The organism is Streptomyces sp. NPDC025618 (assembly GCF_055558795.1).
The window spans coordinates 56,221-107,532 of record NZ_JBVHLW010000023.1; the positions used below are offsets into that span (position 1 = coordinate 56,221).

At 71.5% G+C, this 51,312-nt stretch carries 53 protein-coding genes and 1 pseudogene (1 of these 54 only partly in view); 19 read left to right on the top strand and 35 right to left on the bottom strand.

The features are described from left to right. From ACZ4A5_RS20015 to ACZ4A5_RS20025, 3 genes are all read left to right on the top strand, one after another. Positions 1 to 1,530 carry the 3' portion of an ArnT family glycosyltransferase gene (locus ACZ4A5_RS20015; protein ID WP_467585463.1) on the top strand. The gene continues 621 nt to the left of window position 1, outside the view, so 1,530 of the gene's 2,151 nt are visible here — the last part of the coding sequence; its start codon lies beyond the left edge, outside the window; it ends in the stop codon at positions 1,528 to 1,530. Positions 1,531 to 1,624: 94 nt separating this feature from the next. Next, positions 1,625 to 3,115 (top strand): MFS transporter, encoded by a 1,491-nt coding sequence (locus tag ACZ4A5_RS20020; protein WP_467585616.1) that lies wholly within the window; start codon positions 1,625 to 1,627, stop codon positions 3,113 to 3,115. A 388-nt stretch (positions 3,116 to 3,503) separates the two neighbouring features. Further along, entirely contained in the window at positions 3,504 to 4,265 is a 762-nt protein-coding gene (locus ACZ4A5_RS20025) for a TetR/AcrR family transcriptional regulator (protein ID WP_467585619.1), read from the top strand. Positions 4,266 to 4,467: 202 nt separating this feature from the next. Here ACZ4A5_RS20025 and ACZ4A5_RS20030 read toward each other — a convergent pair. Both ACZ4A5_RS20030 and ACZ4A5_RS20035 read right to left on the bottom strand, forming a co-directional pair. Further along, positions 4,468 to 6,018 (bottom strand): annotated as a pseudogene (locus ACZ4A5_RS20030) (MDR family MFS transporter); the annotation flags it as partial. 134 nt (positions 6,019 to 6,152) lie between these two features. Next, the gene (locus ACZ4A5_RS20035) at positions 6,153 to 6,602 is read right to left on the bottom strand and encodes a MarR family winged helix-turn-helix transcriptional regulator (RefSeq protein ID WP_467585467.1); all 450 of its coding nucleotides are present in this window, start codon (positions 6,600 to 6,602) and stop codon (positions 6,153 to 6,155) included. A gap of 208 nt (positions 6,603 to 6,810) precedes the next feature. Here ACZ4A5_RS20035 and ACZ4A5_RS20040 point away from each other — a divergent pair, with 208 nt between their 5' ends. Continuing rightward, positions 6,811 to 7,029 carry a hypothetical protein gene (locus ACZ4A5_RS20040; protein ID WP_398870923.1) on the top strand — a complete coding sequence of 73 codons (219 nt, stop codon included), beginning with the start codon at positions 6,811 to 6,813 and terminating at the stop codon, positions 7,027 to 7,029. A gap of 483 nt (positions 7,030 to 7,512) precedes the next feature. Here the strand turns inward: ACZ4A5_RS20040 and ACZ4A5_RS20045 are convergent, their stop codons facing one another. The 5 genes from ACZ4A5_RS20045 to ACZ4A5_RS20065 all read right to left on the bottom strand — a co-directional run bounded on the left by ACZ4A5_RS20045 (position 7,513) and on the right by ACZ4A5_RS20065 (position 10,704). Further along, positions 7,513 to 8,034: a hypothetical protein gene (locus ACZ4A5_RS20045; protein ID WP_467585470.1), complete on the bottom strand. Its 522-nt coding sequence runs from the start codon at positions 8,032 to 8,034 to the stop codon at positions 7,513 to 7,515. A gap of 67 nt (positions 8,035 to 8,101) precedes the next feature. Next, positions 8,102 to 8,935, bottom strand: a complete 834-nt coding sequence (locus tag ACZ4A5_RS20050) for an RNA polymerase sigma factor SigF (RefSeq protein ID WP_116212976.1) — start codon at positions 8,933 to 8,935, stop codon at positions 8,102 to 8,104. Between the two features lie 186 nt (positions 8,936 to 9,121). Next, positions 9,122 to 10,054, bottom strand: a complete 933-nt coding sequence (locus tag ACZ4A5_RS20055; protein ID WP_467585472.1) for an RNA polymerase sigma factor SigF — start codon at positions 10,052 to 10,054, stop codon at positions 9,122 to 9,124. A gap of 181 nt (positions 10,055 to 10,235) precedes the next feature. After that, on the bottom strand, positions 10,236 to 10,529 hold the full coding sequence (locus tag ACZ4A5_RS20060; protein WP_467585474.1) for a Dabb family protein: 294 nt from the start codon (positions 10,527 to 10,529) through the stop codon (positions 10,236 to 10,238). Between the two features lie 10 nt (positions 10,530 to 10,539). Beyond that, the gene (locus ACZ4A5_RS20065; protein ID WP_467585477.1) at positions 10,540 to 10,704 is read right to left on the bottom strand and encodes a hypothetical protein; all 165 of its coding nucleotides are present in this window, start codon (positions 10,702 to 10,704) and stop codon (positions 10,540 to 10,542) included. A gap of 580 nt (positions 10,705 to 11,284) precedes the next feature. Between ACZ4A5_RS20065 and ACZ4A5_RS20070 the strand changes: the two genes are divergently transcribed. Continuing rightward, positions 11,285 to 11,656 carry an STAS domain-containing protein gene (locus ACZ4A5_RS20070; RefSeq protein WP_467585480.1) on the top strand — a complete coding sequence of 124 codons (372 nt, stop codon included), beginning with the start codon at positions 11,285 to 11,287 and terminating at the stop codon, positions 11,654 to 11,656. Between the two features lie 133 nt (positions 11,657 to 11,789). Here the strand turns inward: ACZ4A5_RS20070 and ACZ4A5_RS20075 are convergent, their stop codons facing one another. From ACZ4A5_RS20075 to ACZ4A5_RS20100, 6 genes are all read right to left on the bottom strand, one after another. After that, entirely contained in the window at positions 11,790 to 12,107 is a 318-nt protein-coding gene (locus ACZ4A5_RS20075; protein WP_467585484.1) for a hypothetical protein, read from the bottom strand. Further along, complete coding sequence (locus ACZ4A5_RS20080) at positions 12,104 to 12,394, bottom strand: hypothetical protein (protein WP_398870917.1); 291 nt, start codon at positions 12,392 to 12,394, stop codon at positions 12,104 to 12,106. Before ACZ4A5_RS20080 ends, ACZ4A5_RS20075 begins: the two co-directional genes overlap by 4 nt. Then, positions 12,391 to 13,461, bottom strand: coding sequence for a type III polyketide synthase (locus ACZ4A5_RS20085; protein ID WP_467585495.1), 1,071 nt, complete (start codon positions 13,459 to 13,461; stop codon positions 12,391 to 12,393). The genes ACZ4A5_RS20080 and ACZ4A5_RS20085 overlap by 4 nt, the downstream gene beginning before the upstream one ends. Positions 13,462 to 13,616: 155 nt before the next feature. Then, positions 13,617 to 14,330: an SDR family oxidoreductase gene (locus ACZ4A5_RS20090; protein WP_467585497.1), complete on the bottom strand. Its 714-nt coding sequence runs from the start codon at positions 14,328 to 14,330 to the stop codon at positions 13,617 to 13,619. After that, positions 14,327 to 14,734: a 5-carboxymethyl-2-hydroxymuconate Delta-isomerase gene (locus ACZ4A5_RS20095; protein ID WP_467585499.1), complete on the bottom strand. Its 408-nt coding sequence runs from the start codon at positions 14,732 to 14,734 to the stop codon at positions 14,327 to 14,329. The genes ACZ4A5_RS20090 and ACZ4A5_RS20095 overlap by 4 nt, the downstream gene beginning before the upstream one ends. Positions 14,735 to 14,929: 195 nt before the next feature. Further along, the gene (locus ACZ4A5_RS20100; RefSeq protein WP_467585502.1) at positions 14,930 to 16,387 is read right to left on the bottom strand and encodes an MFS transporter; all 1,458 of its coding nucleotides are present in this window, start codon (positions 16,385 to 16,387) and stop codon (positions 14,930 to 14,932) included. Positions 16,388 to 16,574: 187 nt separating this feature from the next. On the opposite strand from ACZ4A5_RS20100, the gene ACZ4A5_RS20105 reads away from it, so the two are divergent. After that, positions 16,575 to 16,940: an ArsR/SmtB family transcription factor gene (locus tag ACZ4A5_RS20105; protein ID WP_467585504.1), complete on the top strand. Its 366-nt coding sequence runs from the start codon at positions 16,575 to 16,577 to the stop codon at positions 16,938 to 16,940. Here ACZ4A5_RS20105 and ACZ4A5_RS20110 read toward each other — a convergent pair. From ACZ4A5_RS20110 to ACZ4A5_RS20170, 13 genes are all read right to left on the bottom strand, one after another. Next, positions 16,843 to 18,234 carry a hypothetical protein gene (locus ACZ4A5_RS20110; RefSeq protein ID WP_467585507.1) on the bottom strand — a complete coding sequence of 464 codons (1,392 nt, stop codon included), beginning with the start codon at positions 18,232 to 18,234 and terminating at the stop codon, positions 16,843 to 16,845. The genes ACZ4A5_RS20105 and ACZ4A5_RS20110 overlap by 98 nt on opposite strands. Further along, positions 18,231 to 19,133, bottom strand: coding sequence for an FAH family protein (locus tag ACZ4A5_RS20115; protein WP_467585510.1), 903 nt, complete (start codon positions 19,131 to 19,133; stop codon positions 18,231 to 18,233). Before ACZ4A5_RS20115 ends, ACZ4A5_RS20110 begins: the two co-directional genes overlap by 4 nt. A 121-nt stretch (positions 19,134 to 19,254) precedes the next feature. Next, positions 19,255 to 21,003 carry a thiamine pyrophosphate-binding protein gene (locus ACZ4A5_RS20120; RefSeq protein ID WP_467585513.1) on the bottom strand — a complete coding sequence of 583 codons (1,749 nt, stop codon included), beginning with the start codon at positions 21,001 to 21,003 and terminating at the stop codon, positions 19,255 to 19,257. Further along, entirely contained in the window at positions 21,000 to 22,184 is a 1,185-nt protein-coding gene (locus ACZ4A5_RS20125; RefSeq protein ID WP_467585516.1) for an enolase C-terminal domain-like protein, read from the bottom strand. The genes ACZ4A5_RS20120 and ACZ4A5_RS20125 overlap by 4 nt, the downstream gene beginning before the upstream one ends. Next, positions 22,177 to 23,055 (bottom strand): alpha/beta hydrolase, encoded by an 879-nt coding sequence (locus ACZ4A5_RS20130; RefSeq protein WP_467585519.1) that lies wholly within the window; start codon positions 23,053 to 23,055, stop codon positions 22,177 to 22,179. Before ACZ4A5_RS20130 ends, ACZ4A5_RS20125 begins: the two co-directional genes overlap by 8 nt. An 18-nt stretch (positions 23,056 to 23,073) precedes the next feature. Continuing rightward, positions 23,074 to 24,738, bottom strand: coding sequence for a GH3 family acyl-acid amido synthetase (locus tag ACZ4A5_RS20135; protein ID WP_467585522.1), 1,665 nt, complete (start codon positions 24,736 to 24,738; stop codon positions 23,074 to 23,076). A gap of 200 nt (positions 24,739 to 24,938) precedes the next feature. After that, the gene (locus tag ACZ4A5_RS20140; protein WP_467585622.1) at positions 24,939 to 25,928 is read right to left on the bottom strand and encodes an aldo/keto reductase; all 990 of its coding nucleotides are present in this window, start codon (positions 25,926 to 25,928) and stop codon (positions 24,939 to 24,941) included. A 184-nt stretch (positions 25,929 to 26,112) separates the two neighbouring features. Then, positions 26,113 to 26,295 (bottom strand): hypothetical protein, encoded by a 183-nt coding sequence (locus tag ACZ4A5_RS20145; protein ID WP_467585525.1) that lies wholly within the window; start codon positions 26,293 to 26,295, stop codon positions 26,113 to 26,115. Continuing rightward, a complete protein-coding gene (locus ACZ4A5_RS20150; RefSeq protein WP_467585528.1) occupies positions 26,292 to 27,011 on the bottom strand; it encodes an OvmZ protein in 720 nt (239 codons plus the stop codon). The genes ACZ4A5_RS20145 and ACZ4A5_RS20150 overlap by 4 nt, the downstream gene beginning before the upstream one ends. Before the next feature lie 217 nt (positions 27,012 to 27,228). Further along, entirely contained in the window at positions 27,229 to 27,846 is a 618-nt protein-coding gene (locus tag ACZ4A5_RS20155) for a TetR family transcriptional regulator (RefSeq protein WP_467585532.1), read from the bottom strand. Positions 27,847 to 28,448: 602 nt separating this feature from the next. Continuing rightward, a complete protein-coding gene (locus tag ACZ4A5_RS20160) occupies positions 28,449 to 29,126 on the bottom strand; it encodes an HAD-IB family hydrolase (protein WP_467585536.1) in 678 nt (225 codons plus the stop codon). Continuing rightward, the gene (locus ACZ4A5_RS20165; RefSeq protein ID WP_467585538.1) at positions 29,123 to 30,271 is read right to left on the bottom strand and encodes an acyl-CoA dehydrogenase family protein; all 1,149 of its coding nucleotides are present in this window, start codon (positions 30,269 to 30,271) and stop codon (positions 29,123 to 29,125) included. The genes ACZ4A5_RS20160 and ACZ4A5_RS20165 overlap by 4 nt, the downstream gene beginning before the upstream one ends. Next, positions 30,265 to 31,347: a ScbA/BarX family gamma-butyrolactone biosynthesis protein gene (locus ACZ4A5_RS20170; protein WP_467585541.1), complete on the bottom strand. Its 1,083-nt coding sequence runs from the start codon at positions 31,345 to 31,347 to the stop codon at positions 30,265 to 30,267. Before ACZ4A5_RS20170 ends, ACZ4A5_RS20165 begins: the two co-directional genes overlap by 7 nt. Positions 31,348 to 31,542: 195 nt before the next feature. Between ACZ4A5_RS20170 and ACZ4A5_RS20175 the strand changes: the two genes are divergently transcribed. Continuing rightward, complete coding sequence (locus ACZ4A5_RS20175; protein ID WP_398870898.1) at positions 31,543 to 32,169, top strand: ScbR family autoregulator-binding transcription factor; 627 nt, start codon at positions 31,543 to 31,545, stop codon at positions 32,167 to 32,169. Between the two features lie 494 nt (positions 32,170 to 32,663). On the opposite strand, the gene ACZ4A5_RS20180 is transcribed toward ACZ4A5_RS20175, so the two are convergent. Beyond that, positions 32,664 to 33,356 carry an alpha/beta hydrolase family protein gene (locus tag ACZ4A5_RS20180; RefSeq protein WP_467585544.1) on the bottom strand — a complete coding sequence of 231 codons (693 nt, stop codon included), beginning with the start codon at positions 33,354 to 33,356 and terminating at the stop codon, positions 32,664 to 32,666. Between the two features lie 91 nt (positions 33,357 to 33,447). On the opposite strand from ACZ4A5_RS20180, the gene ACZ4A5_RS20185 reads away from it, so the two are divergent. Next, complete coding sequence (locus tag ACZ4A5_RS20185) at positions 33,448 to 34,071, top strand: LysE family translocator (RefSeq protein ID WP_467585550.1); 624 nt, start codon at positions 33,448 to 33,450, stop codon at positions 34,069 to 34,071. A 63-nt stretch (positions 34,072 to 34,134) separates the two neighbouring features. Here ACZ4A5_RS20185 and ACZ4A5_RS20190 read toward each other — a convergent pair whose 3' ends face one another. Beyond that, positions 34,135 to 35,088 carry an aromatase/cyclase gene (locus ACZ4A5_RS20190; RefSeq protein ID WP_467585555.1) on the bottom strand — a complete coding sequence of 318 codons (954 nt, stop codon included), beginning with the start codon at positions 35,086 to 35,088 and terminating at the stop codon, positions 34,135 to 34,137. Positions 35,089 to 35,313: 225 nt separating this feature from the next. Here ACZ4A5_RS20190 and ACZ4A5_RS20195 point away from each other — a divergent pair, with 225 nt between their 5' ends. From ACZ4A5_RS20195 to ACZ4A5_RS20205, 3 genes are read left to right on the top strand one after another with little or no spacing between them, the layout of a single operon-like run. Continuing rightward, the gene (locus ACZ4A5_RS20195) at positions 35,314 to 36,579 is read left to right on the top strand and encodes a beta-ketoacyl-[acyl-carrier-protein] synthase family protein (protein WP_467585560.1); all 1,266 of its coding nucleotides are present in this window, start codon (positions 35,314 to 35,316) and stop codon (positions 36,577 to 36,579) included. Further along, positions 36,576 to 37,799, top strand: coding sequence for a ketosynthase chain-length factor (locus tag ACZ4A5_RS20200; RefSeq protein WP_467585563.1), 1,224 nt, complete (start codon positions 36,576 to 36,578; stop codon positions 37,797 to 37,799). The genes ACZ4A5_RS20195 and ACZ4A5_RS20200 overlap by 4 nt, the downstream gene beginning before the upstream one ends. 34 nt (positions 37,800 to 37,833) lie before the next feature. Beyond that, a complete protein-coding gene (locus ACZ4A5_RS20205) occupies positions 37,834 to 38,088 on the top strand; it encodes an acyl carrier protein (RefSeq protein WP_467585566.1) in 255 nt (84 codons plus the stop codon). Positions 38,089 to 38,184: 96 nt separating this feature from the next. Here ACZ4A5_RS20205 and ACZ4A5_RS20210 read toward each other — a convergent pair whose 3' ends face one another. Continuing rightward, positions 38,185 to 39,216, bottom strand: a complete 1,032-nt coding sequence (locus ACZ4A5_RS20210; RefSeq protein ID WP_467585570.1) for an LLM class flavin-dependent oxidoreductase — start codon at positions 39,214 to 39,216, stop codon at positions 38,185 to 38,187. A gap of 192 nt (positions 39,217 to 39,408) precedes the next feature. On the opposite strand from ACZ4A5_RS20210, the gene ACZ4A5_RS20215 reads away from it, so the two are divergent. Then, a complete protein-coding gene (locus ACZ4A5_RS20215) occupies positions 39,409 to 40,143 on the top strand; it encodes a glucose 1-dehydrogenase (protein ID WP_467585573.1) in 735 nt (244 codons plus the stop codon). Beyond that, complete coding sequence (locus ACZ4A5_RS20220; protein ID WP_467585576.1) at positions 40,140 to 41,300, top strand: acyltransferase family protein; 1,161 nt, start codon at positions 40,140 to 40,142, stop codon at positions 41,298 to 41,300. Before ACZ4A5_RS20215 ends, ACZ4A5_RS20220 begins: the two co-directional genes overlap by 4 nt. A 71-nt stretch (positions 41,301 to 41,371) precedes the next feature. Here ACZ4A5_RS20220 and ACZ4A5_RS20225 read toward each other — a convergent pair whose 3' ends face one another. Both ACZ4A5_RS20225 and ACZ4A5_RS20230 read right to left on the bottom strand, forming a co-directional pair. Further along, positions 41,372 to 41,866: a cupin domain-containing protein gene (locus ACZ4A5_RS20225; protein ID WP_467585580.1), complete on the bottom strand. Its 495-nt coding sequence runs from the start codon at positions 41,864 to 41,866 to the stop codon at positions 41,372 to 41,374. Between the two features lie 78 nt (positions 41,867 to 41,944). Then, positions 41,945 to 43,411 (bottom strand): MFS transporter, encoded by a 1,467-nt coding sequence (locus ACZ4A5_RS20230; RefSeq protein WP_467585583.1) that lies wholly within the window; start codon positions 43,409 to 43,411, stop codon positions 41,945 to 41,947. A gap of 167 nt (positions 43,412 to 43,578) precedes the next feature. Between ACZ4A5_RS20230 and ACZ4A5_RS20235 the strand changes: the two genes are divergently transcribed. Beyond that, complete coding sequence (locus ACZ4A5_RS20235) at positions 43,579 to 43,914, top strand: ArsR/SmtB family transcription factor (protein ID WP_361534354.1); 336 nt, start codon at positions 43,579 to 43,581, stop codon at positions 43,912 to 43,914. Between the two features lie 98 nt (positions 43,915 to 44,012). On the opposite strand, the gene ACZ4A5_RS20240 is transcribed toward ACZ4A5_RS20235, so the two are convergent. The 3 genes from ACZ4A5_RS20240 to fabG form a co-directional block, all read right to left on the bottom strand. Continuing rightward, positions 44,013 to 45,155 carry an acyl-CoA dehydrogenase family protein gene (locus ACZ4A5_RS20240; protein ID WP_467585586.1) on the bottom strand — a complete coding sequence of 381 codons (1,143 nt, stop codon included), beginning with the start codon at positions 45,153 to 45,155 and terminating at the stop codon, positions 44,013 to 44,015. Between the two features lie 78 nt (positions 45,156 to 45,233). Further along, complete coding sequence (locus ACZ4A5_RS20245) at positions 45,234 to 46,175, bottom strand: 3-hydroxyacyl-CoA dehydrogenase NAD-binding domain-containing protein (RefSeq protein ID WP_467585589.1); 942 nt, start codon at positions 46,173 to 46,175, stop codon at positions 45,234 to 45,236. Positions 46,176 to 46,205: 30 nt separating this feature from the next. Further along, complete coding sequence (gene fabG, locus ACZ4A5_RS20250) at positions 46,206 to 46,991, bottom strand: 3-oxoacyl-ACP reductase FabG (protein WP_467585592.1); 786 nt, start codon at positions 46,989 to 46,991, stop codon at positions 46,206 to 46,208. A 176-nt stretch (positions 46,992 to 47,167) separates the two neighbouring features. Between fabG and ACZ4A5_RS20255 the strand changes: the two genes are divergently transcribed. Together ACZ4A5_RS20255 and ACZ4A5_RS20260 are read left to right on the top strand one after the other, a co-directional pair. Beyond that, positions 47,168 to 47,599 (top strand): nuclear transport factor 2 family protein, encoded by a 432-nt coding sequence (locus ACZ4A5_RS20255; RefSeq protein ID WP_467585595.1) that lies wholly within the window; start codon positions 47,168 to 47,170, stop codon positions 47,597 to 47,599. 9 nt (positions 47,600 to 47,608) lie between these two features. Further along, positions 47,609 to 48,391 carry a hypothetical protein gene (locus ACZ4A5_RS20260; RefSeq protein ID WP_467585598.1) on the top strand — a complete coding sequence of 261 codons (783 nt, stop codon included), beginning with the start codon at positions 47,609 to 47,611 and terminating at the stop codon, positions 48,389 to 48,391. Between the two features lie 227 nt (positions 48,392 to 48,618). Here ACZ4A5_RS20260 and ACZ4A5_RS20265 read toward each other — a convergent pair whose 3' ends face one another. After that, a complete protein-coding gene (locus ACZ4A5_RS20265) occupies positions 48,619 to 49,122 on the bottom strand; it encodes a flavin reductase family protein (protein ID WP_467585601.1) in 504 nt (167 codons plus the stop codon). Between the two features lie 191 nt (positions 49,123 to 49,313). On the opposite strand from ACZ4A5_RS20265, the gene ACZ4A5_RS20270 reads away from it, so the two are divergent. The 3 genes from ACZ4A5_RS20270 to ACZ4A5_RS20280 all read left to right on the top strand — a co-directional run. Then, entirely contained in the window at positions 49,314 to 50,915 is a 1,602-nt protein-coding gene (locus ACZ4A5_RS20270) for an acyl-CoA carboxylase subunit beta (protein WP_467585604.1), read from the top strand. Continuing rightward, entirely contained in the window at positions 50,912 to 51,124 is a 213-nt protein-coding gene (locus ACZ4A5_RS20275; RefSeq protein ID WP_467585607.1) for an acyl-CoA carboxylase epsilon subunit, read from the top strand. The genes ACZ4A5_RS20270 and ACZ4A5_RS20275 overlap by 4 nt, the downstream gene beginning before the upstream one ends. A 36-nt stretch (positions 51,125 to 51,160) precedes the next feature. Then, positions 51,161 to 51,312 (top strand): biotin carboxylase N-terminal domain-containing protein (locus ACZ4A5_RS20280; RefSeq protein ID WP_467585625.1); only part of this gene is annotated, 152 nt, incomplete at its 3' end.

The window sequence follows — 51,312 nt, forward strand, 5'->3', positions numbered from 1 at the left end:
CTGCTCGCGGCGTTCTGCTTCGGGCTCGGCTTCCTGACCAAGACGCTCCAGGCGTGGCTGATCCTGCCGCCGCTGGCGCTGCTCTACGCGTGCTGCGCACCGGCCGCTCCGCTGCGCCGCGCGCGTCAACTGCTGCTCGCCGGGCTGGTCCTGGTGGTCTCCGGCGGGTGGTGGGTCGCGGCCGTGGAGCTGTGGCCCGCGTCCTCCCGGCCGTACATCGGCGGCTCGCAGCACAACAGCTTCCTCGAATTGACCTTCGGCTACAACGGCCTCGGGCGCATCAACGGCAACGAGACCGGCAGCGTCGGCGGTCATGGCGGGGGCGGCGCGGGCGGCGGCCGGTGGGGGGACACGGGCCTCACCCGGCTCTTCGGCACGGACATGGGCGGCCAGATCGCCTGGCTGCTGCCCGCCGCGCTGGTGCTGCTGGTGGCCGGGCTGTGGCTGCTGCGGCGCGCGGCGGGCCGGGACCGCATGCGGCGGCTCGCGTTCCTCGCGTGGGGCGGCGCGCTGCTGATGACCTTCCTGATCTTCAGCTTCATGTCCGGGATCTTCCACGAGTACTACAACATCGCGCTCGCCCCCTATGTGTCCGCGCTCTTCGCGGCGGGCGCGGCCCTGCTGTGGAAGCGCGGGGCGTATCCGCTGCTGGCGCTGGTGACGGTGGGCACGGCCGGCTGGGCGTACGTCCTGCTGGACCGCACCCCGCACTGGCTGCCGTGGCTGAAGTGGAGCGTGCTCGCCGCGGGCGTCCTCGCGGGCGGCGCGCTGCTGCTCGTACGGCGCTCGGGCAAGGGGCTCGCTCGGGGCGTCGCCGCGCTGGCGGCGGGAAGCGCGCTGGCCGCGCCGGCCGCGTACACGCTCGACACCGTGAACACCGCGCACGGCGGGTCGCTCGTGACGGCCGGACCGGCCGTGGGCCGCGGGCACTTCGGCGGGCGCGGCGGGCACTGCACGCCGGGGAAGACGCCGGGGGGCCGGGGCGGTGGCCCGGGTGCTCCTGGGGGACCTGGTGGTTCCGCTCGTTCCGCTCGTTCCGGGGGCAAGGAGGGCCGTGGCGGATCCGGCACGGCGGGCGGCGGGATGCCGGGCGGGATGTCCGGTGGCATGCCGGGCGGCATGGGCGGTCTGCTCGGTGGCCAGAAGGTCTCCGCCGCCGCGGCCGCCGCGCTGAAGCGGGACGCCGGTGACTACACCTGGCCCGCGGCCGCCGTCGGCTCGCAGAACGCCGCGGGCTACCAACTCGCCACGCGGGTGCCGGTGATGTCCGTCGGCGGCTTCAACGGCAGCGACCCGTCACCGACGCTCCGCCAGTTCCAGGCGTATGTGAAGGCGGGGAAGGTGCACTGGTTCATCGCCTCCGGGGAGTCGCGGGGCGGCGAGCAGGGCTTCGGGAAGAGCTTCGGACAGAGCGGCGGGCGCGGGGGCCGGGGCGGTCCCTCGGCGGAGATCTCGTCCTGGGTGGCGGCCCACTTCACGAAGGTGACGGTCGGCACGGCCGCGTTCTACGACCTCACGAAGGCCCGCTGAAAAAGCCGTTGTACAGCGTAGAGGGAGTCTTGTACGGTGCACGATGTAAGCCAGTCGTACACCGTACAAGGGGGGCCGTGTGACCGCCACGACCATGAACACCACCGACGCCGCCGGGCGAAGTCCCGAACGCAATCCCGCGCGTTGGCTCATCCTCGGCGTCATCTGCCTCGCGCAGCTCACGGTCCTCCTGGACAACACGATCCTGAACGTGGCGATCCCCTCCCTCACGGAGGAACTGCACGCCAGCACCGCGGACGTGCAGTGGATGATGAACGCCTATTCGCTCGTGCAGGCCGGCCTGCTGCTCGCCGCGGGCAACGCCGCCGACCGCTACGGCCGCAAGAAGATGCTGGCCACCGGCCTCGCCCTCTTCGGGATCGGCTCGCTCGTCGCCGGGCTCGCCTCGAACACCGGGCAGCTGATCGCCGCCCGCGCGGGCATGGGCATAGGCGGGGCGCTGCTGATGACCACGACGCTCGCCGTCGTCGTCCAGGTCTTCGACGACGAGGAGCGCACCAAGGCGATCGGCCTGTGGGGCGGAGTGAGTTCGCTCGGCTTCGCCGCCGGACCGCTCATCGGCGGCGCGCTGCTCAACCACTTCTGGTGGGGCTCGATCTTCCTGATCAATCTGCCGGTCGCGCTCATCGGCCTGGTGGCCGTGCTCAAGCTCGTACCCGAGTCGAAGAACCCCTCCGGCGACCGGCCGGACCTCCTCGGCGCGCTCCTGTCCACCATCGGCATGACCGGCATCACCTTCGCGATCATCTCCGGCCCGGTGCACGGCTGGACCTCCGGACGGGTGGTGACCGCGGCCCTCGTCGGCGTGGTCGCGCTCGCCGCCTTCGCCCTGTGGGAGCGGCGCATCCCGTTCCCGATGCTGGACATGAGCTTCTTCCGCAACAGCCGGTTCGTGGGCGCCGTCGCGGGCGGCATCCTCGTGGCCTTCGGCATGGGCGGCTCGTTCTTCCTGCTCACCCAGCACCTCCAGCTCGTCCTCGGCTACGACCCGCTGGAGACGGGCCTGCGGATGACGCCGCTCGCGCTGGTGATCGTCGTCCTCAACCTCACGGGCGTCGGTGCCCGGCTGCTGCCCAAGGTGGGCACGCCCGTCGCCATCGCCGGCGGCATGGGCCTGCTCGCCCTGGGGCTCGCGTCGATCGCGGTGCTCGGTGCGCACGGCTACGGCGGGATGTTCCTGGGCCTGGTGCTGATGGGTGCCGGCATCGCGCTCTCCATGCCGGCCATGGCCAACGCGATCATGTCCGCGATCCCGCCGGAGAAGGCGGGCGTGGGAGCCGGGGTGAACGGCACGCTCCAGGAGTGCGGCAACGGGTTGGGCGTGGCGGTGCTCGGTGCCGTCCTCAACTCGCGCTTCGCGGCGCTTGTGCCCGCGGTGGCGGCGGGGGCCGGATCCCTGCCGGCGGCTCTTTCGCGGGTGTCGTCCTCGGAGGACCGGGCGGCTGTCCAGGACGCGTTCGCCTCCGGCGTGCAGGCGAGTCAGTTGGTGGGGGCCGGGGCTGTTCTGGCGGGTGGCGTGGTGGCGGCGGTTCTGCTGCGCAGGGCTGAGCGGCAGGTGGGGTGAGGGGGTTTTCCCCAGGGGGGTGGTGGGTGGGGCCGGCGGCGCTTTTTCCCCAGCCCCGCCCCTTCCCGGCTGCATCTGATGTGCGGCTCCGCCGCGTGGGGGCGCGTGCCCCAGACCCCCGGCTGCCGGTCCGTCTGCCGCCTGCGGCGGGAGCGGCCTGCGGCCGCGTCCTCAAACTCCCCCAGCTACCGCTGGGAGGTGCCCCCAACGGGCTGGATCGTGCGGACCGTAGCCAGCACATCCAGCCCGTCCGGCGATTGAGGACACCGCCGCGCAGCGGTGGTGCGGGGGACGATGCCACCCGCGGACAGGCCACAACATCCGCCCGCTCCACCCGTGTCGGCATGCGCCTAGCATTCCGTACGTACCACCCCGTAAAGGAAAGGGAATCGCCATGGCGAGCAGTCGAGCCGAGAGCCCGCGGGCCAGTGTTTGGTTGTCACGGAAGGCGGTTCCCAAGCGGAAGGGGGAAGGGGACGGCGCGCTGGACCTGGAGCGGATCGTGGGGGCCACGGTGCGGCTGCTGGACGCCGAGGGGCTCGCGAAGTTCTCGATGCGGCGACTGGCCGCCGAGCTCGGGGTGACGGCCATGTCCGTCTATTGGTACGTCGACACCAAGGACGACCTCCTGGAGATCGTCCTCGACGGGATCAACGGCTCGATGGCGGTGCCCGACGTCTCCCGGGAGGACGAGGACTGGCGCGACCAGCTGCGCCTCCTCGCCATGGAATACCGCAAGATGCTCTCCAGCCACACCTGGGTCACCCAGCTGCTGGGCCGCTATCTCAACATCGGTCCGCGCTCGATGGCCTACACCAACGCCTGCCTGGCCGTCATCCGGCGCAGCGGCGTGGAGGAGGAGCGGATCACGGGCGCGCTGTCGGCCGTCTTCCAGTTCGTCTACGGCTTCTGCACGGCCGAGGGGCTGTTCAAGGAGCGCTGCAACGCCGCGGGGCTGACCGAGGACGAGTACTTCAAGCAGCTGATGGCCGAGGTCTCGGAGCGCGACGACTACGAGGAGTCGTTCAAGGACTCCGTCGACCTGATGGACTCGCAGGCCACCATGACCCGGGAGCAGCGCCGCGAGGAGGACTTCGCCTACGCCCTGGAGACGGTGATCGCGGGCATCGAGGCCATGCGCGACCGCTGACCGCCCGCCGTACCGCCCGTACGTACGGCAGAGCCCCGGTGGTGGCGCGCAGGCCGTCCCCTGCCTTTCGCGCGCGCCGCCCACCGGGGCTCATCGCCCGGGACCGTTCATGCCGTTCCGGTCCCGGCTTCCGCCGGCAGGGGCACGCCTCCGCTCAGTGCCGTGCCCCTGCCGCCGGGGTCTTGTGTCAGCCGGCCTGCCGGGCCGGCTCGGTGTCCGCCTGCTCGGACCCGGAGGCCGCCGCCTGCGTGCCGGACTTGCTCTTCAGCGCGACCTCCTTGATGAAGAGGGTCACGATGAAGGCCAGCAGCGCGCAGGGCGCCGCGTAGAGGAAGACGTCGCCGACGCCGTGCCCGTAGGCGCTCTCGAAGACCTCACGGACCGGGGCGGGCATGTCGGACAGCTTGGGGATGCCGCCGCCGGAGCCGCCCTGGCCGAGCGCCGCCGCGGCCTTCGGGCCGAGCGCGGTGATGCCGTCCTTGACGTAGTCCGGGACCCGGTTGGCGAAGACCGCGCCGAGCGCCGAGACACCGACCGCACCGCCGAGGGAGCGGAAGAAGGTGACGACGGAGCTGGCGGCGCCGAGGTCCTTCGGGGCGACCTGGTTCTGCGCGGCGAGCACGAGGTTCTGCATCATCATGCCCATGCCGAGGCCCATCAGCGCCATGAAGATCGCCAGGTGCCAGTACGGGGTGTCGTAGCGCATCGTGCCCAGCAGGCCCAGGCCCGCGGTCAGCAGCGCGCCACCGGAGACCAGCCACGCCTTCCAGCGGCCCGTCTTGGTGATGATCTGGCCCGAGACGGTCGACGAGATGAACAGGCCGCCGATCATCGGGATCGTCATCACACCGGACATCGTCGGCGTCTTGCCGCGGGCCAGCTGGAAGTACTGCGAGAAGAACACCGTGCCGCTGAACATCGCGACACCGACGAAGAGGCTCGCGACCGAGGCGAGGGAGATCGTCTTGTTGCGGAACAGCCGCAGCGGGATGATCGGCTCCGCCGCCTTGGACTCGACGAGGACGAAGAGCGCGCCGAGCACGATCGAGCCGCCGACCATGACGTAGGTCTGCCAGGAGATCCAGTCGTAGTTCTTGCCGGCCAGGGTCACCCAGATCAGCAGCAGGGTGACGGAGGCGCTGATGAAGAACGCGCCCAGCCAGTCGACCTTGACGTCCCGCTTCACGACCGGGAGCTTCAGGGTCTTCTGGAGCACGATCAGCGCGATGATCGCGAAGGGCACACCGACGTAGAAGCACCAGCGCCAGCCGAGCCAGTCGGTGTCGGTGATGACGCCGCCGAGCAGCGGGCCGCCGACGGTCGCGACGGCGAAGGTGGCGCCGAGGTAGCCGCTGTAACGCCCGCGCTCACGCGGGGAGATCATCGCGGCCATGACGATCTGCGCGAGGGCCGAGAGACCGCCGACGCCGATGCCCTGGACGACCCGGCAGGCGATCAGCGTGGCCGTGTTCTGGGAGAGGCCGGCCACGACGGAACCACCGACGTAGACGACCAGGGCTATCTGGACCAGCAGCTTCTTGCTGAAGAGGTCCGAGAGCTTGCCCCAGAGCGGGGTGGACGCGGTCATCGCCAGCAGCGACGCCGTGACGACCCAGGTCAGGGAGGACTGGCTGCCGTGCAGATCATGAATGATCTCCGGCAGCGCGTTGGAGACGATCGTCGACGACAGGATCGCGACGAACATGCCGAGCAGCAGCCCGGACAGCGCCTCCATGATCTGGCGGTGCGTCATGGGGGCGGCGTCGGAGCCGGAGTGGCCTCCGTGCGTGGTGTGTCCGCCCCCCACACCGGCGGGTGTGGTCTTGGCCATGGAATTCCTTTACTGCCGATCAGTACGTGTGTGGGGTTCGCGCTCCGCGGCGACGGTCAGGGCTGCCCGGCGCGCACCCGGCAACCGCCGAAGCTCGTCCGGAGCCGGCCCAGCAACTCGGTGAGCCGGACGACGTCCTCGTCGGGCCAGTCGCTGAGGCAGGCGGCGAGCGCCCGGGTGTAGCGGGCGGACACCTGCTCCAGCAGTTCCTCCCCCCGAGGGCTGATGCTGAGCAGCCGGGAGCGCTTGTCGAGGGGGTCGGGCTGCCGTTCGAGCCAGCCGCGCTCGGCCGCGTACGCGACATGGCGGCTGGTCACCGACATGTCGATGCCCAGCAGTTCGGCGAGCTTGCCCATCCGGACCTCACCGCACTGCTTGAGCAGCGCCAGCATCATCGCCGCCGACGGCGGGCACTCCGGGGGAAGCACGCGACCCAGGTCGCGCCGGACGGTGGCGACGGCCCCGAGCTGGCGGCTGAGTTCCTCGTACTGCTCCTGTGCGGCCACTCGACCGACTCCTCCACTTCAGTTGCTCAGGGCAACCATAAGAACAGAAGTTGGTTGCTGAAGGCAAACGAAATGGGGGTTTATCGGGTAAAGGAACCTTCAAGCTCTGCTAGGTGAGGTGTAAAGCGGCAGGTGGGGGCGGTGTGGGTGCGCTTTTTACGTGGCCCGGCGCGCGAAACGGGGGGTGCCTTCGCTAGGGTCCTGGCCTATGGCCAACCCCCATCAGCACCCGCAGCAGAACCCCGAGGGCTACGACCCGGCGGGGAGCACGCAGATGTTCCGCGCGTTCGTCGACGAGTCGCCTGGCGGCGGGCGGCGGGCGGCGCCCGCGCCTGCGGCTTCCGGGTCCCGGGTGGGGGTCACGGCTGCGGTGATCATCGCGATCGTGGTGGTTGTGGCGGCGGTGGCTTGGCTGGCGCTTTCCTGAAGCCGGCGGTTGGGTGGGGGCTTGTTCCCCCACCTCTTCCCGCACTGGGGCTGCGCCCCAGGCCCCCGGCTGCGGGCCGGTTCGCCGCCTGCGGCGGGAGCGTCCTGCGGCCGCGTCCTCAGACTCCCCCAGCTACCTCCCCCAGACTCCGTCCGGGGGCGCCCCCAGAGGTGCCCCAACGGGCTGAAATACGAACCCTGAAGCGGATACGTCCCGCACGTGCTCTCCGGTGGGAGGGGGTGGGGCTGGAGGGTGGGGTTCTGGAACGCGGTGCGTCGTTACGGCACTCCATACGAAGCACGGTGCCCGCACCGCGTTCCAGGTCCTCAGCCCGGAAGGCCCACCCCCGGCACCCACCACCACCCAAGCCCGGCCGGCGTTTGAGGCCGCCCGCCGCAGGCGCACACAAGCCGCACCAGACAACGGCGCGAACCCCAGCCAAAGCCCAGCCGGCGACTGAGGCCACAAGAACCCCAGCCACAATCAAGGCGTCGTCGCCGAAACCAGCCGAGTCTCCACCCGCATACCCCCCGGCACCCGCCGCTCATCCGCGCAGACGCTCCACGAACTCTCCACCCACCGTCCTGCCCCGATCACGGGAAGCGCGGAAGAAGACGGCAGAGCCGCCCGGTCGGCGCCGGTCGCGTCGAAGACATGGGTGGCGAAGGTGACCTTGCCCGTCGTAATCGGCCGGCCGCCCGTGTTCGTGAAGGTCAGCGTGACCTTGTCGCACCAGCGGCGGCCTTCCGGGTCCGGCGCGCGGTGGAGGGGGCCGACCCGGAGGGCGGGCGCGGGCGGGGCGGGGCGCGAAGGGGCGGGGCGCCCGGAGGGCGAGCCGCTCGGGGAGGGCGGTAGCGGGATCAGCTCCACGCCGCCCAGTGGCGGAACCGTGCCCTCCACGGGGCCGGCCGCCGTCGCGACGTAGGGGTCCCGGGAGCTGCCGCCGCAGCCCGAGAGCAGAGCGGCCAGGACGGACATCGCGGAGACGATCGTCTTCCGTCGCATCGGCTCAGTCTGGCTGACGCGACGTCAGGAGTACAGAGAGGTGAACGGTCCCCCGTTGAACCCGTTCTCAGTCCGCGATGAGCCCCTCGCGCAGCTGCGAGAGCGTGCGCGTGAGGAGGCGGGAGACATGCATCTGGGAGATGCCGACCTCCTCGCCGATCTGCGACTGCGTCATATTGGCGAAGAAGCGGAGCATGATGATCTGCCGTTCCCGGGGCGGCAGCTTGGCCAGGAGCGGCTTGAGGGACTCGCGGTATTCGACGCCCTCCAGCGCGCTGTCCTCGTAACCCAGCCGGTCGGCGAGGGAGCCCTCGCCGCCGTCGTCCTCGGGGGACGGCGAGTCCAGCGAGCTGGCCGTATAGGCGTTGCCGACGGCGAGGCCGTCGACCACGTCGTCCTCGGAGACGCCGAGGCAGAGGGCCAGTTCGGGCACGGTGGGGGAGCGGTCGAGCTTCTGGGCGAGCTCGTCGCTGGCCTTGGTGAGGGCCAGGCGCAGCTCCTGGAGCCGGCGCGGCACGCGCACCGACCAACTCGTGTCCCGGAAGAACCGTTTGATCTCACCGACGACGGTCGGCATCGCGAAGGTCGGGAACTCCACCCCCCGTTCGCAGTCGAAACGATCGATCGCCTTGATCAGGCCGATCGTGCCGACCTGGACGATGTCCTCCATCGGCTCGTTGCGGCTGCGGAAGCGGGCAGCGGCATAGCGCACCAGCGGGAGATTGAGCTCGATGAGGGTGTCGCGGACGTACGTACGCTCCGCACTGTCCCGGTCGAGCGTGGCCAGCCGCAGGAACAGCGAGCGGGAGAGGGTGCGGGTGTCGATGGCTTCGCAGTCGTCGAGCACGGCGTGCGGTGCGTCGTTGGCGAGCACCTTCGCGCTGCCCAGGTCTACGGACATGCCACCCCCTTGAGGTCGCGGACGGGTCACAGCAACTCCCTCGTACGAGGGTTCAGCCTCCACCTGAATACCGGAGGCCGGGCTGTGGCAAACGCAGTTCCAGCAGAATGTCACATGTCGGCAACACGCTGTAGCGTCAAGTCGACATATCTGCCCGCTGGCCTCAAGGGCTGTCACCCGTGAGGGTTACGCGTCGATTCGATTTGCGGAACGCAGCCGGGCGAAGCTCCGGGAGAGCAGCCGGGACACGTGCATCTGGGATACGCCCAGCTCAGCGCTGATCTGGGACTGCGTCAGATTGCTGTAGTAGCGCAGCAGCAGGATGCGCTGTTCGCGCTCCGGCAGTTGGACGAGCAGGTGGCGCACGAGGTCACGGTGTTCGACCCCGGCCAGCGCCGGGTCCTCGTAGCCCAGCCGGTCCAGCAGGCCGGGCAGGCCGTCGCCCTCCTGGGCCGCCTCCAGGGAGGTGGCGTGATAGGAGCGGCCGGCCTCGATGCAGGCCAGCACCTCGTCCTCGGGGATCCGCAGCCGCTCGGCGATCTCGGCGGTGGTGGGCGTCCGGCCGTGCAGCACCGTCAGGTCCTCGCTCGCGCCGTTGACCTGCACCCACAGCTCGTGCAGCCGGCGGGGGACGTGCACGGTGCGCACATTGTCGCGGAAATAGCGCTTGATCTCGCCGACGACGGTCGGCATCGCGAAGGTCGGGAACTGCACCCCGCGGTCGGGGTCGAACCGGTCGATGGCGTTGATCAGGCCGATCGTGCCGACCTGGACGACGTCCTCCATCGGCTCGTTGCGGCTGCGGAAGCGCGCGGCGGCGTAGCGCACCAGCGGGAGGTTCGCCTCGATCAGGGCGGCCCGTACGCGCGTGTGTTCGGGCGTGCCGGGCTGGAGGGTCACGAACTCCTTGAAGAGCACCTGGGTCAGCGCCCTGGCGTCCGCGCCGCGGCTCCTGGGATGGTCCTCGGACTCGTCGCCGGAGTCGTCGCGGGCGGGGGCCGCCCGCTCCTCGGGAGCGGGCGTGTGCGCCTCGGGTGAGGGCCTGTGGGTCTCGGCGGAGGCGGGGGGCTGGTCGCGCTGGAGGGGGGCTTCGGGGACGGTACGGGCCGACACGGTCACGCCACCCTTCACGGTCAACTCATCCGGCAAAAGCGGTCATAGCATCACAAGACATGTGCACTGTGTGCAAGCACCGCAAAGTGCCGTGTTGAGTGGCGAAAAAGGGCCCTTCGCCGAGGTCGGCGAAGGGCCCTCTGGGCCGTGCGTGGACGGGCATCCCGGCAGGTCGGCCGGGGTTCCCTCAGAACGGGTAGTCGGCGATCACCCATGTGGCGAATTCTCGCCACAGCGCCACGCCCGCCTGGTGCGCGGGGTGCCCGAGGTAGCGCTGGAGCGCCTCCGCGTCGTCGACGGCGGAGTTGATGGCGAAGTCGTACGCGATCGGCCGGTCCGAGACGTTCCAGCCGCACTCCCAGAACCGCAGCTCGGGAATCTCCTTGCCGAGCTCATCGAACGCCTGCACGCCCGCGGCGACGCGCGGGTCGTCGCGCTCGACGCCCTCGTTGAGCTTGAACAGGACGAGGTGACGGATCACGGTTCTGCCCTCAGTTGATCAGCTGGGTCATAAACTCGCCGACGCTCTTGGCGGCGTCCGAGATGCCTTCGAACCCTATCTGCACGAGTTCCGCCGACCGCGCCGGGGAGTGGATGATCGTGTACGCCACAAAAATGATGACGGCGTAGAGCGCGACCTTCTTCGCCTGTGCCACGACCCCACAGCCTCCCCTGCTGTCCCCGGTGCCTCTATGGACGCGAGAGTCTAACCGCACGTATGGGCGAAAGGCTGGACCGGTGGCCCCGGCGGAGGCGGTTCCTCACGGCACCTTTAAGGACCAAAGGCCCGCCAAGGGGGGTCCTTCGGCCGCCGGGCGGGGTCGGGCGGAGGCGGAGGATGGGGGTAAGCGCGCCGGGTCTGGCAGGAATCCGGCGGGCCAGGGACATGGACCTCACTGCGGGGTCCGGGCCGCGATTTCCCCCGACTGCGGACCGGACTTGGAGGGCCGTGTCCTCATCGGGGGGAGGCCGGCGCCGTGACCTGGCGTCGCTTCCCCCCGCCCCTTTCGCCGTCGCCTTCCCGTCGCTTCCCGTCCCCTTTCCCCCCCGCGACTTCCGCGGGGCACCGCGCGCCTCTTGTGGCGCGCCGCGCGCTTCTGCTCGTTCCCGCGCGCGCCTGTGCCCCTCAATGCCCCAAGAGCTCTCACCCTTGCGACGAAGGTGAGAAGTACGTACTGCCGGGGCACCAGAAAGGCATACGGCATATGCGGCCGAGGGAGGTCGGTGAGGGGCGACATGGGCGTGGACGAACCCGCCTTCGCCATGCGGGAGCGCGTGGCGTACGGCGCCATCATCATTGAACTGCACGGAGAAATCGACATCTTGGCGGAGCAGGTGCTCGGGCCGCGTGTGGACGCGCTGACCGAGCGGTTCCGGGGTGACGTCGTCATCGATCTTCGCCGGGTCACTTTTCTGGATGCGAGCGGGTTGCGGCTGTTGCTGCGGGCGCGGCGGCGGATGCGGGATCGCGGTGGGCGGCTCCGGGTCGTCCGGGGGGTGCCTCGGGTGTGGAAGGTGTTTCGGCTTGCCGGGCTGGAGGGGGCGTTCGCCGTGGTCGACGCGTTTCCGGCTGGGGCCGGGGCGGAGGATGGGAGTGTGCCGGCTTAAGGGTGCGGATTGTTTCCGGGTGCGGGTTTCGTTGCCGCCTGCGGCGGGAGCGGCCTGCGGCCGCCTCCTCAAACGCCGGACGGGCTGGCTTTGCGAACCGTGGCTCGCAAAGCCGGCCGTCCGGCGTTTCCGTTCAGCCGCCTCTCGTCGTCAGGCCCAGGAGGCGGACGCGTCTTTGGCGGGTGTGGAGTTCGCCTTTCGCGTCCGGGGGGATCAGGACGACCTGGCCCGCGCGGGCGTCCACCGGAGGTGCTTCCTCCAGGGAGAGGGTGATGTCGCCCTCCAGGACGATCAGGGCCGTCTCGGTGCCCGGGTCCGGGGTGAGGCGGAAGCGTTCCGCTTCGCACAGCTGCCAGTGCTCGGCGTCGTCGCAGCCGGCGTGCAGGACGCCGGAGGGCACCATGCGCTCCAGGATCGCCGTGGCGGAGCCGGTGGCGGGGGCGAGGATCACTGTTCGGGCCTCCTGCTCGTGACGTCCAGGGTGACCGGAATGCAACGGTCCGGATCGCGCAGCGTGAAGAGCGTGTGCGCGCCGGTCGGTATCGGCATGTCCGGCGCCGGGCACGCCGGGTCGGCGTCCACATGGACGACCAGCTCCGTGAACGGCGCGTAGGAGCCGCTCCGTTCCGCCGCCGGGACGTCCACCAGCTCCAGGCGGCGGATCGGCCCGGACAGCAGGCCGGTCATGTCGACCGCGCCCGGCCCGACCAGATCCAGCACCACAGGTCCCCCGTTCATGAGCTCTCCTTCTCCTCGGTGGGCCCGCACCAGGTCGCGCGGCACGCCGCGGCCGTGAAGCCGGGGCCGAAGCCGATGAGGACGCCGGTGTCCCCGGTGGCGGGCGGTTCGTCGTACGTACGGGCCAGGACGTCGAGCACGGCCACGGCGCCGAGGTTGCCGCGCTCCTGGAGGCTCTCCCAGGAGTGGCGGGTGACCTCGGGCAGGCATTCGAGGCCGGTGGCGAGGTCCATCAGAATGCGCGGGCCGCCCGTGTGGGCGACCGTGAACTGCGGCTTCCAGGCGCCCGTGTCCGCCCCCAGCCACTCGCGCAGGTGCGGCATGAGATCGCCCACGCCCTTGAGCGCGGCCGGGGTGCTGCCGAAGTGGAAGCCCCGGTCGTCCAGCGTCATCTCGTAGCGCTCGGTGCTGTCCGGCACGACGTACTCCCAGGTGTCGTCCACCCGGAACGCCGGCCCCGCCGGCCGGGCGCCGGAGACCACGCAGGCGCCGGCCGAGTCGCCGAACAGCGCCTTGTAGATCATCGCTTCCATGCTGTCGTCGCTGTGCTGGTAGACCGAGCTGAGGATCTCCGCGGCCACGACGAGCACGCGCTTGCCCGGGTGGGCCGCGAGGAACTCGGCGGCGCGTACGAGTGCGTGGGCGCCGCCCGCGCAGCCGAGCTGGGTCATGGGGATCCGGCTGACGGTGGAGCGCAGGCCCAGGGCGTTGACGAGGTGGACGTCCAGGCCCGGGACGGCGAACGCCGTGGCGTGGGTGGTGATCAGGCAGTCGATGTCCAGCGGGCCGAGACCGCCGGTGTCGAGGGCCCCGCGCGCGGCCCGCTCGGCGAGTTCGCACAGATCGGCGTAGGCGGTCGCGTTGCTCTCCCCGGACGGCCGGTCGGCCGCCACCGTGGCGAGCGGCCGGGCGAAGCGGCGGCGCTGGACCCCGGTCGAGTCCAGGACGCGCAGGATGGCCGGGAGCCGGGGGTGGTCGGGGTGCGCGCGGACGATGTCGTCCTGGATCTCCTTGAGCGTGACCTCGTGGGGCGGCAGTGCGACGACCGGGCGGTTGACGTAGATCATGGCTGCTCCGTGGTGGGAAAGGCGCCGTTGGTTCTGGGGCCGTAGGTGGTACTCCGGGCGGTGTGGGGGTGCCGGGCTTGCGTGACCCGCACGCGCCGGACGGGCTGGATCCGCACGATCCAGCCCGTCCTGGGCGTCGCGGGTGCTGGGCGGGGTCAGGCGATCGAGCCGCCGCCGTCGATGAAGAGGGTCGTGCCGGTGGTGTACGGGTTGCCCGCCGCGAAGACGACGGCCTCCGCGATGTCCTCCGGCTCGCCCACGCGCGCGACGGGCAGCCGGCCCGTCGCGGCCTCGTACATCGCCTCGCGGTTCCGCTCGGGGAGCGTGTCCCACAGCGGCGTCCTGAGCAGGCCCGGCGAGACCGCGTTGACGCGCAGCGGCGCGTACTCCAGGGCCAGGCCGCGGACCAGGGCCTCCAGGGCGGCGTTGATCGCGCTCTGCAGCGCCGCGGCCTTTCCGGGGCGTACGGACAGATAGCCCGTGACGAGCGTCAGCGAACCGGAGGGCCGGACGGACAGGGCGCGGGTCAGGCGGTACGCGCCCCAGAACTTGCTGTCCATCGCGGCGTACGCGTCCTCCAGCGGGAGGGTGTCGACCCGGCCCATGGGGGTCTCCGCCGCCGATATGACGACGTGGTCGAACTCGCCCGCCGCCGCGGCGAATTCCTCGACGGCGGCGTTGTCCGTGATGTCGAGGGACTGCCCGGTGGCGCGCTCGCCGAGCGTGGCCACCGCCGCGTCGATCCTCTCCTTCGAGCGCGAGGCGACGGTCACATTGGCGCCGAGCGCCGCGAACCGCCGGGCGGTCGCCAGGCCGACGCCCGAGCTCCCGCCGACGACGAGGACGCGCTTTCCTTGGTATTCGGTCACGGTGCGGTGCTCTCCTGTAGAGACGGGGCCTGGAATTCCAGGTCCTCGGAACGGGAACGGGAATAGCTCTCGCGGTTCAGCTCGGTGATCTGAACCGATATGTCGCAGGACGTCTCCGACATCGTCCGGTGGAAGTGCCGGCCCAGCACGCGGAGTGCTTCCTGGCTGATCCGGCGCTTCGCCTCCGCCGGCTTCCCGGCGAAGGTGCGGATGTCGAGATTGACGAATGCCTGCTCGTAGGTGCCGTCGCCGATGAAGGCGTGCAGGCGGACGGCCCTGCTCTTGAAGTCCTGGACACGGAAGCCGCCGACTTCCGAGAGCGCGGCATGCAGTTCCTTGAAGAGGCCCTCGACGTCGACCTGTTCGCGGATGTTGCCCGAGTGTTCGAGCATGAGGTGCGGCATGCGGATTCCTTTCTTGCGGGTGGTGATGCCGGCGTCCTCCTCTTTTCGATGGCCTTGGGGCATCTACCGACGGCGGTACGCCGGCATAAGTCAGAGCGGCCGTCCCTTGGTTGGGGGCGACCGCTCTGGGGTTTGTGGGGTGGGTTGGGAAGGGGCGGGACCGGGGAAAGGAATGCCCCCGGCCCCGCGCGGGAGCTACTCGGCCGGGACGGCCGCCTTCGCCGGGGTCGCGGCCGGGGCCGCGGCGGGAGCCGGAGCCGGAGCCGTCTTCGCCTTGACCACCCGGTGGATGCCGAAGGCGCTGAGCAGGATGCACGCGACCAGCGCCGCCACCGCCCAGCCCAGAGCCGACTGGAGACCCGAGGTGAACGTGTCGGAGTCGGCGTGGCCGACGATCAGGCCCATGACGGCCACACCGATCAGGCCGCCGAGCTGGCGGGAGGCGTTCAGGACGCCGGAGGCGATGCCGATGTTGCCGCTGTCGACCGCGGAGAGCATGGCGTTGGTCATGGCCGGGACGACCAGGCCGATGCCGAAGCCCGCCACCAGGAACTGGATGACGATCGCGAGGTAGGAGCCGGCGTGCACGGCGGGGAGGGTCGCGAGGTAGCCGACCGCGGCCAGGGTGCTGCCGGTCATCAGGACCGTGCGGGCGCCGTAGCGCTTGGCCAGCGGGCCGCAGGCCAGGTTGGCGATCATGATCGTGGCGGTCATCGGGAGGAACGCGAGGCCGGCGACGATCGGGGAGTAGCTCCAGGCGGTCTGGAAGAAGAGGCTGAAGACGAAGATCAGGCCGTAGAAGGCGAAGTTGACCAGGACGCCGATCAGCGAGGTGGAGGTGAACGCCTTACGGCTGAAGAGGTGCAGCGGCAGCATCGGGTCGCTGCTGCGCTTCTCGGCGGCGATGAAGGCGAGGGTCGCGACGACGAAGACGATCAGGGAGGTGATGACGAAGGTGGAGCCCCAGCCCTGGCCGTTGGCCTCGATGATGGCCGCGGTGAAGGTGCCCAGCGCGATGACGGCCAGCACCTGGCCGAGGAGGTCGAAGGAGCGGCGCGGGGCGTTCGCGTCCCGGACGGTGCCGGGGGCGTTGACCTGGGTCAGCCAGATGCCGACGACCGCGATCGGGACGTTCACGAAGAAGATCGAGCGCCAGCCGAGCTGGTCGATGAGCACACCGCCGACCACGGGGCCGAGGGCGAGGGCGAGACCGCCGGCGGCGGCCCACAGGCTCACGGACTTGGCGCGCTCGGTGGGGTCCGGGAAGGACTTGTTCACGATCGACAGCGAGGACGGGACGATCATCGCGGCGCCGAGGCCCTGGATCACGCGGGAGATGATCAGCGCGACCAGGGTGGTGGAGGCGCCGCAGGCGAAGGACGCGACGGCGAAGAGCGCGAAGCCCACCTGGTAGATCCGCTTCGGGTCGAAGCGGTCTCCCAGCGAACCGGTGGACAGCAGGAACGCGGCGAAGGTGAGGGTGTAGCCGTTGATCACCCACTCCAGCCCGGAGAGGCTGCCGCCGAAGTCCTTGCTCAGCGCGTCGGTCGCGACGTTGACCACGCTGACATCGAGGATGACGACGACGAACCCGAGGCAGGCCGCGAGCAGCGACAGCTTCCTTTTCGCAGTACTGGGTTCACTCTGGGACATGCCTATTCCTAAGGTCGGTCGGAAGGGTGGGGAGAAGTCGGGACCGGGGCGGGCCGGGGGAGTACCCGCCCCGGGGTCGGCGGGAGCCGGGGACGCACGACTCGAATAGACTGTTCGACGTGAGGCGAACAAGTAAACTGTACGCAGAACATCGAACACTTTGCAATCGTTCGTCAGGAAGGCCGTCATGACCAGGGAAAACGCAGCGGCGACCGCGCCGCATCGCACTCCACCTGAGCACGTCCATCCCCGGGACGTGGCCTTGGAGACCGCGCTTGCCGCGCTCTCCGACCCCGTACGGCTCACGCTCGTGCGGGAACTGGCCGGAAGTGAGGACTGGGAACGCACCTGCGGCAGCTTCGACGTGCCCGTCCGCAAGGCCGCGCTGAGCCATCACTTCGCGGTGCTGCGCTCGGCCGGGCTGATCGAGCAGCGCGACGCGGGCGCGAAGCGGATCAACCGGCTGCGTAAGGCCGAGTTCGAGGAGTGCTTCCCCGGGCTGCTCGACCTCGTCCTGCGGGACGCTGCCGCGCGACCGGGGCAGCCGGGATAGCGACACTGCCGTACGGCGGGCGCGGCCGCGGGTCCTCCCCGGGCGTCGCGCCGGCCGCCAGGGCGACGCGCTCGCGCAGCAGCTTCGCCGTGCCCTCCACGACGGCGCGGTCGACGCTCGGCGTGCCGTACGACAGCGCCAGGCCGAAGGCGCCCCGGAAGGTCGAAAGGTGCAGCACCACGCCGTAGTTGGCGCCCGTGCGGTTGACCACCGTACGGAATCCGGTCACGCGCTCCACGTGCGCCCCCAGTGAGGCGTCGACGGGGCCCACGTTCGTGATGCAGATGCCCGGTGAGCTGTCGGCCGCCGCCGCGGCCAGGGCCGCCGCGCGGATCTCCCGGTGGTCGCGGACCACCGGCCGCCAGGCGGCGTCGGCCGCGCGGAAGCCGTCACGGTACGCCTGGGCGTGGTCCTTGAAGCCCGCGCCGTCGAGCCGCAGCGGCGCCCGTACGACGCTGATGTAGCAGCCCAGGTCGGTCAGGTGCTCCGTCTCGGCGTAACGGCGGCGCAGCGAGACGGCGGTGAAGAAGTCGACCTCGTCGCGGCCGGTGGTCAGCGCGAAGGACTCCGCGAGCGCCGTGGCGAAGAACTGATTGATCGTCAGTCCCCGGCGGCGGCAGTACAGTTTGACGGCCTCGGACTCCGTCGGCGACAGGTCGACGGGCACGAAGGCGGCGCCTCTTTCCGGCCACGGCGCGCGGACCGCGAAGGGGATCGGGGCCGCGGGCGCCTCCGGGACGGCGGACGCCTGTGGGGTGTCCGTGGCGGGCGTGCGGTACGTCAGCTCGTCGCCGTTGCGGGAGAACGGCTCCGGCCCGGCGTCCCCGGGGGCGCCGAAGAGCTCCTCCAGCAGCACCCGCAGCGTGCCACCGGTGGAGTGGCCGTCGGATATCGCGTGGTTGCGGGTGAAGTAGAGATGGGTCACCCCCGCCCGCCGATCCGCCGCCGCGCGCAGCCGCCACAGGGCGCCGCCCGTCGGCAGGACGTCGTTCAGCTCCTCGCCCTGGAGGTCCTCGGGGGCGGCTCCGGCGGGCAGCGGGCCGCGGCGCAGCTGCTCGGGCTCCGGCGCGGGGCCCTCGCGGAACCACAGCGAGCCGTCCCGCTCCTCGATGCGCGCCCGCAGCAGCGGCAGCCGCCGCGCCCACCGGTCGACGGCGGCGTCCAGCTCCGCGTCACCGAACAGGGCGTCGACGCTGACCCAGGTGGTGACCTGCGTGTTTCCCTTCAGCAGGCCATGGGTGTAGGCGAAGGCCGCCTCCACGTCGCTGAGTTTGCGGATGAGCTCCACGGTCACTCCACCGGCCTTTCCGAGCCGTCCCAGGTGATCACGTTGGTCAGGGTCACCCCGTGGCTCGCCACGTCGATGGTCAGCCGGTCGCCGTCGCCGATGCGGAAGCCGGCGTGGAAGCTGCTGCGGTCCGCGCCGATGAAGACGTAGTGCACGCGGCCGGGGTGGTGCAGTGGCGGATAGGAGAAGAGGTGCCGCATCATGCCGTCGAGGCGGTAGGCGAGGGCGTCGGTGCCGGTGGTGAAGCCGCCCTCCCACGCCGTGGCGCCGTCCCGCTCGATGGAGACCTTGCCGGTGACCGAGCGCGGCGGCTCGCCGGAGAAGAACCAGGGGGAGACGGCCGCGTCGCACAGCTTGGCGTACGAGAGGTGGCCGTGGTCGCGCTTGAACCGCCCGATGTCCGTGAGGTCGTTGCCGAAGGTGTAGCCGACGTAGCGGGGGACGCTGTCCTCGTCGTCGACGTAGAGGAGGACCACTTCGGCCTCCTCGCACACGGCGATGGCGGCCGCGGGCACGGTCAGCGGGTCACCGGCGACCTTGAGGGAGGTGCCGAGGCCCTTGAAGAACCAGTTGGGCTGGGGGCGCTCCCCGCCCTCGCCCGCCTCGTCGGTCACCTTGACGTTGTGGGTCTGCATAAAGCCGCTGACCAGCGCGTTCCCCAGCTCGGTGGGCAGCAGCGGGGGCAGGTGGCGGACCTCGTGACGGCGGTCGGCCGGCACGGTGACGGCCGGCTCCCCGGCGGTGACGGCGGCGGCGAACGCGGCCGGGTCGTAGCCGTGGGCCGCCAGCTGCGCGCCGAGGTCGTCACCCGGCGTCCGGTAGAGGTGCAGCGGTGCTCCGTCGGCGGGCTCGTCGAAGCCGATGAGCCGCTCGCCCTGGTACGTGCATGCGAAGAACTGTGTCACGGCGGAACGCCCTCCAAGGACGTCGGTGAACTCCCGTCGGGAGCCGGTGGGTTCGGGGGAAGAAGGGGCCGGGGCGGGCGGCGCGAAGGGGAGGCCGCCCGCCCCGGAGACGAGCCGCCGCTCACTCCATGAGGATCTCCACGAGCGCCGGCCTGCCGTTGGCCTTGATGAACTCGACGGCCTCACGGACGGCCGGCGCGACGTCGGCGATCGACTCGACCCGCGGCAGCGCGTGGATGTTGTACGACCGCGCCAGCGTCACGAAGTCCACCGGGTTGTCGTAGAAGCTCGTCGCGATGTGCGCGCGGTCGATGTCGCGGTCGCGGTTGCCCGCGATCCGCTGGGCGTGCTGCGTCGAGTTCAGGTACAGGCGGTTGTTCATGACGATCGTCAACAGCGGGACCTCGTACGCGGAGAGCGTCCACAGGGCGCTGGGGGTGTAGAGGAAGTCGCCGTCGGACTGGAGGTCGATGACGATCTGCCCGTCGTCCTTGTGGGCGAGGGCGGCACCGACCGACGCGCCGAGGCCGTAGCCGAGGCCGCCGCCGCCGTTGAGGCCGAGGTAGCTCTGCGGGCGCTCCAGCGGCCACAGCTTCTTGACCCAGCCGTCGATGGTGAGGCTGCCGGTGTTGGCCAGCACCCAGGTCTCGTCGCGGACCGCGCGGTGGATCTCGTCCACGGCGGCCGCCACATGGATGACCGCGTTGCCCTTGGCCTCCTCGGCCTGGGCGGCCCACTCGGTGTGGGCGCGCACATGCGCGGCGGAGATCTGCTTGATCCGCTCGTCCCGCCGGGCGGTGAAGGCCGGGGTGGCGAAGGCGGCGTCCTCGACGCGCTCGCGCAGGGCGGTGACGCTGCCGAACGCGTCGGCGGCGACGGCCTGGTCGACCGGCACGAACTGCTGGTAGTCCGCCGCCCACTTGCTGGTCAGCAGGTCGTTGGCGCCGATGGTGACGACGTGCGCGCCGTTCGCCGGCTTCCCGTGGTCGTCGAGCTCCAGGAACGAGCCGAGCGCGCCGGCGAGATCCTGCACCTCCAGGGCGAGCACCAGATCCGCGTCCTTGAGGAAGGCGGCGTCCGCTCCGGAGAGGTTGAGCTCATGGGTGCTGGGGAAATTCAGCCGGTTGCCGCGGTCGACCACGGCCAGGCCGAGGGACTCGGCGAGCGCGGTCAGCGGGGCGACCGTGCGCGGGTCCTGCCCGGAGAAGTCCGTGATCAGCACGGGCAGTTCGGCGTCCCGCAGCCGCGCCGCGAGGCCGTCGGCCGCCAGGGCGTCCAGCGGCGGCAGCTCCGTCGCCGCCGCGGCCGACTTCGGCAGCAGCCGTACGTCGTCCTGGAGCGGCTGCTCCTGGATGTCGAAGTCCAGCGCCACGAAGACCGGGGCCCGCATCGGCGTGTTCATCAGCTTGAAGCCGCGGTAGAGCGACTCGACCGTGGCGCGCTGGCTGGTCGGCTGGTCGCACCACTTCACATAGTCCTTGACCACGGACTCGATGTTCTGCGAGGTGTGGATCCAGTCGATCCACGGCCGCCGCTTGCCCGCGTCCAGGGGGCCGTTGCCGCCCAGGACGAACAGCGGCACCCGGTCGCACCAGGCGTTGAAGATGGCCATCGAGGCGTGCAGCAGACCGACGTTGGCGTGCACGAGGACGCCCATGTGCCGGTTGCTCGCCTTGTGGTAGCCGTGGGCGATCGCGACCGCGATCTCCTCGTGGCAGGCCATGACGATCTCCGGGGCGATCTCCGCGTTGTCCTCGTGGACGAGCGAGTCGTGGACGCCGCGGAAGGACGCCCCGGGGTTGAAGGTCACGTAGTCGATGTCCTGCTGGCGCAGGAACTCGACGATCACGTCGGAGAAGTACTTGCTCATGCCTCGGCCTTCGTCGCAGCCACCAGGGGCTGCCATCGGTCGGTGTCCCCGGCGTAGCCGAGCACTGCCCACTCATGGGCGCTGTCGTCGAGAGCCATCCCGAACCCGGCGCCGCCGGCGGGCGAGAGGGTGTTGGCCGCGCGGTCCACCACCGGCGCCGGGGTGACGATCATCCGCTCGAAGAAGCGGTCCGACTGGCCCGCCTCCACGGTGATCGCGTCCCGGTGCCGGAAGGCGAGCTGCCGGCCCGCGGCGATCAGCGGCCCGGTCTCGGCGACCTGGACGCCGATCTGGAAGGCGATGCCGTGCTGCCGCGCGAGGTCGATGATCTCCACCGAGTTCAGCAGGCCGCCGCACTTGGCGACGCGGATGTTGAACGCGTCCGCCGCGCCGGTGCGCACCGCCGTGCGGGCGTCCTCCAGGGAGCACAGCGACTCGTCCAGCATGATCTCCACGCCGGTGGCGAGCCGCAGGTCGCGAAGCTCCGTCCACGCGCCTTTGCGCAGCGGTTCCTCGATCAGCGTCGCGCCGCAGCCGGCGAGCAGCTTGATGTGGTGGAGCGCGTCGTCGTAGGACCAGCTCATATTGGCGTCGACCATCACCGGGACGTCGGGGCCCAGCGCCTCGCGCAGCGCGGTGACGGTCCGGGCGTCGCGCTCGATGTCGTCGGACGCCTTCACCTTCACGAAGTGGAACGGGCCGCGGGTCGCCAGGAACTCCTCCACCCCGATGCCCAGGTCGATCACCTGGGACACGGGCAGCGGACCCCCGGCGGCCCGGCCGGGCCCGGCGGGGCGGATCATCTCGCCCACGCCGAGCCCGAGCCGGTGGCCCAGGAGATCGAGCACCGCGGTCTCCAGCAGACAGATCAGGTTGTTCCCGCCGGAGATCCCGAAGGTCCGCGCGAAGCCGTCCCGCCGCAGCAGGCCGAGGAGTTCGGCGCTGTCCTGCGTGCGCAGCCGCTCCAGCAGGCGCCGCACGGGCACCCGCTGGAGCTCCGCCCGCACGCTCTCGACGGTCTCACCGGTGACGTACGGGCGCGGGGCGCACTCGCCGAGCCCCTCCACTCCGCCGGCCGACAGCCGCAGGACGAGGCTGTCGGACCGGCGGCGGCGCGCCGCGGGGTGGTCGAAGCCCACCCGCATCGGCAGCGCCACGTGGTAGAGCCGTGCCTCATCCATGGTGGTCCAGGCCCGGGATCAGGGTGAAGGTGGACGACCAGTTGACGAGGCTGGTGCGGGCCTCGGTGTAGTGCAGGTAGTGCTGGTGGGTGGGGAACTTGATGATCCCGCCGCGCCCGCCCGTCATCTCGATGAACGTCTTGTGGGCGTCGTCGAGGTCGACGATCGGGTCGGTCAGCCCGGAGACGTAGCCCACCGGCACCGGCGGCAGCTCGCGGGCCGGGTCCATATAGAGCTTCTCCAGGCCGAGGAGCGTGGCGCGGGAGCGTCTGGTGAGCTGCCGGACGGCGAGGTCGTCGTTGTCTATGTAGTGCTGGTACTTCACGTTGTCGGTGAAGTCGGAGGACTTCAGCCCCGCGTCCCACAGCTCCGTGCTCGTCTCCTTCGCCAGCGCCTCGCGCTCCTCCTCGGAGAGGGTGGCGTGCAGCTTGCCGAGCCAGGTCGAGCAGAAGACCGCGGAGTCGTAGCGGATGTCGAAGTCCTGATGGTGCATCAGGGCCGCGAGGAAGGAGCCGCCCAGGCAGTGCCCGAAGAGCTGGAGGGGCACCTCCTCGCCGATGATGCAGCGCACCGTGGCGAGGGCCGCGGCGTAGTCGCCGAGCACGGTCCCGACGTCCGGGATGTCGTTGCGCTCGCCCTCGCTGATGCCGCTGCCACGGCGGTCGAGGACGAAGAGCGCGATGTCGTTGTTCGCGTACTGCGGGCCCACCTCCCACAACCAGCCCGCATGACTCTGCAGGCCGTGGAAATAGAAGATCGCGCCCTTGAGGTTCTTCGGCCGCCACAGGTGCAGCGCGAGGTCGGCGCCGTCGCGGCGCACGTGGATGATCTCCTTGCGGGTGTTCTGCGGCGGGCGCTTCAGCTCCAGCATGTGTGCCTCTCCCCGGGGTCAGTCGCCGACGATGTCGGCCACGAAGTCGATGTCCTGCTGAAACGGCTTGTACTTGTACTGGGTCGCGTTGCCGGCGGCCCGGCGGCTCTCGACGTACGCGTTGATCGCGTCGTGCGGCACGGTGATGACCTCGATGGGCCGCAGCCGGCCGCTGTCGCGCTTGGACGCGTACTCGATGTTGATCGTGCTGAGCTCCTGGTCGATCCGCTCCGACAGCGCGGCGTCGATGCCCTTGTCGCTGCCGTGGCTCTCGACGAGGGCGACGTAGTGCGGTGGCTCGCCCCACTTGGGGCCGCACATGTACAGCCCCATGTCGAGGCCGAGGGCCTCGACGCCCTGCTGGAGGGCCTGCGTCACCTGGGCCTCGGTGATCTTCTCGCCGGTGAAGGAGTGGAAGACGCCGTCACGGCGGAGGAAGTGGATCCACGGCACGCTGCCGTCGATCCGGTCCACGTGGTAGATGTCGCCGGTCCACAGCCGGTAGAGGCCGTTGCCCTGCGACATGATCAGGTGGTAGTCCTCACCCGCCTCGACCTCGTCGAACAGCAGCGTCTCGACGGCCTCGCCGCGCTCCACCAGCTCACCGAGCGGCACGCTCGCCGGGACGAACTCGTAGAACGCCTGGTTGATCGCGAGCGGCTGGCTGAGCGGGGTGTCGTCCACCGGGATGGTGGTGACGCCCTCGGTGCCGCAGCTCATGAAGGGCAGCTTGGCGACGCCGGGGAAGACCGCGTCGAGCTTGCTCTGGTAGAGCCGGGCGGAGGCCGAGAGCCAGCAGCTGTAGAGCGTCAGCGAGGGCCAGACGTCCTTGAGGCTGAAGCCGGGCTTCGCCAGCACCGCTTCGAGGTGATCGGCGGCGGCGACGTCGGGCTCGCCCCACGGCTCGCCCTCCACCGTGCCCTCGCGCAGGTCGCGCACCAGGCTCTTGCCGTGCACCTCGATGAGGTCGCGCAGCGAGATCAGGGTGCTCGGGTTGATCGACGAGATGTAGTGCAGGTTCTTGCCGAGGAGGTGGCGGATGCGGTGGTACATCCGGCCCTCGTGCGTCGTCGGCGTGTCCGGGCCGAACCACGGCGCCTCGTACCACGGCGGGTTCCAGTCCCGGGTGTTGATCTGAGGGTGCCGGTTGCTGACGGCCTGGTGCTCCACGCCGTGCACGAAGTCGCTGACGTCCTCGCGGACCGTCTGCGTGTCGAGCGTGGCGTAGGGGTGCGCCAGCAGCTCGGGGTGGTGCTCCAGATAGGTGCCCCACATCGCCTTCATCGCCGGGATGCGGTAGGTCAGCAGCCAGTGCAGCGTGTAGGGGACGCGCTTCGGGGTGCCGGTCGTGCCGCTGGTCTTGAGCCAGCGCAGCACCGGGCTGCAGGTGAGGGTGCCGCCCTTGGTGCGGGTCTCGCGCTCGATGACCTCGGCGAAGTCGTCGTAGCGCATGATCGGCACCGACCTGCGGAAGGAGGTCGCGTCCTTCGCCAGGACGTCGTAACCCCGCTCCTTCCAGTGCAGCGAGGCCGCGCTGACACCGATGATGTCGTCGAGCACGCGCTCCTGCGCCACCTGGGGGTTCTTGAGGTCCGCGAGCAGCTGCTCATGGGCCAGCCGGCACTCCTCGATGAAGCGGCCCCGGCGCGCCTTCCAGTGTTTCTGCCAATCCGATATGGACATGTCCACTTCTCTCCGCATGGGTTCGACTGGGTGAGGGAGGGTGAATCAGGGGTCCTGCCGTCGCGGCGGCCGGGCAGGGAAAGGCCGAGCACCGGCGGTGGGGGGCCGCCGGTGCTCGGGGGTACGGGGTGGACCGCTGCATCCGGGCCGCGCGGCGCGAGTACGGCCGCGGGGGCCGCGCCGTCGGGGCGCCGGGCCGGTCAGCGGTCGATGAAGGCCATCATCCGCTCGTTGTAGCGGGGGCCGGCCACCTGCGAGGAGGCGACGGCGTCCTCGATCTCGCGGAGCAGCTCCGCGTCGAGCCGGACGCCGGCCGCGGCGAGGTTCTGCTCCAGGTAGGTGCGGCGCTTGGTGCCCGGGATGGGCACGATGTCGTCGCCCTGGTGCAGCACCCACGCGATGGCCAGCTGCGCGGGGGTGAGCTCGTGGCGGGAGGCCAGGTCCTTGATCTTCGCGGCGATCGCCATGTTGTGGTCGTAGTTCTCGCCCTGGAGCCGCGGGTCGTGGCTGCGGAAGTCGTCCTCGGGGTAGTTCTCGGCGCGGTCCACGCTTCCGGTGAGGAAGCCGCGGCCGAGCGGACAGAACCCGACGAGGCCGATGCCCTCGGCGCGGAGCAGCGGCAGCACGCCGTCCTCCAGATTGCGCTCCCAGACCGAGTACTCGCTCTGGATCACGGACAGCGGGTGCACGGCGTGGGCGCGGCGGATGGTGTTCTCACCGGCCTCGCACAGGCCCAGATAGCGGACCTTGCCCTGCGCGACCAGCTCCGCCATCGTGCCGACGACGTCCTCGATCGGGACGCCGGGGTCGACGCGGTGCTGGTAGAGGACGTCGATGTGGTCCGTCCGGAGCCGGCGCAGCGATGCCTCGACGACCTCCACTATGTGCTCCGGGCGGCTGTTCACCGGGGCGGTGGAGCCGTCCTTCATCTTCATCGGGAAGCCGAACTTGGTGGCGATGACGACCTGGTCGCGCTTGCCCACGAGGGCCTTGCCGAGCAGCTCCTCGTTGTCGAAGGGGCCGTATGCCTCGGCGGTGTCCAGCATGGTGACGCCGAGCTCCAGGGCCCGGTGGATCGTGGCGATCGACTCCTTGTCGTCGGTGGCGCCGTACCACTGGCTCATGCCCATGCAGCCGAGACCGATCTGCGCGACCTCGAGGCCCTGGCTGCCGAGCTTGCGGTGTTCCAGCAACGTGCTTCTCCGTTCGAGAGGTTGTTCTCCGGGTGGCGGTGCGTGCCGATGACGTGCGTGCCGATGACGTGCGCGGGGTGGGGGTGCGTACGTGTACGGGGGAGGGCCCCGGTGCCGTCGGGGGAGTGCGGCACCGGGGCCGGGCGGGACCGGCCGGCACGGGGGAGGGCCGGCCGGAGTGTCAGGGGCGCGATCCGCGTACCAGCTCGGCGAGTTCGTCGAGGTCGTACGTGGCGCGCCGGGCGGTGCCGTAGCGGGTGATGCGCCCGCGGTGGGCCCACTGGCGGATGGTGCCCTCGGTGACCCCGAGGGCGAGGGCGGCGACACTGGTGGGGACGCGCCGGGCGCGCTCCGCGGGGGTCATACCGCCGCCACCTCCTTGCGGAGGCCGCCCAGCCGGAGCCACATGCTGGGGGGAAGCGTGTGGCCGGCGGAGCAGACCAGGCCGCGCAGTGCCGCCTTGCTGCTGCCGATCGAGGAGATCGACACCGTGCCGTGGCAGCCCGCCTCGGGGCAGTCGCCGACGGGGGTCGGCTCCACGGGGGCGGGGTCGATCACCCGGCGCATGGTGCCGACGAGCAGCATGATCTCGTCGGCCGCCTCGCCGGCGGCCGGGTGGGCCGCCAGCCAGGCGAGCTGCTCGCGCAGGAACGCGGCCAGCGCCGGGACGGTGCGTGCGGGGGGTGTGGTCAGGGACCGCTCGTCGACGACGAGTTCGGCCCAGGCGACCAGGGTGCACAGGGCGCGGTCGCGGACGCTCGCGGTGTGCGGGTCGATCGGCAGGCGGAGCGTGCGGCTTCCGGAGACGCGTGGTGACATCCAGGCCCGGCCCGGCCCGCCCAGCTCGTGGTCGCTCTCGGCGTAGAGGCCGGGGAGCTCGGCGAGCTGGTCGGCCAGGCGCTCCCGGCAGGGCCCGCAGAGGCGGGAACCCGTGCCGGTGCGCCGGGTGCGGGGGCGGGGGTCGTCGTGGTCCCGGCGGCACCGGGGCGATGCGCACAGGGGGGCGGCGAAGGTGTCCGGGTCCGTGGACGCCTGGGCCGGCCGGGATTCCCGTGCGACGGGGGCCTGTGGGTTGGTCACCAGTCCCATCTCCTGTTCATCCACTGTTAAATACCCTCCCGAAGGAATGTTTTCAGCTTGTGGGTATCCGCTGGGGAGAGTCAAGGGAATTGAGCGAAGGACGCGTTCAACGTCGGGGTCCAGAAGACACAGTGGCTCGCGAAGAAGCGTGACACATGTGCCGCCTGCTGCGCAACCCTCGATTTCCGAGTGTGTGCTGATGGTGCGTCATTGCCGGTCACGGCGCCTCTCCCCAGGCACCCAGGGCGAGTTGGGGGTGCGGGCTGAGCAGGTCCAGGAGCATCGCCCAGTCCTCCTCCAGCGGCGAGAGGCGCTCGTCGAGCGCCGGGGCGCCGGGTGCGTAGGGCGCGCCCCAGGCGACCGCCAGGAGCAGCCGCACGATGCGGTCCGGGGTGTACGACGCGAGGATCGCCCCCTCCTCCTGGCCGCGGCGCGCGAGTGCCGCCAGACAGTCCCTTATCTCCGCCAGCGTCCTGGCGCCCCGGTCCGAGGTGAGCCCCCCATCCGCCAGCAACCGCAGCGCCGCCCGCATCCGCACATCCGACTCCAGCCTCCTGGCCAGGCTCAACGCCGCCGCCAACAGCGTTGCCGGCGCGGGCCGGTCGAGGTCCCCCCACGCCCTGCGGATGTCGTCCCACGCGTCCGCGAAGTGCTGGAGCAGCGCGTGCGCCAGGTCCTCCTTGGACGGGAAGTGGGCGTAGAGGGCGCCCTTCGTCATGCCGATGCGGGTGGCGACCGTCTGCAGGGCGGTGTTGGCGTAGCCGCGCAGGGCGAACTCCTCGGCAGCGGCGTTGAGTACATGTTCCCTGGTCCGGCGGGCGCGTTCCTGGATCACCGGGTCCTCCGTTTCTCTTCGTGGCCCCCGTGGCTGCCCAAAAGATACCCCCTGGAAGGAATGTTTTATCCTCCCCAAATGCGGAACGGGCTGGATCTTGGGGGATCCAGCCCTTAGGGGTGCGTATTCGTTTGTGGGTGCGGGTTGTTTGTGGTTGCGGTTCGGGTGGCCTCAAGCGCCGGCCGGGCTTGGGTGTGGGGTTCGCCGTTGTCTGGTGCGGGTTGCTTGCGCCTTGCGGTGGGGTGGCCTCAATCGCCGGCCGGGCTTTGGTTGTGGTGGGTGCCGGGGGTGGGTCTTCCGGGCTGAGGACCTGGAACGCGGTGCGCTGCGGGTCTCCCGCATTGAGCACCCTGAAAACGCACCGCGTTCCAGAACCCCACCCTCCAGCCCCACCCCCTCCCACCGGAGAGCACGTGCGGGACGTGTCCGCTTCAGGGTTCGTATTTCAGCCCGTTGGGGCACCTCTGGGGGCGCCCCCGGACGGAGTCTGGGGGAGGTAGCTGGGGGAGTTTGAGGACGCGGCCGCAGGACGCTCCCGCCGCAGGCGGCGAACCGGCCCGCAGCCGGAAGGCGCAAGCGCCGCAGGCCAGCCGGCACGCACACTAAAGAGGCGTCAGCAAATCCAGCGGGCCCGACTCCGACGGAAGACGCAACCAGCCTTCGCTCAGAGCCAGTTCCGTCAGGGCGGGGTCCGTGCCCACCATCGCCGCCGTGCCTACCGCGCGGAGCAACGGGAGATCGCTCGTGTGGTCGCCATAGGCGAAGCAGTCCGCGGGGGACACGGAAGCGGACGCCATGAGCACCGCCGCCGCCTCCCCCTTCGCCTCGCCGATCATGGGGCGGACGATCTCGCCCGTGAGGACGCCGGAGTCGTCGACGCGCTGTGACGCGCACAGGACGCGGTCCGCGCCCAGGTCCGCGGCGAGCGGGGCCAGGACGGGCCAGAGGGAGCCGGAGACGAGCACGATCATGTGGCCCAGGGCCCGGTGCCGTCGCAGGGCGGTGACGGCGGGGACGACGAAGGCGTGCGGGTCCGTGCGGAAGGAGGCGTACCACTCGCGGCCCGCCGTCTGGAGCTCGTGGGCCGGTACGCCCGCGAAGCGGCGGTAGTAGGCCCGGTTCAGCTCGCTCCGGTCCTTGCCCGTGAGGGCCGTCGCCTTCAGGTCACAGGTCTCCCCCGGGGGGTGGAGGGCGTCCCACCAGTCGCGGAAGAGCAGCATGCTCTTGCCGTTCAGCAGCGTCTCGTCGACGTCGAAAAAGGCCACCGGCCGTACGGTCATGACCCGTTGGCCTCCTTGTCGGTATCGGGGAAGGCCGCGTCGGCGTAGGCCGCGGCGGCCGTGTCGAAGTCCAGCGTCGCGTGCGCGGCCGCGGCGGTGGCGTCGCGCCATTTCTGTTGCAGGGGGTTGCCGTCGGCGAGCGCTCCCGCGCCGGCGCAGTGGAAGAGGCGGTCCACCACCTCCGAGCACAGGGCGGCGGCCATGGCCGCGTCGCGCCTGCACTCGGCGACCACCTCGGGTGTCACCACCGCGCCGTCCGCGCGGTGGGCCACGTCCGTCAGCAGCAGCCGGGCGGCCTTGAGCTTCGCCGAGGACTCGGCGACGAGGTGCCGGGCCGCCGGGGTGAGGGCCGCGGCCCGCCCGTCGGCCCGCTTGCGGCCCGCCGTCACGGCCGTCCACAGGCTGTGGGCGGACTGCGCCGCGCCCAGCAGCGGCGCGGCGAACTGGAGCGCCGCCACCATCGGGAACGGCACGGTGTGACACCGCGCCCCGCCCGGCCGGGGGATCAGCAACTCGCCCAGGGTGAAGGTCCGGTGGCCCGGTACGGACAGCGCGTCCGCCGTGACCGTGTTGCTGCCCGTGCCGCGCAGCCCGAGCGGCCGCCAGGTGTCGAGGACGGTCACCTCGGCCCGTGGCACGGCGAAGATCCGGTGCTCGCGCCCCGCCGGGCCCTCGGTCCAGCTGGCCAGCAGGACCCAGTCCGCGTGGTCGACGCCGCTGGCGTAGGCCCAGCGCCCGGTCAGCGACCAGCCGTCCGGGCCGGGTGTCGCCTCGCCCTGAGGCGGGATGACCGACGCGGCGATCCGTACGTCAGGACCGGCGCCCCACACGTCCCGCTGCCCCTGCTCGGGGAGGTAGGAGGCGAGGCGGCCGTGGCCCGCGTAGAGCGCGGCGCACCACGCGGTCGAGGCGCAGGCGCCGGCGACCGAGGCGGTCGCGGTGAGGAACTCGCCGAAGGTGCCCTCGTGGCCGCCCCAGCGGCGCGGTACGAAGTGCCGGGCGAACCCGGCGTCGCGCACGGCGTCGGCCGTGGCGGAGGTCAAGTGGTGGTGCTGCTCGGCGAGGTGCGCGTCACGGCTCGCGGTCGCCCGCACCGCCGCCGGGTCGAGCCCGGTGGACGCGGCGGGCGCGGTGGGCGTCAGCACGTGACGGCCTCCCAGTCCGCGAGGAGCGTCCAGGAGGGCGCGGCGCCGATGAAGCGGGCGCTCGTCAGCGTCCGGTCGCCCTGCACCGCGCTGACCTCGAACCCGGCGCGCGAGGGGCCCGGTTCCCGCACGGGGCGGACGACGATGTCGATCGGGTGGTCGAGCTCGCCGAAGCAGCTGAACTGGGCCTCCAGCGACGACACCATCCACGGCGCCAGCCGCGACACCGCGCCGTACTCCCGTACGTACGAGGCGTGGGCCGCCTGGTTCAGCGCCTCCAGCAGCACCATGCCCGGGACGTGGTCGGAGTCGTGGTCGAAGTGGACCGGGTGGGTGCGGTCCATGCGCAGCCGCCAGGTGCCTTCGGGGGCGCCCGGCGCCTGGGCGAGCAGCACGTCCCGCTCCTGGCGGCGGCCGACGGCGCCGGGGCGGAGGAGGAAGGTGCCCGCCGCGGGGTCGTCCGTCGCGCACGCCGCGTCGAGCGTGGGGCGGTTGCGCGTGCGCAGCGCCTCGTACGCCTCCTGGGGGAGCACGGCCCAGCGGAAGTCGGCCCGGCCGTACCAACGGCCGTGTATGTAAAGGGAGACCGACAGCTGCATGCTGAAGCGGTTCGGCCGGGTGGACGTCCGTACGCAGGTGACGTCGAGGACCACGGGCAGGGCGGCGCCCTCGTCGAACGGCAGGCCCCGGGGGACGATGTCCGCGCTGAGGTGGCTGAGCACGAAGTGCCGGCCCTCGGTGGGAATGCCGTAGAACATGTGCGAGAGATAGATGGCCGACTGCCGCATGGACTCGATCAGCAGCGTCGGGTCGCCGGCCCCGGACGGGCCCGGGAGGTAGAGCAGGTGGTCGGGGGACCAGGAGGCCGCCACGAGGAAGTGGTCGTCGCCCACCTGTTCCGCGTCGGTGAGCAGTACCTGGCTGTCGGCGGCCTTGTGGACCAGACGGCGCTCGACGGTGGGAGCGAATCTGAGCCGACGGGTGCTGCCGAGAGCGTTGTTGACGATCTCCGTCGCGTCTACGGCGGTGGTGGCCGGGCGCGGTTCGGCAGCGGAAGCGGTGTGAACAGCCTGCACGATTGGACTCCCCCCCTGTGGAGCGCCGACGGGTCTGGCCTCGTCGGTGCGTGCTCCGGGTACGACACTCAGTGCTTGTGCTTGATGAATCAGAAAATATACCTGCGGGAAGGTATATTGCAAGGGAGAGGTTCGGGAGTCGTCGACCGGTCCCCCGGCCGCCTCTCTCCGCCGCTCCGATCGACAGGAGAAGAAGTGACCACCAGGCAGCGCAAGACCCCCGTCCGTGCCACTGCCGACCTCAAGCAGGACCGGGCGATCCGCACCAGGGCGCAGACCCTTCACGTGGCTGCCCAGCTCTTCGCCGAACAGGGCTTCCGGGCCACGTCGATGCAGCACGTCGCCGAGCGGCTCGGGATGACGAAGGGGGCCGTCTACTTCCACTTCCCGACGAAGGAGTCGCTCGCGGTCGCCATCGTCGAGGAGCATTACGGGCGTTGGCCCATGGTGGTGAAGGAGGTGCAGGCGGAGGGCCTTAGTCCGATGCGGACCGCCGAGGAGATCCTCAATCGCGCGGCCGTCGCCTTCCGCGACGACCCCGTCATGCAGGCGGGCGCCCGGCTCCAGCTCGAACGCCCGCACATCGACGCGGAGTTGCCCACTCCGTATCTGGAGTGGACCCAGCTTCTGACGTCCTTGCTGGTCACGGCGCGCTACAGCGGCGAACTTCGCCCTGGCATCGATCCTGAGGCGGGGGCTCGGGCGTTGGTGTCGGCGTTCTTCGGGATGCAGCACATCTCTGACGTGCTTGCTCATAGGGCGGACATTGTGGAGCGGTGGAATGAGGTCAGGGATCTGACGTTCTACGCGTTGCGGGCGTAGGGGGTCTGCGGCTCGCCGTTGTCTGGTGCGGGTTGCTTGCGCCTTGCGGTTCGGGTGGCCTCAAGCGCCGGCCGGGCTCGGGTGGTGAGGTTCGCCGTTGTCTGGTGCGGGTGCGTTGCCGCCTGCGGCGGGAGCGCCCTTCGGGCGCGGCCTCAAGCGCCGGCCGGGCTTGGGGTTGTGGTGGGTGCCGGGGGTGGGACTTCCGGGCTGAGGACCTGGAACGCGGTGCGCTGCGGGTCACGCGCGTTGAGCACCCTGAAATCGCACCGCGTTCCAGAACCCCACCCTCCAGCCCCACCCCCTCCCGCCGGAGGGTGACATCGGGTTGTGGGGGTGCGCCGGTCCTTCTTTTCAGCCCTCGGGTACGCCATTCTTTTCAGCCCGTCCGGCGTTTGAGGACGCGGCCGCAGGACGCTCCCGCCGCAGGCGGTGAACCGGCCCGCAGGTCGGGGGCCGGGGCGCGCGCCCCAGTGTGGGGAGGGCGGGGTGGTGAACTACCCCGCCACTGCCGCCGTGACGATCGCCTCGACCGTCGCCTCGCCGCCCCGGCGCGCCGCTTCCGTCCCGCTCCGGATCACCCGGCCCGCCCCCTCGTCGTACGCACCGAAGAGCACGCCCGCGTGGTCCGACGCCGGTTCCCACAGCCGTACCGGCCATCCGTGGGTGGACAGAGCGGACGCGAAGGCGCGGGAGTGGTCGGCGGCTACCGCGGTGTCGTTCGTGCCGTGCACCAAGTGGACGGGGACAGGGGGCGCGTCCGACAGGCCGGTCAGAGGGAGTTTTCCCGTCGTGCGGGCCGGGACGTCGTAGCGGCCCGCTACGCCGATCACCGCTATCGGGCGCGGGCCGGGGCCGGTCGCCAGGGCCACCGCCGCGCCCGCGCCCGCCGACCAGCCGGCTACCGCCAGGCATGCGGGGTCCGCGCCGTGGCGTGCCGCTTCCTGGTGTACGAACTCCAGGGAGTTCAGGAGGTGTTCGGGAGCGCTCCAGTCGGGGGTGAAGACCACCGCTCCGGCCGCCGCGACCGCCTCCGCGACCGGGTGCAGGACCTCCCGTTCGTCCGCGCCGATGCCGTGCCAGAACAGCACCGCCGGGAGCGGCGCCCGGCCGCCGTGGGCGGGGCGGTGCACGTCGACGGCCTTGCCGAGCGATGTGCGGGTGGTGGTGCGGGTCACTTCGGTTTCCACGGTCACGGACTCCATTTCGCGTGCGCCTCTTCGTAATCTTCTCGTGCACGCGCCCCGCGCACCGAGGGGCGGCACGGACACGGGGAGTTCCATGGTCAGCCTTCACGCGTTTCTCGGCATCGCGGCCGTCGAGCTGGGGATGGTGCTCACCCCCGGGCCGAACATGATGTATCTCGTCTCCCGGTCGGTGACCCAGGGGCGCCGGGCGGGGCTGGTCTCGCTGCTCGGGGTGGCGGCCGGGTTCTTCGTCTATCTGCTGGCGGCGGTCGCCGGGATCGCGACGCTCTTCGCGCTCGTGCCGGCTGTTTACACCACCGTGAAGCTCGCCGGTGCCGGCTATCTCGCCTATCTCGCGTGGAAGGCGCTGAAGCCGGGCGGCGTCTCGGCGTTCGACCCGCAGCCGCTGCCGCCGGACAGGCCGCTGAAGCTCTTCACGATGGGGCTGGTCACCAATCTGCTGAACCCCAAGATCGCGATTCTGTTCATCTCGGTGCTGCCGCAGTTCGTCGAGCCCGGCCATGGCTCCGTCGCCCTGCAGAGCCTGCTGCTGGGGCTGACCCTGATCAGCATCGCGATCACCGTCAACGGGCTCATCGCGATGTCCGCGGGGTCCATCGCCGGGTTCCTCAAGCGGCGGCCGCGCTGGCTGCGGACGCAGCGCTATTTCATGGGCACCATGCTCGCCGGCATCTCCCTGCGGGTCGCCACCGACTGAAGCGCGTACGTGGACAAAAGCCGCCTCCCTTCTTCAGGGAGGCGGCTCTGTCGTCCGTGGGGGTCAGCTCGCCGTGCGGCGGGCCTCCGTGTGGGCGGCGGCGTGGGCGAGCGTGGCCCGGCTGTTCGCGCCGAGGGCCTGGGTGATGTACGCGCGGGCGTCGGCCAGCGTGCTGTCCGGGCCCAACGCCTCCTTCAGCGCGGCCGGGTTGAGCACGACGGTGTGCCGGGCGGTGACGTGCGCGCCGAGCTCGTCCTCGCTGAAGGTCCAGCTGCCGCTGTGGCCGAAGAGCAGCGCCGGGGCGGCCGTCTGCTTGTAGACGATCCGCTCACCGGGGAAGCAGAGCCGGATCGACTCGGTGGTGTGCGCGGAGCCGTCCTTCGTCACGGTGTCCATGCGCAGCCGCTGGACGCCCGGCTCGGTCTCGGTGAGGTCCACCTTGCCGACGTGCGGCAGGATCTCGGGCCAGAGGTCGGCGCGGTCGATGAACTCGTACGCGTCCGCGGCCGCGCCCGGCATGTCGATGACGTCCTCGAAGGCGAAGACGATGTCGTCGACGGGGTGGCCGAGCTCGGCGATGCGCGCCAGGGCGGCGAGTTCCCTGGGGCTGTTGCGGTCCAGGCCCGCGTTGATCCACTCGATGGCGGCGGGTGCGTCGTCCACCGCCTGGAACTCGTGGACCAGGAGGACCTCCGTACGCCCGTCGGGCAGCTCCCGGAAGAGCCACTCGCCGCCCATGGACGCGATCGGCGGGCGGCTGTGGTCCTGGGCGAAGGTGACGCGCAGGGCGTCGGGGTCCAGCGTGCGGCGGGAGGTCCAGTCGCGCACCTCGTCGCCCACGACGGCCCACAGGCGGAAGCGCTCGGCCCGGTCGCCCTTCTCGATGTGCCGCACATGGACGCTCGGCCCGAAGACCGCGGGCCAGCGGGTGACGTCGGCGACCAGGTCGTACAGGACCCGGGCCGGTGCGGCGACGACGGCGGTGTGCTCGGTGCGGTGAACGCGCAGGCCCGGCATGAGGCGCCCCTTCCCCAGAGTGGAATTCACTGACGCCGCCGACTATGCGGACCCGTTCTGGAGCGCGCCTGGAGAACCGCTACCGCGGCCCGTAACTCCCGTGGCGCCGCCCCTTATCCCGCGTCCAGGTTCCCTCCAGATGGCCGCCGCAGCCTGATCAGGCCGAGCACGCGGAAGACGGGGAAAGGAACGGACCACAATGTTCTGCACATACGGAGGCCGGGGATGACCCGGCGTGTAGTGATCACCGGTATCGGTGTGCGGGCTCCCGGGGGCAACGGGACGGAGGCGTTCTGGGACCTGCTGACGGCGGGGCGCACCGCGACCCGCGACATCTCCTTCTTCGACGCCTCGCCGTTCCGCTCCCGCATCGCCGGCGAGGTGGACTTCGACGCGGTGGCCGAGGGGTTCAGCCCGCGGGAGATCCGCCGGATGGACCGCGCGACGCAGTTCGCCGTGGCCTGCGCCAAGGAGGCCCTGCTCGACAGCGGCCTGGAGACCGGCGGCCTCGACCCGCACCGGATCGGCGTCACCCTGGGCAGCGCGGTCGCCTCGGCGACCAGCCTGGAGAACGAGTATCTGGTGATGTCGGACGCGGGCAAGGAGTGGCTGGTCGACCCCGGTCACCTGTCGCCGCACATGTTCGACTACCACAGCCCCGGCATCATGCCGGCCGAGGTCGCCTGGGCCATGGGCGCCGAGGGCCCGGTGACGATGGTGTCCGACGGCTGCACCTCCGGCCTGGACTCCGTCGGTTACGCGGCGCGCCTGATCCGCGAGGGCACCGTCGACACCGTCGTGGCGGGTGCCGCGGACACGCCGATCTCGCCGATCGTCGTGGCCTGTTTCGACGCGATCAAGGCGACGACCTCGCGCAACGACGACCCGGCGCACGCTTCCCGGCCGTTCGACGGCAGCCGCAACGGCTTCGTTCTCGCCGAGGGCGCGGCGATGTTCGTGCTGGAGGAGTACGAGGCGGCCAGGGCCCGTGGGGCGCACATCTACGCGGAGATCGGCGGCTATGCGACGCGCTGCAACGCGTATCACATGACCGGTCTGAAGAAGGACGGCCGGGAGATGGCCGAGGCCATCCGGGTCGCGCTCGGCGAGGCCCGTCTGGACCGTACGGCGATCGACTACGTCAACGCGCACGGCTCCGGCACCAAGCAGAACGACCGGCACGAGACGGCCGCGTTCAAGCGCAGCCTCGGGCAGCACGCCTATGACGTGCCGGTCAGCTCGATCAAGTCGATGGTGGGCCACTCGCTCGGCGCGATCGGCTCTGTCGAGATCGCGGCGTCGCTGCTGGCGATCGAGCACGGGGTCATCCCGCCGACCGCGAACCTGCACACTCCCGATCCCGAATGCGACCTGGACTACGTGCCGTTGACCGCGCGCGAGCAGCGCGTGGACACCGTGCTGACGGTGGGCAGCGGCTTCGGCGGCTTCCAGAGCGCGATGGTCCTGCACCGCCCGGAGGTAGCGGCATGAGCCAGGCGACGGTCATCACCGGAATCTCGGTCGTGGCACCCAACGGACTGGGCGCCGAGGCGTACTGGAAGGCCCTCCTCGCGGGCGGGAACGGCATCGCCGAGATCTCCCGCTTCGACGCCTCCCGCTACGCCTCGAAGCTCGCCGGAGAGGTCCGCGGCTTCGACGCCAAGGAGCACCTGCCCGGCCGGCTGCTGCCGCAGACCGACGTCTCCACCCGCTACGGGCTGGTCGCGGCGGACTGGGCGCTCGCCGACGCGGGCGTGGACGCGGAGACCCTGACCGACTACGACAAGGGCGTCGTCACCTCCAACTCCCAGGGCGGGTTCGAGTTCACCCACCGCGAGTTCCAGAAGCTGTGGAGCCAGGGGCCGGAGTTCGTCAGCGTCTACGAGTCGTTCGCCTGGTTCTACGCGGTGAACACCGGCCAGATCTCCATCCGCAACACCATGCGCGGCCCCGGCGCCGCGCTCGTCGGCGAGCAGGCCGGCGGCCTGGACGCGCTCGGCCACGCGCGCCGCACGGTCCGCTCCGGCACCAAGCTGGTGCTGTCCGGCGGCATCGACTCGGCCTTCGACCCGTGGGGCTGGGCCGCGCAGCTGTCGAGCGGCCGGGTGAGCACGGTCGCCGACCCGCGCCGCGCCTTCCTGCCCTTCGACGCCGACGCCAGTGGCTATGTGCCGGGCGAGGGCGGCGCGATGCTGATCCTGGAGGACGCCGCCTCCGCCCGTGAGCGCGGCGCCGGGCAGATCTACGGCGAGCTCGCCGGCTACGCCTCGACGTTCGACCCGAAGCCCGGCTCCGGGCGGCCGTCCGGACTGCGCCGCGCGGCCGAACTCGCCCTGGCCGACGCGGGTCTCGCGGCCGGCGACATCGACGTCGTCTTCGCCGACGCCTCCGGCGTCCCGGAGCTCGACCGCGACGAGGCCGCCGCGATCCGCGGGATCTTCGGCGCGGGCGGCGTGCCCGTCACGGCCCCGAAGTCGCTCACGGGGCGCATGTACGCCGGCGGCGGCCCGGCGGACGTGGTCGCGGCCCTGCTGGCCTTCCGCGACCAGGTGATCCCGCACACCGCGCACGTCACCCGGGTGCCCGAGGAGTACGGCCTCGACGTGGTGCGGGACGCGCCGCGCGACGTGCCGGTCAAGGCGGCCCTGGTGCTCGCCCGCGGCCGCTGGGGCTTCAACTCCGCGGTCGTCGTGACCCGCCCCTCCTCCTGATCACCCGGCTCCCCAGACAAGGAAGTTGATCACCATGGCATCCCTCACCTTCTCCGACCTGTTCCGCATCCTCACCGAGTGCGCCGGGGCCGACGACACCACCGCCGTGTCGGAGGACAGCCTCGACAGCACCTTCGAGGACCTGGGCTACGACTCCCTCGCCCTGATGGAGAGCGCCGCCCGGATCAAGCAGGAGTACGGCGTCGACCTCTCCGACGACGCGCTCTACGAGATCGAGACGCCGCGCGCGCTCCTCGACCTGATCAACGGGACCCCCGTGGCCGCCTGACGGCTTCATGTGGACAGCCGAGAGCGCCCCGCCCGGATCCTTCCGGGCGGGGCGCTCTCGTCGCGTGGCGCAGCGTGCTGGAAGCACGCGCCAGGCTCAGCCGACGCCCGAGACCTCCAGCGCCTCCGCCGCCAGGCGCAGGATGCGCAGCCTGCCGTCGTGGTCCGTGCGCGCCGGGGAGAGCATGATGCCCAGCGTCGTCACCCCGGCCCCGGCGAACTCCCGCATCCGCGTGGCGACCCGGGCCACCGGGCCGGCCATGGCCGTGCGGTCGACGAAGCCCAGCGGCACCGCCCGCGCGGCCCCGGCCCGGTCGCCCGCGGCCAGCCGCTCCGCGAAGTGCTCCATCTCCGCCTCGTATCCCATGCGGCGCGCGAGCGAGCAGTAGAAGTTGGTGGCCGGGTCGCCGATGCCGAGCATGTAGACGTAGTGGTCGCGGAGCTGGTCCACGGCCGTCTCGACGTCGTCGGCGAAGGCCGTCGGCAGGCTGGGCAGGACGTCGAAGCCCGTCATGTCGCGGCCCGCGCGCTCGCGGCCCGCCCGGATCCCGGCGACCGCCTCCGCGACGGCCTCCGGGGAGGTGAACACCCCGATCCAGCCGTCGGCGATCTCCCCGGCCAGCTTCAGGGAGCCCGCGCCCACCGCCGCGAGGTAGACCGGGATGTGCGGGCGGGGGAGTTCCGTGGTGATGTGCAGCGGGGCGCCGGTGCGGCCCGCCGCGGGCAGCCGGAAGTGCTCCCCCTCATAGCGCAGGGGTTCGCCGCGCAGGGCCTGGCGCACGACGTCCACGTATTCGCGGGTGCGCGCCAGCGGTTTGTCGAAGGGGACGCCGTACCAGCCGTCCGAGACATCGGGGTTGGACACCCCGAGGCCGAGACGGAACCGGCCGCCGCTGAGCGCGTCGAGCGTGGCCGCCGTCAGCGCGGCCAGGCCCGGCGGGCGGGCGGGGATCTGCATGATCCCCGAGGCGAGGCCGATGCGGCGGGTGCGGCCGGCGGCCAGCCCCAGCACGCTCACGGCGTCGTTGCGGTAGCCCTCGCCGGACAACACCACGCTGTAGCCGAGCGCTTCGGCGGCGTGCGCCAGCTCGCCCGCCCCTTGATAGACCAGATTTGCCGCGAGTCGCACCGAGAACAGCCTCCGTAGCTTGCCGTGATCTCTCCGTGAGCAGAGTGCTGTGAGCCTGCGGCACCCGGCTGTATCCCCGATGGACATTTCCTGGAGCCGCGCGGCGCGGCCGCCGTGGGCGTCTGGAGGGAATCTCCAGATGGGCTGAACACAGTGAGGGGCGATCGTCAGCCCAAGGAGAGGAACGTCGGTATGGCCGACTTGTCGGGAAAGAGGGCCCTGGTCACCGCGGCGTCGCGGGGCATCGGCCGGGGCATCGCGCTGCGGCTGGCCGCGGCCGGCGCCCGGGTCGCCGTGAACTACAGGGAGAACGCCCAGGCCGCCCAGGAGGTGGTCGACGAGATCGTCCGCGGCGGGGGCGAGGCCTTCGCGGTCCGCGCGGAGATCGGCGGCCGGGCCGAGGCCGAGCGGCTCTTCGCGCGCGTGCTGGAGGAGTTCGGCGGCCTGGACATCCTGGTCAACAACGCCGGTGTGCAGGGCATGGGCCCGGTCGCCGAGGTGACCGAGGAATTCCTCGACCGCGCCGTCGACGTCAACGTCAAGGGGACCTTCCACGCCTTCCAGCAGGCCGCGCGGCACCTCGCCGACGGCGGCAGGATCATCAGCGTCTCCACCGCCTTCACCCGCTCCCTGACGCCGGGTGCCGGTGTCTACGCGGCCACCAAGGGCGCGGTCGAGCAGCTCACCAGGACCCTCTCCCAGGAGCTGGCCGGGCGGCGGATCACGGTCAACGCCGTGCTGCCGGGGATCGTCGAGACCGACGCGACGGCCCCGCTGCGCGAGCGCTTCGCGGCCATCGCCGAGGCCACCCCGCTGGGCCGGATCGGGCAGCCGGAGGACGTCGCCGGGATCGTCGCCTTCCTCGCCGGCGAGGACGCCCGCTGGATCACCGGCCAGAGCATCGCGGCGGCGGGAGGCCGGGTATGAGCGCGTCACCGAGACCGAACCCCGGTGTGCCGGGCGGCGGTTCGCGGCTGCCGTCGCTCACCGGGCTGCGCTTCGTCGCCGCCGTGCTCGTCTTCTGCTACCACCTCTCGCGCGAGGCGCCGTTCGCGTCGCCGGGCGCGGACAAGTGGCTTGTGGACGTCTTCGGCAAGGCCGGTTCCATCGGCGTCAGCTTCTTCTTCATCCTGAGCGGCTTCATCCTGACGTGGACCGCGAAGCCGGGGGAGCCGCTGCGCCGGTTCTGGACCCGCCGGATCGCCAAGATCTACCCCAACCACGTGGCGACCTGGGTGCTCGCGCTCGTCCTCATCCTCTGGGCCGGGCGTCCGCTGCACGCCGGCACGGCGGTGGCGAACCTCTTCCTGGTGCACTCCTGGGTGCCGTGGATGGACGTCGCCTGGAGCATGAACGACGTCAGCTGGACGCTCGCCTGCGAGCTGCTGTTCTACCTCTGCTTCCCGCTCCTGCACCGCTGGGTGGGCCGGATCCGCGAGAACCTGCTGTGGGTCGCGGCGGGCGCCGTGGCCGCGGTCGCCTTCTGCGTCCCCGCGATCGCCGGAACGCTGCCTTCCACGCCGGACTTCGGCGGCATCTCCGCCTGGCAGGTCTGGTTCGCCTACATGCTCCCGCCGGTGCGCGCCCTGGACTTCGTCCTCGGCATCGTGATGGCGCGCATCGTGCTCTCGGGCCGGTGGATCCGGCTGCCGGTCGTGCCCGCCGCCCTGCTGGTGATCGCCGGCTGGTACCTCGCCACGGAGCTGCCCCGCGCGTACGGCTTCGCGGCCGCCACCCTCGTGCCGCTGGCCCTGCTGATCCCGGCCGTCGCCACGTCGGACCTGGAGGGCACCCCCTCCCCGCTGCGCGGCCGGGCCGCGATGTGGCTGGGGGAGATCTCGTTCGCCTTCTACCTCGTCCACCGGCTGGTGCTGGTCTACGGGCACCACGCGTTCGGCCCGCGGCACACCTGGCCGATGGCGCAGGCGCTCGGCCTGGTGGCGGTCGCGCTGGTGCTCTCGGTGCTGCTCGCCTGGGCGCTGCACCAGGCCGTGGAGCAGCCGGTGATGCGCCTGGTGCGCGACCGGGAGCGGGCGCGCGCGGAGCGGACGCGGCCGGTCGAGGCCGTCGTGCCCGCCGGGTGAACTGCCCCTGTTTCCCTACGCCGATGGGCGGCCGCGTCACAGGACGCGGCCGCCCATCGGCGTGCCACGGTTCAGCGGAGGCGGGTCACGCTCGGCTTCGTCCGGACCGGCCGGATCCTCGGGTAGCTGATGTGGTGCCGGGCCGCCAGCGCGACCACGTCCTCCCAGGCGGGCTTGACGTCCCCGCCCTGGAGCTCGGCCAGCTCCTCGAACATCGTCTCCGCGCCGCCGGGGGTGACGTAGCAGAGCATCGTGCCGGGCTCGTCGCTGATGTTGCGGAAGCCGTGGCCGGTGCCCCGGGGGCCGTACAGGACGGTGCCGGGGCCGGCCGTGTGGACGGTGTCGCCGAGCTGGAACTCGTAGAGCCCGCTGGTGACGTAGAACGTCTCGTCCTCGTGGTCGTGCAGGTGCAGCGGCGGGCCGCCGCCGGGCGGAGTGGTGAACTCCATGAGGGAGAACAGTCCCCCGGTGTCCGTGCCGCGGAGCAGGAACCTGCCCTGTTCCACGGCCCAGCGGACGGGTTCGACCTCGTCCCGGACGACGATCTTCCCTGGAGTGACGGTCACGGCGCTTCCCTGTTTCTGACGGTGGGTCGGGTGTGCTGCCGCGGGACCGGGACGAGGCGGGGTCGCTCTTCTCGTCCGTCAGGCCGCGGTCTTGGCCGCCGGCCGGTCCGCCGCCTGTCCCGCGGCCTGCCGCGCGCCGCGGTCCGCGGTCAGCCGCGGCAGCAGGGCGAAGAGGACGACGAGGACGGCGCAGAGGCCGAAGGTGATCCACAGGACGCTGCGCGAGGCGTGCGCGTAGTCGGCCAGGCCGTGGCCCGAGCCGAGCGTCGTGAAGTAGACGGCGCCGAGCGCGGCGATGCCGGTGGCGCCGGAGAACTGCTGGGTGGTGGTGAGCACGCCGGAGGCGATGCCCATCTGGTGCGGGCGCACCCCGGCCAGGACGGTGCCGATCAGCGACGGCAGGACGAAGCCGAAGCCCAGGCCGACCAGGCACAGCGGGCCCATGACATAGCCGATGGTGAGGTCGGCGCCGAGCGACTGCGCCTCCAGGGCCAGCACCAGCATGCCGAGGCCGACGATGCCGCTGCCGAAGGCCAGCGCCTTGTTCTTGTACTTGGCGATGAACGGCCGGCCGTAGATGGACGACAGCATCGACAGCACGGCGAACGGCCCGAAGGCCAGGCCCGCTTCGCTCGCGCTCAGCCCGAGGCCGGACTGGAGCAGCAGGGTGGTGGAGAACATGAAGCTGCTGAACGTGGCCATGAAGGCGACATTGATGATCAGGCCGACGCTGAACGTACGGCTGCGGAACAGGCTCAGGTCGAGCAGCGGCTGGCCGCCCTTACGGCTGAGCCTGCCCTCGTACATCAGCGTGAGGACCATGGCGGGGACCGAGGCCACCAGCGAGATCCAGGCCCAGAGCGGCCAGCCCTCCGTACGGCCGATGATCAGCGGGGCGAGCGCGAGGCCGAGGGCCAGGGAGATGCCCACGACGCCGGCCGGGTCGAGCTTCGGCCGCTTCTCGGCGCGGGTGCGGGGGAGCAGGCGGGCCGCGAAGACGAGGGCGACGATGCCCACCGGGACGTTGACGAGGAAGATCGGCCGCCAGGCCCAGCCGAAGAGGTTCCCGGCGATCAGCAGGCCGCCGAGCACCTGGCCCGCGACGCCGCCGAGGCCGTACATGACGCCGAGCCAGGAGAGTGCCTTGGGCCTCTCCGACTGGTCGAAGACGGCCTGGATCAGGGAGATGCCCTGCGGTGCCATGGCGGCGGCGGTGATGCCCTGGAGCAGGCGGGCGATCACGAGCTGGGTGGGCGTCTGCGCGATGCCGCACAGCAGCGAGGCGAGGGTGAAGGTGCCCATGCCGAACAGGAACATGGTGCGGTAGCCGAAGATGTCGCCGAGCCGGCCGCCGGTGACCAGGCCCGCCGCGTAGGCGAAGGCGTAACCACCGATCACCAGCTCCAGCGCGGCCTGCCCGGCGTGGAGGTCTTCCTGGAGCGAGGGCGCGGCGACGTTGACGACGTTGAAGTCGAACGACGCCATGAAGGTCGCCGAGAGGATGACCGGCAGGATCAGCCACCGGCGTGGGTCTGGGGTGGTCACAGCGTCTCCATGAGTTCGAGGCGGCGAGTTCGGTGCGGCGAGTTCGGCATGGCGAGTTCGACGCGGGTCCGACGGAACTTCGGGTTCGATGAACTTCGAAGTGTTCGTCGTGGATCATATGGTTCGATGGATAGCGAACTCAAGGTGTCCGGAACTAGGATCGAGGCATGAGCGACATGGCATTCCATCCGAAAGCCGCCGATACGACCCTGCTCCGGGTCCTCCAGGCGCTGGCCGATCCGGTGCGCCTGACGACCGTGCGCTCGCTCGGGCTGAAGGACGGGGTCTCCTGCTCCGTGGTGCAGGCCGAGGCGGGGCTGACGATCGGCAAGTCGACCATGTCGCACCACCTGAAGATCCTTCGCGAGGCCGGGGTCATCTCGATCAGCCTGGAGGGGTCCCGCCGGCTGCTGCACCTGCGGCGGGCGGACCTCGACGGGCGCTTCCCCGGCCTCCTCGACGCGGTGCTGGCCCCTCAGGAGGAGGCGGTCGGCGCCGCGTGACCGGGGTTCCCCCCGGACCCCGGTCACGCGGCCGCCGGACGGACTCGGCTCACCCCCGACGAGTCCGTCCGGCGGTCGTGTTTTTTCGCCGTCAGGGCCTACTCCGGCGACCCCACCGCATCCAATGCCAGCCCCGCGAACGTCCGTGCCGCAGGCTCGAATTGGAGGACCGTGTGGCCCGCCGCCGTGTTCACGTCGCGCCAGAAGCGCTGGAACGGCGCGCTGTCCGACTGTGAGCGCGTCCCCGCGAGCGGGGTGAGGCGGTTGACCGCGCCGGCCAGCATGTCCACCGCCAGCGCGTGGTCCCGCGAGGCGCGGGCGAGGGCGCGCTCGTCGATCGCGCCGGCGTCCGCGACCGCCGCCGCCCGGCGCAGCAGGAGTTCCGCCGCGTCGATCTCGCCCGCCGTCCTGGCCAGGGCCAGTTCGGCCGCCGCCTCGCTCGTGCCGGAGACGCGGTGCCCCGGCGCGCCCGCCGCGCGCCGCCCCGCGAGCGCCGCGGAGAACTCCCGCAGCGCCCCCTTGGCCGCGCCCAGCACCGGTCCGGCGAAGGACAGCGCGCTCACCGCCTTGAGCGGCACGGCGGAGGCCGCGGGCAGCGGGGCGTCGGAGCGCCCCGCCAGCAGGTCGGCCCGCGCGAAGGAGAATCCGTACGGGACGAACACGTCCGCCAGGCGCAGGCTGTCGCTGCCCGTGCCCCGCATCCCGACCGGGAACCACGTCTCCACGATCTCGTGGGCGGAGCGCGGCACCAGCAGGAAGCGCACGTCCCGGCCGCCGCCCGGCACCGGCACCGGGCAGCAGACGAGGGCCCACTCGGCGAAGTGCACCCCGCTGAGGTACGGCCACAGGCCGCTGACGCGCCAGCCGCCGTCCACCTCGCGCGCCTCGCCGCCCGGGACGAGCGCGCAGGCGATGAACGTGTCCGGGCCCGTGCCCCAGACGGCGCGCTGCCCCTCCTCCGGGAGGAAGGCGGCCATCCGGCCCAGCGAGGCGGCGATGGACGCCACCCACGCGGCGGAGGCGTCGCCCTCGGCCACGGCGGCGGTCGCCAGCAGGGAATCGGTGACGTTCCCCTCCGTACCGCCCCAGCGGGCGGGCACGAAGTGCCGGGCGAAGCCCGCCCCGACGATCGCCCGCGCCACCTCCGGGACGAGCCGGCGGCCCGCCTCCGAGGCGGCCGCGTGGGCGGCGGCGACATCCGCCACGTCCCGGGCGGCCTTCACCAACGCGCTCCCGGTCATAGGGGAACCTCCATCTGTGGAAAAGTGAACTGGAAGGGTGATCCGGCCCGTTGGGCCCTTGGACGGGCCCGGGGGCGGCTACTTCGGGAAGCGCGCCAGCGCGTCCAGCACGGCGTTCTGCTTGGCGTCCCGGTCGGACGCCAGCTCCGCGTAGGAGCGGGAGCCGAAGTCCTCCTCGGCGGCCGTGCTCAGGGCGTCGATCGTCGCGTCGTCCATGCGCGGCCGCCCCAGCTCCCGCCAGCTCTGCTCCAGGCCGCCGCCGCGCCGGGTCAGCCACTGACGCAGGCCGCCCTCTCCGCCGCCCAGGTGGAACGCCTGGAAGGGGCCGATCACCGACCAGCGCAGCCCGACCGACTGCGTGACGATCTCGTCCAGTTCGGAAACGCTGACCACGCCCTCGCGGACCAGGTGGATGCTCTCCTGGAGCAGCGCGGACTGGAGCCGGTTGGCGACGAAGCGGGTGATCGGCTTGCGCAGGACCACGGGCGTCTTGCCCACGGACCGGAAGAACTCCACGGCCTCGGCCACGGCCTGTGGCGTCGTGGCCTCGCCGCCCACGATCTCCACCAGCGGCACCAGGTGCGGGGGGTTGAGCGGGTGCCCGACGACCAGCCGGCCGCGGTCGGGCATCAGGGCCCCCATCTCGTCGGCCAGCAGCGTGGAGGACGAGGACAGGAACAGGGTGTCCGCGGGCGCGGCCGCGCCGATCCGCGCGAACAGCTCCTGCTTGAGCGCGAGGTCCTCCGGGGTGTTCTCCACCACCACGGCGGCGTCCCGCACCGCGCGCTCCATGTCGGGCTCGAACTCCAGGAGTTCCATGAGCTCCCGGGGGTCCGCCCCGCCGTGCGGGAGCGTGGGCGCGAAGAGCTCGACGCCCCTCGCCACCACGTCCGCCGCGTCGGGGCGCCGGCTGTTGACCCGCACCCGTCTGCCGTGCGCCAGGAACAGGGTGATCCAGCTCAGGCCGATGGTCCCGGCCCCGATCACGGTCACCGGCCGCACCGGTGTCTCCTCCGACATGCCTTACCGCCTCTCCCGCGACCGCGCGGATCAGTAGTTGCCGAGCCCGCCGCAGACGTTGAGCGCCTGCGCGGTGACCGCGGCGGCGTCGTCGCTCACGAGGTACTCGACCATCGCCGCGACCTCGCGGGGCTCGACGTAACGGCCCAGCGGCACCCGGGTGGTGATCCGCCCGTGCGTCTCCTCCTCGCTCACGCCCCAGATGGACGCGTAGTGCTCGCGCACCCGCTCGGCCATCGGCGTCTCCACGAAGCCGGGGCAGACGGCGTTGACCGTGATGCCCGTACGGGCCAGCTCCAGGCCGAGGGCCTTGGTGAAGCCGACGACGCCGTGCTTGGAGGCGGAGTACGGGGCGGCGTGCACCACGCCCTGCTTGCCGCCGGTGGAGGCGATGCTGATGATCCGGCCGCGGTCCTTGTCGAGCATGCCGCCCGTCGTCAGGACCTCCTTGGTCATCAGGAAGACGCTGTTGAGGTTGGTGTTGATGACGTCGAGCCACAGCTCGTCGGGGATCTCGGCGGTCGCGCCGCCGCCGCTGCGGCCGGCGTTGTTGACCAGGATGTCCACCGTGCCGAAGCGCTCGACGGCCGCGGCGACGAAGCCGCGGATCTCCTCGGGGCGGCTGACGTCGCACGTCACGCCGTCGACCTCGAAGCCCTTGCCCCGCAGCTCCGCGACGGTCGCCTTGAGGCGGTCGTCCTGGCGGGCGCAGATGAACACGCGCGCGCCGAGGCCGGCCAGCCGCTCGGTGATCTCCAAACCGATCCCGCTCGTGGCACCGGTGACCAACGCGACGGGGCCCGCAGCCTGGCTCATATGTCTTCCCTTGCTCGTGCCGTGAAGTGACGCGCCGATCCTCGGGCGGCCGCCTCCACGAGGTATGGAGATTTCCTGGAGAGCGCGCGGCTGGAGACCGGCTCCAGACGGCCTCCAGAGGCGGGCGGAAGCGTGGCCACGGACACCCGAACGTCACGCAGCGCCAGAGGAGAGTCATGGCCGGGCAGACCGTCACCGCGGAGCTCTACGCCGAGGTACAGCATTTCTACGCACGTCAGATGCAGGCGCTCGACAACCGCGTCTTCAAGGCGTACGCGGACTCCTTCACCGAGGACGGCACCTTCCAGCACACGCCCGGCACCGAGCCCGCCCGCACCCGCGCGGGCATCAAGGCCGAACTGGAGCGCTTCCACGAGCAGTACCGCAGCGACCCCGTGCAGAAGCGGCACTACTTCAACCAGATCGTGCTGGACACGAACCCCGACGGCACGCTGACGTCCACCGTCTACGCGCTGGTCCTGCGCACCCGCCCCGGCGCCGACCGGCCGGAGGTCTGGCCGAGCTGTGTCGTGCACGACGTGCTGGTCCGCGACGCGGAGGGCCTCCTCATCAAGTCCCGGCACATCGACTACGACCAGCAGATCTGACGGACCGTCATGGCGCTTGAACGCGGCCCGTCCGCGTACGCCGAGGAGGCCCTGCGCGCCGTGCTGCGCGCCGCCCACGAGGGCGGCGGGGCCCTGCCGCCCGGCTCCCCGGCCACGCGGAACGCCGTCTGCGGCGCCGTCGCCGACATCTGGGCCGCGGGCCGCGTGCTCGCCGCCCGCGGCCCCGCCGCGCCGACCGCGCGCCACCTGCTGCCACGCGTCCTGCTCTCCGGCACGGAAGGCTTGGCGGCCGTACTCGGCGCACGGCTCCATGGGCAGGACGCGTCGGCCCTGCGGTACGGGGAGTGCGTACGGGCGCTGACGCGGGCGGCCCGGCGGGCGGACCCCGGCCTCGCGGCGCGCTTGGCCTCGGCGCTGCCGGGCGTCGCCGCCGGGGACGACCGGCTCGCGCGCCCGCTCACCGGGGTCCGGCCGTCGGCGCTGCCGGCGGTGCTCGGACCTGTGGTCTCCGTGCTGGAGGCGGAGCGGCTGGGGCTGGCGGAGGGGTGCGGTGCGCTTGTCGAGGGCGGCTCTGCCTCGCCGGCCGGTGGGGAGTGCGTCTCCGTGCTCGTCGAGCGGTACGTGCTGCTGAGCGCGGCCGCTGACTGCCTCGACGGCTGGCGCCTCCGCAAGGCGGGCGCCGGGACGCTCACGGGGGACCGGGCGCGGTTGGTGGGGGCGCTGTCGAGGATCGCGGGGCGGTTGGGTCTGGGCGGGGGCCCCGCTTCGGGCTGGCGCGAGGTGGTGTTCGCGGGGGCGGTGGCTGAGCGGGTGGTTCTGGCGGTGTCGTGAGGGGTGTGCGCGCCGCTGCAGGGTGCGGGTTTCGTTGCCGCCTGCGGCGGGAGCGGCCTGCGGCCGCGTCCTCGATCGCCGGACGGGCTGGATACGTACCCTGAGGCGGACACGTTCCGCACGTGGCCCCCCGGCATCCACCACAAACCCAGACCGGCCGGCGATTGAGGCCACCCGAACCGCAAGGCGCAAGCAACCCGCACCCGACAGAAAACCCAGCCCCCCGATCAGCGCCCCACAGAAACCGGCCCCTCCCAAGGCGTGAACGCCCCCCGGTGGTAGAGGACAGGCCGCCGAGGCAGCACCCGAGCCTCCTCCACGCGCCCCAGCACGATCCAGTGATCCCCGGCCTCGATCACCGAGGTCACCACGCACTCCGCGTGGGCGAGGGCCACATCCGACAGCACCGGCGCGCCCTGGGCGGCCGCCGAGGGATGCCAGGAAACCGCGTCGAACTTCCGCGACGTGCGGGTGGCGAAGGTCTTCGCCGTCTCCTGGCCGCCGTCGGCAAGGACGTTGACGACGAAGCCGCGGCCCGGTTCGAGGGAGGGCAGGGTCTGGGACTTCTTGTCGACGCAGACGAGGAGCAGGGGCGGCGTCACGGACACCGAGCAGACGGTGTTGCAGGTGAAGCCGCGGGGTTCGCCGTCGGCGTCCCGTACGGTGACGACCGACACGGCGGCGGGACAGGAACCAAAGAAGTCCCGGAAGGTGTCCGGACCCACTGGCATTCGGTGCCTCCACGCTCCCGACCGGGCGCTTCCCGGTGTCTGGTAGGGAGCCTCTCCCCGGCGTCTGGACCTTTCCTGGAACGTCGCTGGAGCCATGGGCCGCACGGTTCCAGCCGTGTTCCAGGGCGGCTGTAGGCGGCGGTCCCACGCTCAACTCGTAACGCCCCGCGTACCGTTGAGGAAAGGCTGACATGAGCGCCGTCGAGCAGCAGACGATCTCACCGCCTCCCGCGGCGGCCGCTCCGCAGTTGCGGGAGCGGGCCGCGGAGCTGGCCGGACTGCGGGAGGCGGTCCTGGCCGGGCCGAGTGCGCGGGCCACCGAGGCGCAGCACGCCAAGGGCAAGCTGACCGCCCGCGAGCGCATCGACCTCCTCTTCGACGAGGGCACGTTCACCGAGGTGGAGCCCTTCCGCCGGCACCGGGCCACCGGCTTCGGGCTGGAGGACAAGCGGCCGCACACCGACGGTGTGGTGACCGGCTGGGGCAAGGTCCACGGCCGTACGGTCTTCGTCTACGCCCATGACTTCCGGATCTTCGGCGGCGCCCTGGGCGAGGCCCACGCCCAGAAGATCCACAAGCTGATGGACCTCGCGGAGGCGGCGGGCGCGCCGATCGTCGGGCTGTGCGACGGCGCCGGGGCCCGGATCCAGGAGGGCGTCACGGCGCTCGCGGGCTACGGCGGGATCTTCCAGCGCAACGTCCGCAATTCCGGGGTCATCCCGCAGATCAGCGTGATCCTCGGACCCTGCGCGGGCGGCGCTGCTTATTCGCCCGCGCTCACCGACTTCGTCTTCATGGTGCGCGGCACCTCGCAGATGTTCATCACCGGCCCGGACGTCGTCCAGGCCGTCACTGGCGAGGTGATCACCCAGGACGAGCTGGGCGGCGCCGACGCCCACGCCGCGCTCTCGGGCGTCTCCGGCTTCGCGTACGACGACGAGGAGAGCTGCCTCGCCGACGTGCGGTTCCTGCTCTCCCTGCTGCCGCAGAACAACCGGGAGCAGCCGCCGTCCCAGCCCACCGAGGACACCCCCGGCCGGCGCACCGAGGCACTGCTCGACCTGGTGCCCGCGGACCCCAACCGCTCCTACGACATGCGCAAGGTGATCGAGGAGGTCGTCGACGACGGCGAGTTCTTCGAGGTCCACGAGCGCTGGGCGGCCAATGTGGTGTGCGCGCTGGCGCGGCTGGACGGCCATGTCGTCGGGATCGTCGCCAACCAGCCCGCCTCGCTGGCCGGGGTGCTCGACATCCACGCCTCGGAGAAGGCCGCGCGCTTCGTGCAGACCTGCGACGCGTTCAACATCCCGCTGGTGACGCTGGTGGACGTGCCGGGCTTCCTGCCCGGCGTGGACCAGGAGCACGGCGGCATCATCCGGCACGGCGCGAAGCTGCTCTACGCGTACTGCAACGCCACCGTGCCGCGCATCCAGCTGATCATGCGCAAGGCGTACGGCGGCGCGTACATCGTGATGGACTCGCGCTCCATCGGTACGGACATCTCGCTGGCCTGGCCCTCGAACGAGATCGCCGTGATGGGCGCCGAGGGCGCGGCCAACGTCATCTTCCGCAGGGAGATCGCGGCCGCCGAGGACCCGGACGCGCGCCGCGCGCAGCTGGTCAAGGAGTACAAGTCCGAGCTGATGCACCCCTATTACGCGGCGGAGCGCGGGCTGGTGGACGACGTCATCGACCCGGCCGAGACCCGGATCAGGCTGATCGGGGCGCTGGAGATGCTGCGCGCGAAGTCGGCGCCGCTGCCCAGCCGCAAGCACGGGAACCAGCCGCAGTGAGCGGCGGCGAGAGCGTCATCCGGGTGGTGCGGGGGAATCCGGACGCGGCGGAGCTGGCGGCCGTGGTGGCCCTGGTGCTGGCCGCGGCCGCGGGCCCGGACGCACCGGCCGCGGGCCCGGCGCGGCACGTCACACCGTGGGCCCGGCCTGCGGGCGCGGCCGTGGGCTGGGCCGCGCGGCCGGCCCCGGCCTGGCGTCCGGCCCTCTGAATCCTGTCTCTGTCGTCTGAAAGGTCGAAACAGCTCGTGCGCAAGGTGCTCATCGCCAACCGTGGCGAAATCGCTGTCCGCGTCGCTCGTGCATGCCGGGACGCCGGGATCGGAAGTGTGGCGGTCTACGCCGATCCGGACCGGGACGCGGTGCACGTCCGTGTCGCCGACGAGGCGTACGCGCTGGG

What these genes read in the sequence shown, in the direction of transcription:
- ACZ4A5_RS20120 (WP_467585513.1), bottom strand. Translation starts at nt 21,003, where the DNA reads ATGAGCAAGTACTTCTCCGACGTGATCGTCGAGTTCCTGCGCCAGCAG.
- ACZ4A5_RS20260 (WP_467585598.1), top strand. Translation starts at nt 47,609, where the DNA reads ATGGCGCTTGAACGCGGCCCGTCCGCGTACGCCGAGGAGGCCCTGCGC.
- ACZ4A5_RS20245 (WP_467585589.1), bottom strand. Translation starts at nt 46,175, where the DNA reads ATGTCGGAGGAGACACCGGTGCGGCCGGTGACCGTGATCGGGGCCGGG.
- ACZ4A5_RS20020 (WP_467585616.1), top strand. Translation starts at nt 1,625, where the DNA reads ATGAACACCACCGACGCCGCCGGGCGAAGTCCCGAACGCAATCCCGCG.
- ACZ4A5_RS20125 (WP_467585516.1), bottom strand. Translation starts at nt 22,184, where the DNA reads ATGGATGAGGCACGGCTCTACCACGTGGCGCTGCCGATGCGGGTGGGC.
- ACZ4A5_RS20215 (WP_467585573.1), top strand. Translation starts at nt 39,409, where the DNA reads ATGGCCGACTTGTCGGGAAAGAGGGCCCTGGTCACCGCGGCGTCGCGG.
- ACZ4A5_RS20085 (WP_467585495.1), bottom strand. Translation starts at nt 13,461, where the DNA reads ATGATCTACGTCAACCGCCCGGTCGTCGCACTGCCGCCCCACGAGGTC.
- ACZ4A5_RS20220 (WP_467585576.1), top strand. Translation starts at nt 40,140, where the DNA reads ATGAGCGCGTCACCGAGACCGAACCCCGGTGTGCCGGGCGGCGGTTCG.
- ACZ4A5_RS20095 (WP_467585499.1), bottom strand. Translation starts at nt 14,734, where the DNA reads ATGCCGCACCTCATGCTCGAACACTCGGGCAACATCCGCGAACAGGTC.
- ACZ4A5_RS20255 (WP_467585595.1), top strand. Translation starts at nt 47,168, where the DNA reads ATGGCCGGGCAGACCGTCACCGCGGAGCTCTACGCCGAGGTACAGCAT.
- ACZ4A5_RS20205 (WP_467585566.1), top strand. Translation starts at nt 37,834, where the DNA reads ATGGCATCCCTCACCTTCTCCGACCTGTTCCGCATCCTCACCGAGTGC.
- ACZ4A5_RS20100 (WP_467585502.1), bottom strand. Translation starts at nt 16,387, where the DNA reads ATGTCCCAGAGTGAACCCAGTACTGCGAAAAGGAAGCTGTCGCTGCTC.
- ACZ4A5_RS20195 (WP_467585560.1), top strand. Translation starts at nt 35,314, where the DNA reads ATGACCCGGCGTGTAGTGATCACCGGTATCGGTGTGCGGGCTCCCGGG.
- fabG (WP_467585592.1), bottom strand. Translation starts at nt 46,991, where the DNA reads ATGAGCCAGGCTGCGGGCCCCGTCGCGTTGGTCACCGGTGCCACGAGC.
- ACZ4A5_RS20265 (WP_467585601.1), bottom strand. Translation starts at nt 49,122, where the DNA reads ATGCCAGTGGGTCCGGACACCTTCCGGGACTTCTTTGGTTCCTGTCCC.
- ACZ4A5_RS20190 (WP_467585555.1), bottom strand. Translation starts at nt 35,088, where the DNA reads ATGCCGGGCCTGCGCGTTCACCGCACCGAGCACACCGCCGTCGTCGCC.
- ACZ4A5_RS20160 (WP_467585536.1), bottom strand. Translation starts at nt 29,126, where the DNA reads ATGACCGTACGGCCGGTGGCCTTTTTCGACGTCGACGAGACGCTGCTG.
- ACZ4A5_RS20080 (WP_398870917.1), bottom strand. Translation starts at nt 12,394, where the DNA reads ATGAACGGGGGACCTGTGGTGCTGGATCTGGTCGGGCCGGGCGCGGTC.
- ACZ4A5_RS20045 (WP_467585470.1), bottom strand. Translation starts at nt 8,034, where the DNA reads ATGCGACGGAAGACGATCGTCTCCGCGATGTCCGTCCTGGCCGCTCTG.
- ACZ4A5_RS20185 (WP_467585550.1), top strand. Translation starts at nt 33,448, where the DNA reads ATGGTCAGCCTTCACGCGTTTCTCGGCATCGCGGCCGTCGAGCTGGGG.
- ACZ4A5_RS20105 (WP_467585504.1), top strand. Translation starts at nt 16,575, where the DNA reads ATGACCAGGGAAAACGCAGCGGCGACCGCGCCGCATCGCACTCCACCT.
- ACZ4A5_RS20270 (WP_467585604.1), top strand. Translation starts at nt 49,314, where the DNA reads ATGAGCGCCGTCGAGCAGCAGACGATCTCACCGCCTCCCGCGGCGGCC.
- ACZ4A5_RS20145 (WP_467585525.1), bottom strand. Translation starts at nt 26,295, where the DNA reads ATGACCCCCGCGGAGCGCGCCCGGCGCGTCCCCACCAGTGTCGCCGCC.
- ACZ4A5_RS20200 (WP_467585563.1), top strand. Translation starts at nt 36,576, where the DNA reads ATGAGCCAGGCGACGGTCATCACCGGAATCTCGGTCGTGGCACCCAAC.
- ACZ4A5_RS20050 (WP_116212976.1), bottom strand. Translation starts at nt 8,935, where the DNA reads ATGTCCGTAGACCTGGGCAGCGCGAAGGTGCTCGCCAACGACGCACCG.
- ACZ4A5_RS20235 (WP_361534354.1), top strand. Translation starts at nt 43,579, where the DNA reads ATGAGCGACATGGCATTCCATCCGAAAGCCGCCGATACGACCCTGCTC.
- ACZ4A5_RS20040 (WP_398870923.1), top strand. Translation starts at nt 6,811, where the DNA reads ATGGCCAACCCCCATCAGCACCCGCAGCAGAACCCCGAGGGCTACGAC.
- ACZ4A5_RS20070 (WP_467585480.1), top strand. Translation starts at nt 11,285, where the DNA reads ATGGGCGTGGACGAACCCGCCTTCGCCATGCGGGAGCGCGTGGCGTAC.
- ACZ4A5_RS20135 (WP_467585522.1), bottom strand. Translation starts at nt 24,738, where the DNA reads ATGTCCATATCGGATTGGCAGAAACACTGGAAGGCGCGCCGGGGCCGC.
- ACZ4A5_RS20240 (WP_467585586.1), bottom strand. Translation starts at nt 45,155, where the DNA reads ATGACCGGGAGCGCGTTGGTGAAGGCCGCCCGGGACGTGGCGGATGTC.
- ACZ4A5_RS20130 (WP_467585519.1), bottom strand. Translation starts at nt 23,055, where the DNA reads ATGCTGGAGCTGAAGCGCCCGCCGCAGAACACCCGCAAGGAGATCATC.